Here is a 56785-nt window from a genome sequence, read left to right on the forward strand (position 1 = left end):
GGGTCGCGATGCACCTTGGCCACTCGCTGGATTTCCTTCACGCGACCGGTGCAATGCTTATGGCAGATGTCGCAGGCCTCGTTCCAGTTCGCACGGGCCGCGACGATCTGGTCCTCGGAGACAAGGCCGGGAATCGGATCAAGGTGTTCACTGAGGCGTGGGTGCTGCCTGAGCCAGCCTGTCTCAACGCGCGTCAAGGCCAAGGCGATACGCAGCATGTCAACTTCCCACGCAGTATAGAACCCGCGACGCCGCTCGCGCCATCGCAGGTACCAGTCCCACACCGACGGGAACACGAGCATGGCGAAGGTGAGTGACGCGCCTGGTATTCCCAGACCTCTAATCGCGCTCTTCGGTGGAGCTGCCAGTGCGCCGAATAGGAGGCCGAAGTGCTCGACTTTCTGGGCGGCTGTCTCTTCTCCCCAGACCCCGACACGCTGGTATCCAAAGGCGGTCAGCGTCGCGGTCTTGAAGTCGAGAAGTTGGGCCATCTCCTTCCACAGCCGCTCCGGAGCATCGATGGCAGTGTTGGTTACGCCGATGAGGTCGTCTTCATCGACATCAACGGCTTCATGCGATCGGAACGCGGTTCCCTGGAAAATCGATCCGTCTAAGATTCCGGGGAAGCGAACGGCATATCGGTTTCGGAGCGCCAACGCCTGGAAGCGGCGATAGTCCGTTCCGCCGGATACGATGACACGCTGGACCCATTCCAGGATTTCCTCGCGTTCCTTGGGAGTGCGGCGGTCGAAATCGTCGGGCAGATGCCAGGCAAGGCGGCGGCGTTGCGAAGGCGTTATGTCAGTCGGCCGATGTCCGGTGACCGCGCGTGCCGGGTGAGCTAGCATTGCCTTGAAGTAGCCTTCCGGCAGACGATACCTTTTTTCTATTCGGCCAAGAATCTCGAAACTCGCGACAGAGCGCGGCGCCTTCGTGCCTTTGAGCCAGCTGACGAATGTCTTGTGGTCGAAGCTTTCGTCAGCCCTCACGATCGCCCGCCGAAGCTGCCAGCAGCTGTCGCCGTGACGTCCCATATGGAGCTTCAGCGCATCCGTGAAAGCTTCCGGTTCCTCCCAAATGGTCCAGAGCGGCTCTGGAAACTCGACGATCGGCTTCGGCTTCATGCCTCGTTTGCGACGCGGCGCAGCACTGGCAGGATCGACAGCAGAAACAGTTGGCTTGGACGCGTGCCTATGAACCCCAGATGCCGTCGACCGCTTGGATTTTCTTTTGCTGGAAACGAGACGATACCGTCGCGGATCCGGTTTCGCTTTCCGACTACGCTCGATACCGCGTTTCCGGCCTTGCTCACGCCTCGCCGCCTCGGGCCCAACGAAGCGGGCTATGGCATCGATACCAGGTCCAAGGACGCCGCTGACACGATCGAGCGCCTCGACGGCAATGCTGCACTTCTGCGCGATTTCTGTCCAATCCGGTCGACTGCCGCACCTCGGAGGCAGCAGGCGGCTGGCGATCAAAGAATGGAGATACGCGCGAAGTCGTTCGAGTTCTCGTGGAGGAAGTGCCTCAGCAACTCGCTGGCGGAGAAACTGATCGATCATGCGGGGAAACGATGCCCGCCCGGTATTTCTGGTCATTGTCGTCTCGTCTGAAAACAACGACCCTGTGCCGCTGCCGGCCAGCATCCCTAGCCGGCAATAGCCTCGGCGTCACCGGCCAACATAGCCCATTGGGGGAACCTGTGGAAAAGTTGCCTTGGCAAGCCACGTATGTCTCTAGCGCCAGGGACGCGCACATGCTCTCAAAGCCCGGCCTACGGCCGGGTCCGGGCGACCTGCATTAACCGTAGCAACTTCCTGACACGCGGCCTGCCACCACAGGCGCGTGCGGGGGCGGCTACGGCACTATTGAGGAGTGCGCCGCCCCCGCCCGCTTGCGCCGCCGCCCGGCCACGCAACACCCGCGAAATTGGACTCACATGCCGAGGGCGGCCTTGTAGAGGTCCAGGATGGACTCCTCCTCCTGGCGCTCGGCCTGGTCCTTCTTGCGCAGCCGGATGATCGCGCGCATCGCCTTGGTGTCGAAGCCGGTGCCCTTGGCCTCGGCGAACACTTCCTTGATGTCGTCGGAAATGGTCTTCTTCTCCTCCTCGAGCCGCTCGATACGCTCGATGAAGGCACGCAACTGGCCGGCGGCAACAGTCTGGCTGGTCTCTGTGATATCGTCGGCCATGTTTTTCTCCAAAAAATCGGTGCTTCGCCGCGACTCGGGGGAACCGTGCCGCCGCAAATTTCTGCGGTTCGATGCCCGACCAGGGACCGCGGGTCAAGCGGTTATCGAACAGGCCGTCAGGGCTGCCGACAGAAGCCGACAGTCTGTGCCTCTCTCTTGCGAGATCTCAATTGAAGGCGATCAGCAGGTCCTTGGCATCGATCTGGTCGCCGGCCTTGACCAGCACCTCGGCGACCGTGCCGTCACGCTCGGCATGCAGCGCCGTTTCCATCTTCATCGCTTCGATGGAGAGCAGCACGTCGCCGGCCTTGACGGCCTGGCCGGCGGCCACCGCGAGCGCCGAGACGACGCCCGGCATCGGCGCGCCGACATGCGCCTCGTTGCCGGGTTCGGCCTTGCGCCTTGCCTTGGCGGCGGACGCGCCATGTGCCCGGTCGGGCACCTTGACGCGGCGCGGCTGGCCGTTGAGTTCGAAGAACACGGTGACCATGCCCTTGTCGTCCACGTCGCCGATCGCCTGGCAGCGTACGACCAGCGTCTTGCCTTTCTCGATGTCGACGAACACCTCGTCTTCCGGCTTCATGCCGTAGAAATAGGTCGGCGTCGGCAGCACGCTGACGGGACCGTAGGTTTCCTGCGCGGCCGCGAAGTCCGAGAAGACCTTCGGATACATCAGCCAGGAAGCGAACTCGTATTCGCTGAGCTTGCGCTCGAGCTTCCGTTCGATCTCCTTGCGGCTGGCCTTGAGGTCTGCCGGCTTGAGCAGCGAGCCCGGCCGCGCCGTGATCGGCCTGTCGCCCTTCAGCACTTTCTTCTGCAGCGCCTGCGGCCAGCCGCCAGGCGACTGGCCGAGATCGCCGCGCAGCATTGAGACGACCGAGTCCGGGAAGGCGATGTCCCTCGCCGGGTTCTCGACGTCGGCGACGGTGAGATCCTGGCTGACCATCATCAGCGCCATGTCGCCGACCACCTTGGACGACGGGGTCACCTTGACGATGTCGCCGAACATCAGATTGACGTCGTGATAGGTCTGCGCCACCTCGTGCCAGCGCGTCTCCAGCCCAAGCGAACGCGCCTGTTCCTTGAGGTTCGTGAACTGTCCGCCCGGCATCTCGTGCAGGTAAACTTCGGACGCCGGCCCCTTGAGGTCGCTTTCGAAGGCGGCATACTGGTTGCGCACCGCTTCCCAATAGAAGGAGATCCTCCGGATCCATTGCGGGTCGAGCCCGGGATCGCGCTCGGTGCCCTTCAGCGCCTCGACGATAGAGCCGAGGCAGGGCTGCGAGGTGTTGCCGGAGAACGCATCCATCGCCGCGTCGATGGCGTCGACGCCGCTCTCTACCGCCGCCAGAACCGTTGCCGCTGAGAGCCCCGATGTATCGTGTGTGTGGAAATGGATGGGCAGGTCTGTCGCTTCGCGCAGCGCCTTGAACAGCACGCGCGCGGCGCTCGGCTTCAACAGCCCGGCCATGTCCTTGACCGCTATGATATGGGCGCCGGCCGCCTCGAGCTCTTTCGCCAGCCCGACATAATATTTCAGGTCGTACTTCGCCCGCGTGGGATCGAGAATATCGCCGGTGTAGCAGATCGCGGCCTCGATCAGCTTCCCCTCGGCGCCGACCGCGTCCATGGCGACGCGCATGTTCTCGACCCAGTTCAGGCAGTCGAACACCCGGAACAGGTCGATGCCGCCTGATGCCGCCTGTTTGACGAAATGCTGCACGACATTGTCGGGATAGTTGGTGTAGCCGACGCCGTTGGCGCCCCGCAGAAGCATCTGCAGCAGGAGGTTGGGCGCCGCCTCGCGTACCAGCGAGAGCCGCTCCCAGGGATCCTCGGTGAGAAAGCGCATGGCGACGTCGAAGGTGGCGCCGCCCCAGCATTCAAGCGAAAGCAACTGCGGCAGGGCACGCGCATAGGTGCCCGCTATGCCTGCGATGTCGTGCGTGCGCACACGCGTCGCCAGCAGGGATTGATGGCCGTCGCGCATCGTCGTGTCGGTGACCAGCACCTCTTTTTGCGTGCGCATCCAGGCGGCGAATTTTTCCGGACCGAGCACGTCAAGCTTCTGCTTGCTGCCGCCGGGCACATTGCCGTTGAGGTAGGGCACCACGGGTGCGGCGGCATCGGCTTTCGGCTGCGGCCGGCCGCGCGTCTCGGGATGGCCGTTGACGCTGACGTCGGCAAGATAGTTGAGCAGCTTCGTGGCGCGGTCCTGGCGCTTGACCTGCTCGAACAGCTCCGGCGTCGTGTCGATGAACTTGGTCGTGTAGGAATTGTCGGCGAAGTTCGGGTGATTGATGATCGCTTCGAGGAAAGTCAGGTTTGTGGCCACGCCGCGGATGCGGAATTCGCGCAGCGCCCGGTTCATGCGTGCGATGGTCTCGGCCGGCGTCGGCGCCCATGCGGTCACCTTTTCCAGCAACGGGTCATAGAAGCGGGTAATGACCGCGCCCGAATAGGCGGTGCCGCCATCGAGGCGGATGCCGAAGCCGGTGGCGCCACGATAGGCGGTGATGCGGCCATAGTCCGGGATGAAATTGTGCTCGGGATCCTCGGTGGTGATGCGGCACTGCAGCGCGTGGCCGTTCAGCCTGATGTCCTTTTGTGCTGGAACGCCCGATTCCGGCGTGCCGATGGCGAAGCCGTCGAGAATGTGGATCTGCGCCTTGACGATGTCGATGCCCGTCACCTGTTCGGTGACGGTGTGCTCGACCTGGATGCGCGGATTGACCTCGATGAAATAGAACTTGCCGGTGTCGGCGTCCTGCAGGAACTCGACCGTGCCGGCGCCGATATAGCTGGTTTCGCGCGCGATCTTCAGCGCATGGCCGCACAGCTCCTGGCGCAGCTCCTCGCTGAGATAGGGCGCGGGCGCCCGCTCGACGACCTTCTGGTTGCGGCGCTGGATCGAGCAGTCGCGCTCGAACAGATGCACCGCATTGCCACTGGTATCGCCCAGGATCTGCACTTCGACATGGCGGGCGCGCTCGATCAGCTTTTCGAGATAGACCTCGTCCTTGCCGAAGGCGGCTTTCGCCTCGCGCTTGCCCTCGGTGACCTCGCGGGCGAGATCGGCCTCGGCACGGATGGCGCGCATGCCGCGGCCGCCGCCGCCCCACGAAGCCTTCAGCATCAGGGGATAGCCGATCTCCGTGGCAAGTTTCTTGACCGCCTCCATGTCGTCCGGCAACGGATCGGTGGCAGGAATGACAGGCACGCCGACCTCGATGGCCAGATTGCGCGCCGCGACCTTGTTGCCAAGCCGGCGCATCGTCTCCGGCTTGGGCCCGATGAAGGTGATCCCGGCTTCGGCACAGGCCTCGGCGAATTCGGGGCTTTCCGAAAGCAGTCCATAGCCGGGGTGGATCGCATCGGCGCCCGACAGCCTGGCGACGCGGATCACCTCCTCGATCGAGAGATAGCTTTCGATCGGCCCCATATCCTTGTTGAGGTGCGGCCCGCGCCCGACCTGGTAACTCTCGTCGGCCTTGAAGCGATGCAGCGAATATTTGTCCTCCTCGGCCCAGATCGCCACCGTTTTGAGGCCGAGTTCATTGGCCGCGCGAAACACGCGGATGGCGATTTCGGACCGGTTGGCGACGAGGATCTTCGTGATGGCCAAGGACTGGGCTCCAGCAGCGGAAGGGAAGAGCAAGCGGCGCCATGATTAGCGTGAAAATGCTGCAGTGCAAACAAAATTTGACGCGCGTTTAAACCGATTTAAAATGGATTCTCCGCCTTGAGCGTGGCCCCAAACGGCTGAACATCAGCGGAAAGCCTCCGCTGACCTCAAAACGAGAATTCTCGCCCGCCAATAAACGCGCGATCGCTGCTTCCGTAAAGAAAATGCCCGGCGCGAGGCGCCGGGCATTCCGTGAAGTCAATGCGGACAGGCTTACATCTTCTGGACGTAGGTGTACTTGCCGTCGTCGCCCTTCTTCCACTCGTACATGACGTAGCCGGGCAGCGTCGGGTCACCCTTGGCGTCGTAGGAGAGGTCGCCGAGCACGGTCTTGAACGGACCCTTCTCATGCAGCGCCTTGGCAACTTCCTGCGGGTCGTTGGACTTGGCAGAGGTGGCTGCCTCGGCGATCGCCTGCATGGCTGCGTAGGCGTAGAGCGTATAGGCCTCCGGCTCGAAGCCCTGCGCGCGGAACTTCTCGACCAGTTCCTTGTTGGCCGGGATCAGGCGAGGGTCCGGGCCGAACGTGTTGAGTGTGCCCGCGACCGCGTCGCCAGCGATCGAAGCCAGTTCGTTCGACACGATGCCGTCGCCGGAAACCAGCGTCGCCTTGAGGCCCTGGTCGGCCGCCTGGCGGATGATCAGGCCGGCTTCAGTGTGCAGGCCGCCCCAGTAGATGATGGAGACGCCGGCTTCCTTCATCTTGGCGATCAGCGCCGAGAAGTCCTTGTCGCCGACATTGACGCCTTCATACATGACTTCCTTCACGCCCTTGGCGTTCATAGCCTTCTTGGTCTCGTCGGCAAGGCCCTGGCCGTAGGTGGTCTTGTCGTGCACGACGGCGATCTTGGCGTCCTTGAAATTAGCCGCCAGATAACCGCCGGCGATGCCGCCCTGCTGGTCATCGCGTCCGCAGGTGCGGAACACGTTCCACAGGCCGCGCTCGGTGAACTGGGGGTTGGTCGCGGCAGGCGTGATCTCGACGATGCCGTTTTCCGCGTAGACTTCCGACGCCGGAATGGAGACGCCCGAGTTGAAGTGGCCGACCACGAACTTGACGCCGTCGCCGACGAACTTGTTGGCGACCGAGATGCCTTGCTTCGGATCGGAGACGTCGTCGCCGACTTCGAGCTTGATCTGCTCGCCGTTGATGCCGCCCGCCGCATTGATGTCGGCGACCGCCTGCTCCGCGCCCTTCTGCAACTGTGCGCCGAAGGCGGCATTCGGACCCGTGATCGGGCCAGCAACGCCGACCATTAGATCAGCCCACGCATTGCCGCTGAACGCGATCAGCGCGGTCAGGGCGACGGCGGACAAAAGTGATTTTTTCATTTAAACGCTCCCATTAACGGAGTGGGCGTGGATGAAGCTTTCATGCGATGCCCACCCTTATCGCAGAAAGCATAGTTTGCCGATTTTCAGGCACTTGTCACGCCGATTCATCCCCGAAACGGCGTTAATGATGAACGTCAACCTTTCGGTTTCCAGCTCAAGATTGAAGCTCTTTCGTATAGCCAATTATACTGCGTCACCATCTGGTTGGTTCGTGTGTATTGATAGCCGACGAAGCCGAGGATCATCAGTACGATGGTGTCGACGACATAGTAATGCAGCGAGAACATCGTGCCGTTGAACAGCGCGTGATGGATGAAGCGGATGCCGATGCCGAGACCCAGCAGATAGGCGAACAGCTGGACGAAGCTGCGCCAGGTCTGGGCACTGGCCTTGCCGGTCATCCATGCCGCCCAGCCGCCGAGCAGGCAGGTGACGAAGAAGAACTGCCAGATGGACGGTTCCTCGTAGAGAATGCCTTGCATGGTAAGGACTCCTGAACTCAGTGATGGCCGCCTTCGAGATAGGCGGCGCGCACTTCCGGGTTGGCGAGCAGTTCCTTGCCGGTGCCGCTCATGGTCACATTGCCGTTGACCATGACATAGCCGCGCGTCGCCAGCTTCAGCGCGCCGAAGGCGTTCTGCTCGACCAAGAACACGGTCAGCCCCTGCGTGCGGTTCAGCTCGCGAATGGCATCGAAGATCTGTTTGACGATCAGCGGCGCAAGACCGAGCGACGGCTCGTCGAGCAGAAGCAGCTTCGGCCGCGCCATCAGCGCGCGCCCGATCGACAGCATCTGCTGCTCGCCGCCCGACAGCGTGCCGCCGCGCTGGGCGATGCGCTCCTTCAGGCGCGGGAACAGTGCGAACACCTTCTCGACGTCCTCGTCATAGTGCTTGAGGTTGTCGAGGCTGGCGCCCATCTGCAGATTTTCCATCACCGTCATGCGCGGGAAGATGCGCCGGCCTTCCGGCGACTGGGCAATGCGCAAGCGCGCAATCTCGTGCGTTGGCAATTGGGTGATGTCGGCGCCGGCGAAGGTGATGGTGCCCGCGCGGGCGCGCGGCGCTCCAAAAATGGTCATCATCAGCGTCGATTTGCCGGCGCCGTTGGCGCCGATCAGCGCCACGATCTCGCCCTCGTTGACGGTGACGTCGACGCCGTTCAGCGCACGGATGTTGCCGTAATAGGTCTGCACGCCCTTGATATCGAGCAGCGTCTTCCCGGCCATCACTTGCCCCCTCCGCGCTTGGCCCGAACGGGCTTGCCCGCTCCTGTCGCGGGCTTTGCTGCCTGCTTACCGGAAGCATGGCTCGTCGCCACCTTGCCGGCGTCGACGCGGCGCGAGAATTCCGTGTCCTTGCCCTGGCTAAGCAGCCTGGCCTGCTCGACCCATTCTTCGCGGGCGATGCGTCCGTCAAAGGCGAGATACGCTTCGACGGCCTCGACATCGGCCTTCTTCCAAGCGCCGATCTGGTCGAAGTGGAAGATGCCGTGTTCGTTGAGCTTCTTCTCGTTGACCGCGCCGATCCCCTTGATGCGGGTGAGATTGTCGGCTTTGCCGCCGCGGGGCGCCGTGAGGCGGTTCGAGATGCCCGCGGCCTTCGCGGCCGGCGTCTTGGCCCCTGTCTTGACACTCGCCTTGGTGGCCGGCTTCGCCACCGGCTTGGTCCGCGAAGCAGGTGCTGGCGCGACAGTCTTGCCCGCAGCGCTCGCCGCCCGCGCATCGACCTGCGCCGCCTTCGAGGCGCCCTTCGACACCGTGATGCGCTCGCCTTCGCTGTGGCCGACCGTGTCGCTCACCGGGCCGGCGAGATAGGACGACGATGTTCCCGGACCATGCGCGGCATCGGGACCGGTATCGAGTTGCTCGATGACGTCCTCGTCGCCGACTTCGGTCAGCACGGTCTCGACCTCCTCGTCGTCGACGCCGAGATAGGCGGCGATGACGCGCGGATCGGTGCGCACCGACTGCGGATTGCCGTCGGAGATCTTGCGGCCGTATTCCAGAACCACGACGTGATCGGAGATCTGCATGACCACCGACATGTCGTGCTCGATCAGCAGGATCGAGGTGCCGGTGTTGTTCTTGATGTCCATCAGCAGGTCGTTGAGCGCGGCCGATTCCTTTGGATTGAGACCGGCGGCGGGCTCGTCGAGGCACAGAAGCTCGGGGCCGGTGCACATGGCGCGCGCGATCTCGAGGCGCCGCTGCGCGCCATAGGGCAGGTCGCCGGCCGGATCGTCGGCGCGGTCGACCAGATCGGCTTTCTCAAGCCAGTGCTTGGCAAGTTCGACGGATTCGGCCGAGGCCTTGCGGTAACCGCTGAAGCCGAACAGGCCGAGCACCGTATAGCCCGAAGCCTTCATCAGCTTGTTGTGCTGGGCAACGAGCAGGTTCTCGAGCACCGTCATGCCCGAGAACAGGCGGATGTTCTGGAAGGTGCGCGCCACCTTGGCGCGCGCCGGGATCTCATGGTTGGGCAGCCGTTCGAGCAGGTAGATCGAGCCGTCCTGCCGGGTGAGAGTGATCATGCCTTCCGACGGCTTGTAGAAGCCGGTGATGCAGTTGAACACGGTGGTCTTGCCGGCGCCGTTGGGCCCGATCAGCGCGGTGATCTCGCCGCGCCTGGCGGTGAAGGACAGGTCGCCGATCGCGACCAGGCCGCCGAACTTCATCGACAGGTGTTCGACGTTCAGGATGGCGTCGTTCATGGAGGGGTTCGCGTTCATCAGCCGTGACCCTCCTTGGTGAAGGAACTTGAGACAGCCCTTCGCACCTTGAGGAAGGCGGTCGGCTCACGGCTGCCGACAAAGCCGCGCGGCTTCCACAGCATGACGATCACCATGGCCATGCCGAACAGCAGCATACGGTAGAGTTCCGGCGTGAAGTCGGGTCCGAAGACCTGCTTGAGGAAGTCGAGTTCGCGCAGCACCTCGGTGCCGCCGATCATGACCAGAGCCGCGACGGCAATGCCGACCAGTGATCCCATACCGCCAAGCACGACGATGGCCAGGATGATGGCCGATTCCAGGAAGACGAAGGATTCGGGGCTGACGAAGCCTTGCCGGGCGGCGAAGAACGAGCCGGCAAAACCGCCGAACATGGCACCGGTGGCAAAGGCGGTCAGCTTGGTGGTCGTGGTGTTGATGCCGAGCGAGCGGCAGGCGATCTCGTCCTCGCGTAAGGCTTCCCAGGCGCGGCCAACCGGCATGCGCCTCAGCCTGACCGTGACGAAGGCGGTGAGCAGCGCCAGCCCCAGGATGAGGTAATAGAGGAAGATCTTGTAATAGGCGCTTGATGTGGCGATGTTCAGCACCTTGCCGATATAGTTCGGATCCGAGACGTTGAAGCTCATCAGGCCGAAGAAGGTGACCTTCGGGATGCCGGAAATGCCGGCCGAGCCATTGGTCACCTCGCGCCAGTTGATGATCACCAGCCGGATGATCTCGCCGAAGGCAAGCGTCACGATGGCCAGGTAGTCGCCGCGCAGGCGCAGCACCGGAAAGCCGAGCAGCACGCCCCAGAAGGCGGCCATGGCGCCTGCGGCCGGCAGGAGGATCCAGAAGGAGAGGCCGTAATGCGTGCCGAGCAGCGCATAGGCATAGGCGCCGACGGCATAGAAGGCGACATAGCCGAGGTCGAGCAGGCCGGCCAGACCGACGACGATGTTCAGCCCCCAGGCCAGCATGACATAGATCAGGATCTGGATGCCGAAATTATCGACCCATTTCAGCGATCCTTGCAGCCCGCCGACGAGCGACCACGACATCAGCGACAGCATGCCCACGACAATGATCGGATAGAGCACCAGTGCGGCGATGCCGAGTTTTGTGAAGTTGGCATGGATGAAGCCGCGGAAATAGTAGATCACGCAGGCCAGCGCGTAGATGACCGCAAGGGCGCGCAGGAATTGCAGATAGCCGGCCGGCTCCGCCCCTACCCAGCCGGCGAGAGACCTGCTGAAGACGAACAGCAGCGCCGCGACGATGACGGCCACGATGAAGGCTGGAAAGAGGAAGAAGCGCGACGCCACGCTGGCCGGCAGCAAGCCGGTGGCGACGTCGGCGATCTTCTGGTTGGCCAAAAAGGGCTGGCCGTAGGCGACATAGAGGAAGCGGCCGACGGCCGTGGCGATGACCACTGCGGCGAGCAGGCCCCAGCGCTGCACCAGGATCAGCTCGTTTGAGATGTTCTGGTCGGTCTTGAGCCCGATAAACAGCACGAACAGGCCGAGCGCGATGGCACCGGCATAGAAGGCCTCGCGCAAGGCGCGCTGCATGGGCGTGGCTGCGACGGTGTCGCGCTCGGGAGATACGGTGACGGCCATGATCTCAGACCTTTTCGACTTCTGGCCGGCCGAGAATGCCGGAAGGCAGGAAGATCAGCACGATAGCCAGGATCGAGAAGGCGGCGACATCCTTGTAGTCGATCGAGAAATAGGCCGACCACATGCTCTCGATGAAGCCGATCAAAAGGCCGCCCAGCACCGCGCCCGGCAACGAACCGATGCCGCCCAGCACCGCTGCGGTGAATGCCTTCACGCCGGGCACGAAACCGTCCGAGAAGGCGATGACGCCGTAATACATCAGGAACAGCGTGCCGGCGACGGCGGCAAGTGCCGCGCCCATGATGAAGGTGATCGAGATGGTGCGGTCGACATCGATGCCGAGCAGCGCCGCCATCTTGCGGTCCTGCTCGCAGGCGCGCTGCGCCCGGCCAAGCGAGGTCTTGTTGACCAGGTACCAGAACAACACCAAGAGCAACGCGGTGACGACGACGATGATGATCTGCTTCAGCGACACGCTGATGCCTTCGATGTTGTAGACCTTCGACACCATCGGCGGGATCGGCTTGTTGCGCGGGCCTTGCGTCACCTGCACGAAATTCGACAGCGCGATCGACATGCCGATGGCGGTGATCAGCGGCGCCAGCCGGAACGAGCCGCGCAGCGGCCGGTAGGCCACCTTCTCGATCGTCCAGTTGTAGAGGCTGGTCAGCAGCATCGCCACGATCATCATCACCAACAGCGCGATGACCACGGGAACCGAATAGAACAGGGCGCCCAGGATGAGGAAAACGATCAGCGCCGTGAAAGCGCCCACCATGAAGATATCGCCATGAGCAAAGTTGATCATGCCGATGATGCCGTAGACCATCGTGTAGCCGATCGCGATCAGCCCATAGATCGATCCCAGCGTCAGCCCATTGATAAGCTGCTGGACAAAATACTGCATGTGTACATGGCTCCCCTGGAATGTCGCCCATGCAGACGCATTCCTTTTCGTATTTCCCCTAGTCGTAAGGTTTCGAGACGGGATTGCAACGTCATTTTTTGATCGTCATGCGTGTTTCCGACTGCACGCCGTTCGATTGCCCGTTTTTTCGCACCCGCCCCCTGGACTATCGCGGACCCTATCATTGGCATAACGCAATGTCTTTGACGATTAAGCGTCATCATGCGCTCCATTTCGAAGAAATCGCCGTCAAAATAAGTTGATGAGACGATTCGTTGCGCTCGTGACAGCAATCCTTTTTGTCCTTCCCGACCTTCCGCAGCGTGATGAATCGCCTATTTGACGACGAAGCCGTGCGCGAACGGATCGCGGTCATCGATGAAGATCGTGTTGAGCCCGGTCATGCGCGCCCAGCCGCCGATCGAGGGAATGATCGCCGGCTTGCCTGCGACCGTGACGTCTTTTTCAACCTTGCCCTTGAACAGCGAGCCGATGATCGATTCATGGACGAACGCATCGCCGGCCTTGAGCTTGCCCTTGGCATGGAGCTGCGCCATGCGTGCCGAGGTGCCCGTGCCGCACGGTGAGCGGTCGATCGCCTTGTCGCCGTAGAAGACCGCGTTGCGCGCGTCCGCACCCGACACCGTCGGCTCGCCGGTCCACAGCATGTGCGACAGCCGGTTGATGCCCGGATTCTCCGGATGCACGAAAGAGTATTTCTCGTTGAGCCGCTGCCGCACCACCGGGCTCCAGGCGATGAGGTCGCCCGCCGAATGGTCTGCCATGTCGCGATAGTTTTTCTGCGGCTCGACGATGGCGTAGAAATTGCCGCCATAGGCGACGTCGACGACGATCTCGCCGAGCCCGGGGCATTCGACCGTCAGGCCCTCGGCATGGAGGAAGGAGGGCACGTTGGTGATGCGCACCTCTTCGACATATTCGCCGACCTGTTTGTATTCGGCGATGACCAGGCCGGCCGGTGTGTCGAGCCTGAGCACGCCGGGCGTCGTCGGCTTGATCAGCCCGTGCTCGATGGCCATCGTCACCGTGCCGATGGTGCCGTGGCCGCACATTGGCAGGCAGCCCGAGGTCTCGATGAACAGGATGGCGATGTCGCAATCCTCACGCGTCGGCGGGTAGAGGATCGAGCCGGACATGACATCGTGGCCGCGCGGCTCGAACATCAGGCCGGTGCGGATCCAGTCATATTCGGCCAGGAAATGTGCGCGCCGCTCCATCATCGTCGAACCCTGGAGCAGCGGGCCGCCGCCGGCGACCAGCCGCACCGGGTTGCCGCAGGTGTGGCCGTCGATGCAGAAGAAGGATTTCCTGGCCATGACGCTCCTCGAAAAATCAAAACCGTTGTGGACTGAAGGGGGCCACGTCGATCGGCGGAGTCTGCCCCAGGACAAGCTCGCGGATCAACCGTCCCGTCGCAGCAGCCTGGGTCAGGCCAAGATGGCCGTGGCCGAAAGCGTAGACCACCGGCCGGCTTCCCGATGCGCGGCCGACGACAGGCAATGAATCCGGCAGCGAGGGACGAAACCCCATCCATTCGCGTCCGCCCGAAGGATCGAGGCCCGGCAGGAAGTCTTGCGCCTTGCGCAGCAGCGCCTTCGAGCGCGCGTAGTTGGGCGGCCGCTCGATGCCGCCGAGCTCAACCGCGCCGCCGATGCGCAGGCCCGTGTCGAGCGGCGTGATCACGAAGCCTTGGCCGGAGAAGATCAGCATCCGCTTCACGTCGAAGGCGGCCTTTGGCAACGTCGTGTTGTAGCCGCGCTCGGTTTCGAGCGGAATGCGGTCGCCGAGCTGCCGCGCCAGCAGATGCGACCAAGCGCCGGCGGTGACGACCAGGTGCCGGGCTTGCCGCGTCGTGCCGTCGGCCAGGGTCAACGTCGCGCCGTTCCCGTCCGCGGCGACGCCGGCGATGCGGGCCTTCTCGAACCGCGCGCCCTTGGATTGCGCATAGTCCCAGATCGCCTTGCCGAGCAGTTTTGGATCGGCGATTGTCTTCCAGCCCGGCACGAACGTGCCTTTGCCGAAGCGCGGCGACAGGCCGGGCTGCAGCTCCGCCAGCTCCTCGCCGCCGACATGGCGGAAGCCGATGCCGAAGCGCTGGCGCGCCGCCCAGCCGGACAGCGAGGCCTGGAATTCGGCCTCGCTTTCGTAGAGTTCGAGCGAGCCATCCTCGCGCAGCATCCGCCTCGTGCCGGAGCGGTCGAGCAGGCCCATCCATTCGGCCTCGGCGAGCGCCATCATTGCGGCCTGCGCCGCCAGGCCAGCCTCGTAGTGCTTCGCCGAGCCGGCACGCCAGAAGCGGATCAGCCAGGGCAGCAGCTTCGGCAGGTAGGCGGGCGGGATGGCGAGTGGGCCGAGCGGATCGGCCAGCCATTTCGGCAATTGCCGGAGCATGCCCTTGTGCGCCAGTGGCAGCACGTCGGAAAAGGCGAAGGCGGCGGCATTGCCGGAGCTCGTCTCCTCGCAGATGCCGGTGCGGTCGTAGACCGTGACGTTTCGCCCCGCCTCGGCAAGAAACGCCGCCGCGCAGATGCCGATGATGCCGCCGCCGACGATGGCGATATCCATTGCTTCCCCCTGTTCACGGGGGGAAGGCGCCCGCAGGGCGGGGCGCCGCCGCGCTTCCATCGATTTGGAACTTCCTGTCACCTGGGCGCCGCCTCTCGGAAGAAAGCCTCAGAACGCCGGTAGTGTCGGCCGCACCGCCAGTGCGTCCTTGACGATCTTCTCGACCGCCTTGCGGCGCTCGCCCGACAGCGGCTGGCGCGGCATGCGGACGCGGTCGTTGGTTTGAATGGCGAACACCTCGGCAAGCTTGATGTTCTGCACCAGATAGGTCGAGACGTCGAGATCAAGCAGCGGCCGGAACCAGCGATAGATGGCGAGCGCCTCTTCGCGGCGGCCCCGCTGCATCAGCTGGTAGATCGCCACCGTCTCGCGCGGGAAGGCGGTGACGAGACCGGCCACCCAGCCGATGGCGCCCACCGACAGCGCCTCGAAAGCGAGATTGTCGACGCCGGTAAACAGGTCGTAGCGGCTGCCCAGGCGATTGATGATCTCGGTCGAGCGCCTGATGTCGTCGGAGGATTCCTTGATGGCGACGAAGCGCTCGTCCGACGCCAGCTCCTCCATCTGGTCGACGGTGACATCGACGCGGTAGGCGAGCCGGTTGGAATAGATCATGACCGGCAAGTCGCCGGCCTCCGCGACGGCGCGCAGCGCCGCCACCGTCTCTTCCGCATTGGTATGGTAGATCGGGCTGGGCACCACCATCAGGCCGTTGGCGCCTTCCTTGGCGGCGCGGCGGGCGATGCTGGCGGCCTCGCGTGTCCCGGCCTCGTTCACCGTCAGCAGCACCGGTTTCTTGCCAGCCACCTTCTGCGCGGTTTTCAGCACTTCAATCTTTTCGTCATGGGACAGCATCGGCCCTTCGCCGAGCGATCCGCAGACGATGATGCCGTCGCAGCCGGCCTCCATCTGCAAGCCGAAGCAGCGCTCCATCTCGGCATGGTCGAGGCGGTCGTCCGTGGTGAATTTAGTCGTGACGGCTGGGAAAACTCCGGTCCACATGGTCATCGCTCCTCTGATATATCAGCCGTATATCTATTAAGAAAGCCGCTGTCAACACGGATTCTCCTATGATATATGCAAAATATATCAGGAGACCGCCTTTGATATCCATGCAAATGAGCGCTGCGTTCGAGCCGGCTGCGACCAAGGCCTACCGTATGCTCGAGCATATGATTGTCACGCTCGAACTGGCGCCGGCGAGTTTCGTCACTGAAGGCGGCCTGATCGAGAAGCTGGCGCTCGGCCGTACGCCGGTGCGCGAGGCGATCCAGAGGCTGGCTTGGGAAGGACTGCTCGACGTGCGGCCGCGCGCAGGCATCGCCATCGCGCCGCTGCACCCCGGCGACTGGCTGCGCGTCCTCGACGCGCGCCGCGGCGTCGAGGTGGTGCTGGCCCGCTCCGCGGCGCGCTTCGTCACCCGCGACGCAGCCGACCTCTTCCACGATGCCGCGCTTGCCATGCAGAAGGCTGTCATCTCCGGCAACGTGCTTGCCTTCATCCAGGCCGACAAGACGCTGGACGAGGCGCTGGCGCGGGCTGCCGACAACCCGTTCGCGGCCAGGCTGGCTGCCCCGCTGCAGACCCACAGCCGCCGCTTCTGGTTCCGCTACAAGGCCGATACCGGCCTGGCGGAATCGGCCGAGCATCACGTCGCGCTGATCCGCTCGATTGTCGACGGTGACGAGGAAGCCGCCGCGAAGGATGCCAAGCGGCTGATGGCATTGCTGCGCGCCCATGCCGAGGCGGCCGCCACACGTTGAAGCATACCGCCCGACACCGACCTCGGTTCAGGACAGTGCATGCCCAAGACTACGCGTCGCCTGAACCGCTTCGACGCGATGAGGCTCAGGCTCCTGGCAAGGCCGCCTTGATCGTCGGGCTGTCCCAGCCCTCGCCGACGGACAGGATGCAACTCTGGCCCTTGGTGTCGGAGGCGAGGACGGTCCAACTGCCCTGTTCGGAAACGAACACCTCAAGCACCACGTTGGGATTGATCAGGCCACGCCCGGCCTCGCTTTCGTGGAAATTCTCGCCGAGCGCCTTGACGATGTCGGCGCGTGCCGCACATTGGCCGGCTGCATTCGCCGGCCCTATCGATAGCGCCGCCGCGGCGCATAGCAGCATGGACATAAGACGTTGTGCCATCGGACACCTCCTTGCGCCCGACGATGCGATGCTAACGGTCAGCCGTCGGCGCTCTGGTTGCCTGCCATGCCTCCTCCAGGGCAGGATCGTAGCTCTAAGTCCTGGCGCCCTCGCCGGTTCCATCACATTAGCGTTTGCAAAATAAACGGCCCGAGCCAGGGGACTCGGGCCGTAGATTTTTGGGTGGTCCTGCCGGCCCGCGCGGCCGCAGCCGAAGGCGAGGACGCGCAAGCGGACAAGCGTCCGGCTAGTTCATCGTCGGGATGACGAAATCGGCCCCGTCCTTGATGCCGGCCCGCGCGCCCCGCAGCCGAAGGCGAGGACGCGCAAGCAGACAAGCGTCCGGCTAGTTCATCGTCGGGATGACGAACTCGGCCCCGTCCTTGATGCCGGACGGCCAGCGCGAGGTGACCGTCTTGGTCTTGGTGTAGAAGCGGAACGCGTCCGGACCGTGCTGGTTGAGATCGCCGAAGGACGACGCCTTCCAGCCACCGAACGTGTAGTAGGCGATCGGCACCGGGATCGGCACGTTGACGCCGACCATGCCGACCTGCACCCTGGAAGCAAAGTCGCGCGCGGCGTCGCCGTCGCGCGTGTAGATGGCGACGCCATTGCCCATCTCGTGGTCGTTGGCGAGCTTGATGGCGTTCTCGTAAGTCGGCGCGCGCACCACCGACAGCACCGGTCCGAAGATCTCTTCCTTGTAGATGCGCATGTCCGATGTGACGTTGTCGAACAGGCAGCCGCCCATATAGTAGCCGTTCTCGTAGCCCTGCATCTTGAAGCCGCGGCCGTCGACGACCAGCTTGGCGCCTTCCTTGACGCCGATATCGACATAGCCCTTGACCCGCTCCAGCGCCTGAGCGGTGACCAGCGGACCGAAATCGGCGGCGGAATCCGTCGAGGGGCCGACCTTCAGGCTTTCGACGCGCGGCACCAGTTTTTCCATCAGCCGGTTGGCGGTGTCGTGGCCGACCGGGACCGCCACCGAGATCGCCATGCAGCGCTCGCCGGCCGAGCCGTAGCCAGCGCCGATCAGTGCATCGACGGTCTGGTCCATGTCGGCGTCGGGCATGATGATCATGTGGTTCTTGGCGCCGCCGAAGCACTGCACGCGCTTGCCTGACGCAGTGCCGCGCGAATAGATGTAATGAGCGATCGGCGTCGAGCCGACGAAGCCGATAGCCTTGATATCGGGGTCGTCAAGGATGGCGTCGACGACTTCCTTGTCGCCGTTGACGACATTGAGGATACCGGCAGGCAGGCCCGCCTCGATGAACAGTTCGGCGATGCGGATCGGCACGCCCGGGTCGCGTTCGGAGGGCTTCAGGATGAAGGCGTTGCCGCAGGCGATCGCCGGCGCGATCTTCCACAGCGGGATCATCGCCGGAAAGTTGAACGGCGTGATGCCGGCGACGACGCCGAGCGGCTGGCGCATCGAATAGACGTCGATGCCGGGGCCGGCACCGTCGGTGAATTCGCCCTTCATCATGTGCGGCGCGCCGATGCAGACCTCGACCACTTCGAGGCCGCGCTGGATGTCGCCCCTGGCATCGGCGATGGTCTTGCCGTGCTCGCGCGCCAGGATGTCGGCCAGTTCGTCATAGTCGCGGGCGACCAGTTCAAGGAACTTCATAAGGACGCGCACGCGGCGCTGCGGGTTGGTCGCGGCCCATTTCGGCTGCGCCGCCTTGGCGTTCTCGACCGCCGCGCGCAGTTCCGCCTGCGAGGCCAGCGCCACCGTGCCGCGCACGGAGCCGTCCATCGGCTGCATCACGTCCTGCTTGCGGCCGCTGGTGCCGGCGACACGCTTGCCGCCGATGAAATGACCGTATTCGATCATGATGTCTCTCCCTGTGTTTATGATGGTGCATTGTCCGCCTTTGGCACGCCGATGGCAACGCGAGGGAGAACGCAACCGTTGTGCAGAAAATAGACAGCGGTTGACGGGAGAGCATCAATTCTCGCAAATGAGAAGGGTCACAAAGATGACGTTCACGGATTGATAGATTGAGTTCCTTCACGCCCCTCTGTCCTGCCGGACATCTCCCCTGCCTTCACCCTCCCCCTTGTGGGGAGGTCGGCGAGCGGTCGGAGCGGAGCGGAGATCGTTCGACGGGGTGGGGATCAAGCGCCGGCGTCGCCCCTACCCCGCTCCGCTACGCGGATCGACCTCCCACAAAGGGAGGGTAAAATGAACTGGGATGACGTCCGCATCTTTCTCGCCGTGGCGCGCGCCGGGCAAATCCTTGGCGCCGCCAGGCGGCTGGAACTCAACCACGCCACCGTCTCGCGCCGCATCGCCGCACTTGAAGACGCGCTGCGCACGAAACTCTTTCGCCGGCTGACCACCGGCAGCGAGCTGACGCCCGCCGGCGAGCGTTTCCTCGATATTGCCGAGCGCATGGAGGGCGACATGATCGCCGCCCGCTCGACAATATCGGGCGAAGGCGACGACGTTTCGGGCACGGTGCGGATCGGTGCGCCGGACGGGTTTGGCGTCGCATTCCTCGCCCGGCGCCTCGGCGCACTGACCGCGCTGCACCGTGAATTGACGATTCAGCTCGTACCGGTGCCGCGCTCCTTCTCCCTGTCTCGCCGCGAGGCCGACATTGCCATCACCGTCGAGCGCCCGACCGAGGGCCGGCTGGTAGCGGGCAAGCTGGTCGACTACTCGCTCGGCCTGTTTGCCTCGCGTGCCTATGCTGAAGCCCACGGCCTGCCCCAGACCGCTGCCGAGCTGGGACGGCATAAATTGATCGGCTATGTGCCAGACCTCATCGTCAGCCCGTCGCTCGACTACGCCGCCGAATTCAGCGCTGACTGGCGCACCAGCTTCGCCATTTCCTCCGCGCTCGGGCAGGCCGAAGCGGTGCGGTCGGGCGCCGGCATCGGCATCCTGCACACTTTCGTCGCCCGCTCGATGCCGGAATTGGTGGCCGTCGACGTGGTGGCGCCCATCCGCCGGGCCTACTGGCTGGTCTATCACGAATCGGTCAGGCCGCTGCGCCGCGTCCAGATCGTCGCCTCCTTCATTACAAAGGCGGTGGAGCGGGAGAGAAATCTTTTCGTCTGACGCATGTCGGCCATCGCAGCTTCTTCCACGACACGGAGAACGGCATGATGGTGCTCGACCCCGCCTTCTTCGCCAGATGACGAGTATCTCGCCCATTCCAATCGGTCGCCACCGAAGTGACCATCCCGTGGGCTTACCGGCTGCTGTTCGACGAGGGCTGGGTGAAACAGGCGTTCTGACGCGATATCCCCCGGCCGCGCCCGCCGATGGCGAGCGGGCGGCGTCTATTTCAGATAGCGCTCCTGCGCCAGCGCGCGGGCGTCGATATCGGGCACTTTGTTCGAGATGATGTCGGCCAGCACCTTGGCCGAGCCGCAGGCCATGGTCCAGCCGAGCGTTCCATGGCCGGTGTTGAGGTAGAGATTGGAAAGCTCCGTGCGCCCGATCAGCGGCGGCCCGTCCGGCGTCATCGGCCGCAGGCCGCACCAGAACGTCGCCTCCCGCATGGCGCCGGCTCCCGGGAACAGGTCGCCGGCCGAGTGTTCGAGCGTGCGCCGTCGCGATTCGTGCAGCCGGAGGTCGAACCCGGAAATCTCGGCCGTGCCGCCGACGCGGATGCGGTCGCCGAGCCTCGTGATCGCGACCTTGTAGGTTTCGTCCATCACCGTCGACACCGGTGCGGCGGCGGCATCCTTGATCGGCACCGTGATCGAATAGCCCTTGACCGGATAGACCGGGATCGGCCGCTTCATCCGGCGCATGAAGTCCGCCGAATAGCTGCCCAGCGCCATCACATAGGCATCGGCGGACAGCCAGCCCTTGCTGGTGCTCATATTGTTGACGCGGTTGCGGCTGCGGATGACGCGCCATATCGTCGTGTCGTATTCGAACTTGACCCCGCGTGCCACGCAAAGCTCGGCCAGCCTGTCGGTGAACATCTTGCAGTCACCGGTCTCGTCGCCCGGCAGCCTCAGGCCGCCGACGAATTTTTCGCGCACCGCGGCCAGAGCCGGTTCCGCCGCGATGCAGCCGTCTTGGTCGAGGATTTCGTAGGGCACGCCATATCTCTTCAGCACCTCGACATCGCCTGATGTGCCGTCGAGCTGCTTTTGCGTGCGAAACAGCTGCAGCGTGCCCTGCGTCCGCTCGTCATAGGCTATGCCGGTCGCCTCGCGCAGCGCCTTCAGCGTGTCGCGGCTGTATTCGGCCAGCGGCACCATGCGCGACTTGTTGACCGCGTAGCGTTCGGCGGTGCAGTTGCGCAGCATCTTGACCAGCCACGTCCACATATGCGGATCGAAGGCCGGCCGCACCACCAGCGGACCATGCTTCATCAGCAGCCATTTGATTGCCTTGAGGGGGATACCGGGCCCGGCCCAAGGCGAGGCATAGCCGGGCGAAATCTCGCCGGCATTGGCGAAGCTGGTTTCCAGTCCCGGCCCTTTCTGGCGGTCGATCACGGTCACCTCGTGGCCAGCCTCGGCGAGATAATAGGCCGTGGTCACCCCGATCACGCCACTGCCCAGCACCATGATTTTCATTCATTCACTCCTTGCCGCGCCGAGCGTCCTCAGGACGCCCGTGGACGCGGCCGTATTTTCGATTTGCGCATGATCCCGAGCGAAAATCGATGTCGATCTTCGAGACCACGCGCCGTTGCCCATTCACGCCGCCGAGGGACCGGGGTCGTCTTCTTCTGTCTGCCGCATTCCGGCCGTCTCGCCAAGAGGCCGCCAATCGGCTGCGGCACTGTAGACGAGCCTGAGCCCGTGCGGTCGGCGCGCGTCAGCCTGGTCTTTCTGCCTGATCGTGCGCCGGGCAGCTTCCGGCTGGTAAAGCACGGCCTTGATCAGGATCGACTCCCGCCTGCCGTCGACGTGTTCGACCGTTGCCGTCTGGCCTTGCGCCATGCCAAGCATGCAGAGCCCGCGCCTCGTTGCGACCGAAAGGCTGGAGCCGACCGGCCCGCGCACCTCGTGTTGCACCAGGGTTCGCGTTTCGGCGGGACCGGCATCGACGCCGAACACCACCCTGCTGTTCAGCGTAACGATGTCGGGGCCGACCGAATCGATCGGCACGACATCGGCGCGTGAAAGCTTGTGTTCGAGCATGCGCACGATCGGATCCGCGAACGCCCGCCGGCGCTCCAGCATGACTTCGAGAACGGCGAAGTCCTTCGTCGTCAGGCAACAATTCGTGCTCGTCATCACCGCCTCGCCATCAAGCTCGTTGCGGGCCGGAAGCCGGCGCATCGACGGCCTCGACGGTCACTGACAGTTCCCGGCCGCCACGACCGTTCCAGCAAACCGCCTGCCCAACACTCGCGCCAATGAGCGCGGTTCCCATCGGCGTCAGCACCGAGATGCGGTTCTCGGCTATGTCGGCCTCACCCGGGTAGACCAGCATGATGCGCTGGGCGTCGCCGCTTTCGCCGCGCACGATCACCGTCGAACCCATTCGCACCACACCGGCCGGCATCGCCGCCGCGTTCGTGACGACGGCCCTGTCCATTTCCGAAAGCAGCTCCTCGGCCGTCTCGGGCGCGCGATCGAGCAAAGCCCTGGCCAGGCCCGTCAGCCTGTCATGGTCGGCGTCGCTGATCAGAAGATGGCTGTTTGGACGCAGTTCTTTCGCGTGTTGCATGGCAAACCTCATGGACCGGCGCATCGAGCGGATGCGCGCCTGCCGGCGCGCTGGCGACGGCGTGATGAAAGGCCGGCAGCCGCGAAGGGCTGTTCGGCTTGATGGCGATTGTGGATGTATGGATGCCCCGGTACGGACGGACGCCGGAAGGCGGCCGCGCCGGGGCTACGATCCCGCGATCGGGCAGACCCTGAAGAAGGTTTTGATATAAGCGAGCTTGCTCATGTGCCAAAGCTTGCCGAATGGCGCCCGCTTGTCAAGCGCGGCCAAACCGCTCAACCGCCCAGATAGCGCCGGTGAAAACGCGTTCCGAGGCTGGCCAGGATTTCATACCCGATGGTGCCGGCATGGTCGGCAGCATCGTCGACGCTCTGTGAGGGCCCTAGCAACTCCACCAGGTCGCCCTCTCCGAGCCGGCCGGGCGGCAAGGCGGAAATGTCGAGAATGATCGAGTCCATCGACACGCGCCCGAGGAAAGGCAGGCGCACCGCCTCGAACCATGCGGCCGAAGCGGAGCGGCGCAGCCAGCCGTCCGCATAGCCGAATGAAATCGTCGCCAGGCTGAGCGGGCCCTGCGCATGGTAGCTGTGGCCATAGCCGACGCCAGTGCCCTTTTGGACACTGCGCGTCTGCGCCACCTTGGCCTGCAGCCCGACCACGGGCAGCATCGGGTTGGCTTGGCCAGGCGTCGGGTTGATGCCGTAGAGGGCGGCACCGGGCCGGGCGAGATCGCAATGATAAAGCGGGCCTAGAAAGATGCCGGAGGAGTTGGCGAGCGAGGCCGGCGCCACGGGTAGCATGGCACGCAACCGCGCGAATGCCAGCCTCTGCTGTTCATTGGCCGGGTGGCGCGGTTCATCGGCGCAGGCCAGGTGGCTCATCACATATCTGACGTCGATGCCATCGAAAGCGCCGACATCCCCGGCCACCGCCTCGACCTCGGCTGGCGCCATTCCAAGCCGCGACATGCCGCTGTCGACCTGGACGGCAGCCGGGAGCCGACGCCCGGCGCGGTGTGTCGCTGCGCGCCAGGCTTGCAACTGTGCGCCACTGTTGATGACAGCGCACAAGCCAGCCGCCACCGCTTCCGGCTCGGAACCCGGCGGCAGCCCGTTCAGCACGTAGATGTCCGGTCCGGCCCCCACCGCCTTGCGCAGCGCGATGCCTTCGGACAGCAGCGCGACGAAGAAGATGTCGCAGCCTTCCTTCATCAGCGCCGATGCCACTTGCGCGGCGCCGAGACCGTAGCCGTCGGCCTTGACCACGCCCGCGCAGCGCACGCCGCCCAGCCGCGCCTTCAGCCGCCGGTAATTTTCGCGGATCGCGCCAAGGTCGATGGTGAGGATGGCCCCGGCAGCAGCCTCGCTTGTGGCGTCGGCTTCCTCGGGCAGCGATCTTTTGGGGGCGTCGTGCATGGCGGCCCTTCTTGTGGCGGATGGACATCAATAAGACGGTCGAACCGGCGCGGCAACCGCTGGCGTTTGAACCGCGGCCGCGGCCCGTCCGGCTATGGCACAAGGTGACGGAACGCCGTCACCACGTCTTCATAGACCTTGCGCTTGAACGGCACGATCAGGTCGGGCAGCTCCTGCATCGGCCGCCACGACCATTTGTCGAATTCGGCGGTGTGGCCGCCGGGCGGCGGATTGATCTGGATCTCGCTGGTATCGCCATGGAAGCGGAAGGCGAACCATCGCTGCGTCTGACCCCGATAGCGCCCCTTGAAGGCGACGCCGACGAGGTGGTCCGGCAGATCATAGTTGATCCAGTCCGGCGCCTCGGCGAGCAGCGAGACGCTGCGCATGCCGGTCTCCTCATAGAGCTCCCGCTCCGCCGCCTGCAGCGGCTCCTCGCCCTTGTCGATGCCGCCTTGCGGCATCTGCCAGAGCTGCGTGGTGCCGGCGAATTCGCTGTCCGGCTCGGCGATACGATGGCCGACCCAGACCAGGCCCTCGGCGTTGAGGATCATCAGCCCGACACAGGGACGGTAGGGCAGCGTCTCGCGGTCGACCTTCTTCGTCTTCGGCATCATTCAGTCTTTCAAGCTGTTTCCCGGTGGCTAGCCCTTTTGCGGATCGATCGCCACCGCTGAAATCGGCACGATCTCGATGCCGCGTTTCTTGGCCTCGGCCGCCCATGACGACACCGTGTCGACCGTCAGGTCGAAAGCGGAGCCGATGCCAACCGCGGTTCCCTTGGCACGGGCGGTCGCCTCCAGGCTGTCTAGTTTCTTCAGGATGGCGCCGCGATCCTGCACGGCGTCGATCGCCGTGTCGCCGGAGACGAAGGGCACGCCGTCCTTCAGCGCCAGATCCGGCGCCAGGCTACGCGCCGACGAGCCGTCGTCGATATAGGCGAGCCCGCGTTTGCCGAGCTCGGCCATGAAGGGTTCCATTGCCGCCGGGTCGGCGGAAAACCGCGCGCCCATATAGTTCATGACACCGGTATAGTTCGTCGTCCGCGACAGTGCCCAGCGCAGGTTCTTCAGGTTCTCTTCCGCGCTCGCCGCCACCGTCAGCGTGTTGCGCCCGGGGTTGACATTGGGATAGTCGAACGGTTCGAGCGGCACCTGCATGACGATCTCGTGGCCGCTCTGCCGGGCGGCCTGCATCCAGCGGCCGATGCTGTTGCCTTGCGGCGCGAACGCCAGCGTCACTTCCGCCGGCAGCTTGGCGATGGCCGCCTGGGTGCCGGTCTGTGAAACCGCGAGCCCGCCGATGACGATCGCCACGCGGGCGCCGCGCGCGCCTGACCACGGCCGCGCGTAGACATCGAAGGGCCGCCGGCCGTCTGCGGCGCGCACCGGCAAGGGGCCGGCATCGCCGGCCTCGATCAGCGCCCTGTCGGGAATATGCGCGATCTTCAGGTTTTGGCCGATGGTCGACGGATCGCGGATGACGATTGCCGCCTTGGGCGGACCATCGCCTTCCTCTGTCTGCACATGGATGATCTGCGGGCCCCCAGCCTTGGCCGGCATTTCCGCCTTTGGCGTCGTGACCGGCGCCAAAGCGGACGGCGCAGCGGTCGGCTCCGGCACCACTTTCGGCGTCGAAACCGCGACTTCCTGCGGCTTGCGAAACGGCTTGTCCCTGAGCGCGATCGCGCCGGAGACGCCGACAACGGCCAGCACGACGAACGCAGCCACGAGCGCACCCACGCTGACCTTGCCGGCGGCGCGCGGCGGACGGACAGTCAGTCCGAGCGGTCGTTCGATGTCCTTGCCGATATCAGCCAAGCCCTGTCCCCGTCCGCATGGCTTCGAACATGGAACCTTTCGAAGAGACATGCGCGAATTCTTCAACCCCGGCGCACCCCTGGCGCCCTGTATCGAGGGATTCGCGTTACCCCCGAATCAAACTGCCGGAACCTTTCGGTCCCGGCAGCATCGCATTGCTTCCATCGGGCGGCCAGACCCGTTGTTGGCCGCCACCTGTTACTGGTTGAGGACAGCCTTCTGCGGATTGGGCGGGAAGGACGGATCGGTCTTCTGGCCGCGCAGAAGCTGCTCGGCATAGATGAGCTGGAGGTCGTTCTTCGGATCCGGCGGCACATAGGCTGCCGAGCCCGAACCGGTCGAGCTCTCGTCGGCACCCTTGATGTGGCCCTTGAGGTCGGATTCGCCGCGCGTCAGGTCCCTGCCCTGCAGTTCCGGCGGCAGCGGCTGGTCGACCTTGATGTCGGGCGTGATGCCCTTGCCCTGGATCGACTTGCCGGACGGCGTGTAATAGAGCGCCGTCGTCAGCCTGAGCGCGCCGTTCTCGCCAAGCGGGATGATGGTCTGCACCGAACCCTTGCCGAAGGACTGCGTTCCGACCACCGTGGCGCGGCGCAGGTCCTGCAGCGCGCCAGCGACGATTTCGGACGCACTGGCCGATCCGCCATTGACCAGCACGATCAGCGGCTTGCCGCCGATATCGTCGACCTGCTTGGACTTGGCGTCGAAGCGGGTAACGTCCTTGGGATCGCGGCCGCGCGTCGAAACGATCTCGCCACGGTTGAGGAAGGCGTCCGATACGCTTACCGCCTGATCGAGCAGACCGCCGGGATTGAGGCGCAGATCGAGCACATAGCCCTTGAGCTTGTCGTTCGGCACCTGCTTCTTGATGGTGTCGATGGCATTCTCGAGGTCGTCATAGGTCTTTTCGGTGAAGGAGGTGATCTTCATGTAGCCGATGTCGTTCTCGACCCGGAACTTGACCGCCTTGACCTTGATGATGTCGCGCACCACCGTCAGCTCGATCGGCTTGTCGGCGCCCTGGCGCAGGATGGTGAGCTTGATCGGCGTGTTGACCAGGCCGCGCATCTTGTCGACCGCGTCGTTCAGCGTCAGGCCACGAACCTCCTCACCGTCGATCTTGGCGATGTAATCGCCGGCCAGCACGCCCGCCTTGGCGGCCGGCGTATCGTCGATCGGCGTGATCACCTTGACCAGATCGTTCTCCATGGTGACCTCGATGCCGAGGCCGCCGAACTCACCCTTGGTCTGTACGCGCATGTCCTGCGCCTGCTCGGCGTTCATGTAGGAGGAGTGGGGGTCGAGCGAGGCAAGCATGCCGTTGATGGCGTTCTCGACCAGCGACTTGTCGTCGGGCGGCGTCACATACTGCGCCCGCACCCGCTCGAAGATATCGCCGAAGATCGCCAGTTGCTTGTAGGTCTCCGACCCCGCAGCGTTCGCTGCCGAGCCGGGCGCGCCATAGACCAGGCTCATGGCGGACGCGCCCATCAGCGCACCGGCAAACAGAAGCGACAGTTTCCGCATCATTTCACGTCCTTCCAGAAAAACGGTCCGCCCACCATGGGGCCGGATCGACGGGTTTTCCATCCTTGCGGAACTCGACATAGAGCTCCGGCGTGGCATTTCCATTCTTCGAAGCCGAGGTGCTTGCCACCCGGGCCTCTCCCATCGCACCGACCGGCTCTCCTGCGAGCACTGATTGGCCGGTTGCGACGCTGATTCTGCTCATCCCCGCCAAGACGACATGATAACCGTCGCCGGCATTCAGGATCAAGAGTTGACCGTAGGAGCGAAACGGCCCCGCATAAAGCACATTCCCATCCGCCGGTGCGGTGACGATGGCGCCCGATTGTGTCGCAACCATGTCCCCAAGCATCACCGCGCCGTTACCGTCTTCGGCGCCGAACCGGCGTTTGATGCGGCCGATGACCGGCAGCGCGATCTGTCCTTGCAGCGCCGAGAAGGGTGCCGCAGCGGCAAGCCGGTTGGCCTCGGGAACCGGCAGCGACGCCGTCATATCGCCGCCCGCCTTATCCCTGCCCGCCTTATCCCTGCCCGCCTTGTCGCCGCCCGCCTTGTCGCCACCGGCTTGGCCGGCCTCCGCGGCCTTTGCGGCATCCGCGGCCTTGCGGTTGCGTTCGGCCTGGGCTTCGAGCGAGGCGATCAATTCCTTCAGGCTGCTGGCCTTGGCCGCGAGCGCCTCGGAATGCTGTCGCTCGGCCGACAACTGCGCCTGCGTGTCGGCTTCGAGCTTCTGCTTGGCTTCCAGCAGCATGCCGAGCCGCTTCTTTTCCGCAGTCTGCTCGCCGACTGCCGCCGTCAGCCGTGCCCGCTCGGCCTCGATCGAGGCCGTCACTCGTGTCTGCTCCTTGAGGTCGGCCAGGAGCCTGTCGGTCTGCTGGCGCAATTCAGGCACCACGGCGCCAAGCAAGATGGCGCTGCGCACCGACGACAGCGCGTCCTCCGGCTTGACCAGGATCGCCGGCGGCGGGTTCAGCCCCATGCGCTGCAATGCGCCCAGCACCTCCGCCAGCACGTCGCGCCGCGCCATCAGCGAGGCGCGGATCTTCTGCTGCTGGGTCTTCAGTCCCTCCAGCTTGGCGCCGATGTCCTCGATGTCCTGCCCAAGCTTTTGCTCGGTCATTGCCGACTGGATCAGCGCGGCGGTGATCGAGGCGTGGTCCTTCTTGACTGCGGCGATGTCGGCGGCCAGCTTGGCCAGCCGCTCGGACGACAGGCTTATCTCCTTGGAGATCTGTTCGTATTCGGCGCGGCTCTGGTCCGGATCGGGGGCCGTGTCGAGCGTGTTCTCGGCCCACGCGGCATTGAGCGACAGGATGACCACCGCCGCCGCGATGCCGCAGCGCGTGCGCCAGGAGCCCGCTGTCGATGAGCCCGTCGTCGATTTCCAGCCTTCAGCCATGCGGGACGGACTCTATCTGCGGCTTCGTTAACGAACCATCAACCATATTAATGCGCATCGCCCAAACTATGCAGCGGTTTCGCACACCGGTGAGCAAAATAGGGAAAGCCGGGCCGAAGCCGTGATCTTGCGCGGCATTGGGGCGGAATTCGGTGCGATGCGACCTTCAGGCTCTGTGATAGGGGTGGCCGGACAGGATCGTCGAGACCCTGTAGAGCTGCTCTGCCAGCATCACCCGCACCAATTGGTGCGGCCATGTCAGCGCACCGAAAGACATCACCAGCTCAGCCTGGGCGCGCAACGACGGATCATGGCCGTCGGCGCCGCCTATGGCCAGCGCCAGCGCCTTGCGGCCGGCGTCGCGCAACTGGCCGATGCGGCCGGCGAAATCTTCCGAGGACAGGTTCTTGCCGCGCTCGTCGAGCAGGATCAGCGCCGAGCCGGGCTGCAACTGCGCCTGCAGCCTCGCGCCTTCATCGCGCCGGCGTTCATCGGCGTTCTGGGCGCGGCCTTCGGCGATCTCGGCGATGCCGGAGAATTCGAGGCCGACAGCCGGGCCGCTCTTGGAGAAACGCTCGAAATAGCGGTCGGCGAGTTCTCTCTCGGGGCCGCTTTTCATCCGGCCCACGGCATGAACGGTAATCTTCATCCTCGCCTCAGAGGGCCGCCGATGCGTGTCGCCCGAAAATCGTCAATGGGCCAGGAACCACGGCACGCATCCAAACCAACCGGCTCAGTGCAAGGTCTCTTCCTCGAGGTCCGGCGCCTGCCACATCTTTTCGAGATTGTAGAATTCGCGGACTTCGGGGCGGAAGACATGGACGATGATGTCGCCTGAATCGATCAGGACCCAGTCGGCGCCGGACAGCCCCTCGACGCGCGCCGTGCCGAGGCCGGCATCCTTCAACGCCTTGAGGAGATGATCGGCAACAGCCGAGACATGACGGTGCGATCGGCCCGACGCGACGACCATGTAGTCGCCGAGGCTCGATTTTCCCTGAATGTCGATTGAGACGATGTTTTCGGCCTTGGAGTCTTCCAGACTGGCAAGGACTGTCTTGATGGCGCGGGACACGGCGTCGTTTACGCTGATCCCGGCCGGCGAAGGCACGATGTCGGCCTTCTTCCGCAGTGCTGTTCTCAGTGTATTTCCTTTCGCAGCAAGAACAACCAAATCACCCTGAAAGCAGGTGACACCGCTTAGATAGGCAGAGTTCCGTTGCAGTTTCAAGACGGAGCCCTACTTCCATGCGAACTCATTGAGCACCCGCTTGTTCCGCGCGACGCGCAAAAGATCGGAACCCAGGCGTTCCGCAGGGGTTATCGGCTGATTGATCAACCGGAATCCCACTATGCCGATCGACCCGCAAAATGCCCTCCTGACCGTCCAGGCGGGGCTCTCTCAGCTCAGCGCGCTCATTGTCTCCTATTCGCTTTCGGCGGTCGGCGCCGTCATCCTTCTGGTTGTCGGCTACATCGTCGCCGGCTTTGCCGAGCGCTCGATCTTTGCCGGCCTGGGCCACATCCACGGCTTTGACCAGACGCTGCGGCACTTCTTTTCCAAGATCGTCCGCTACGCCATTCTCGTTCTCGTCGTCATCATGGTGCTCGGCCAGTTCGGTGTGCAGACGGCCTCGATCATCGCCGCGATCGGCGCCATCGGCCTGGCCATCGGCCTGGCGCTGCAAGGCACGCTGCAGAACATTGCCGCCGGGATCATGCTTTTGGCATTGCGGCCGTTCCGCATCGGCGAATCCGTCGAAGTCGGGTCCATTGCCGGCTCGATCGAGGAAATCGGCCTTTTCGCCACCAAGCTCCGGAGCGCCGAAGGCGTCTACATCCTGGCGCCCAACTCGACGCTGTGGAACCAGCCGGTGCGCAATTTTTCGCGCAACGGCGTGCGGCGTGGCGACATCACCCTCTCGATCGGCTCCTGGAACGACATCGACCGCGCCCAGAAGACGCTGCTTGCGATCGCCGCCGCCGAGCGCCGCATCAGGCGTGAGCCGGCGCCGACCGCCTTTGTCGCGGCATTGGGCGAAAGCACCGTCTCGATCACCTTGCGTTACTGGACATCATCGGCGGATTTCTTCGCCACCCAGGCCGATCTCACCAAGCGGGCCAAGCAGGAATTCGACCGCGAACGCATATCGATCCCGCTGCCGCCACCGCAGGCTCCGGCCCCGGAAACCCGCCGGCAATAGTCAATCGCTCCTGTGCCGGTGCTGTTCGTCCGGCGCGAAGGCCAGTTCCACCGGCAGTGGCGCTTGCGCCGTCATCGGCGCGAAGCTGCCGGTTTCGGTTGCCGGCACCGGCCGCGTGGTGAACACGCGCAAAAGCACGAACAGGCAGAAGACGCAGGCGATGACCACAGTCACATAGATGAAGGCCTGCGTGCCGAAGACGGCCGACAACGCGGTCACGATGCCCGGCACGATGAAGCCGGACAGCGACCAGGCAAATAACAGCGAACTCGACAGCGCCACCATGTCGTCCTTGCCGGCGCGGTCGGCGGCGTGGGCACTGGCCAACGAGTAGATCGATTCCGAGGCGCCGTCCCACATCACATAAATCACCAGCAGCACCGCCAGCGTACCGCCGTCGAAGCCGAGCGCAAACATCCCTGCCGCCGCGGCGATCGCGGATGCCGCGACCAGCACATAGCGGCGATCGGTGCGGTCGGAAATCCAGCCGAGCGGAACCTGCAGGATCAGCGTGCCGAGCGGCATCACCGAAAGCAGCAGCGCCACGTCGGCCTGGCTGTACCCCTTCGCGGTGGCGTGGATCGGCGCGAAGCCGGAAATCGACATCGACAGGCCACCGACCGCCAGCATGCCGGCGACGCCGACCGGCGAAATCCGCCAGGCCCGGCGCAGCGCCACCGACGCCGCCTGCGGCGCCGGCGGCTGGGCCAGCCGGGTCATCCCGACGGGCAGGATGGATAGCGCGGTGAAGGCTATGCCGATCAGCGATGCATCCGCCGTCCTGATGTCGACCAGCGCCAGCGTCGCATAGCCGATGCCGAGCCCGCCGACATAGGCGACGTAGAAGACGGCCATTACCCTGCCGCGTATGGCGTTGGCCACGGCATCGTTGAGCCAGCTCTGCGCGACGATGAAAAGCCCGCATATGGCAAAGCCGTAGAGAGCGCGCGCCGCGATCCACAACAGGGGGTGCGGCCCGGCGCCGATTGCGGCATTCGACAGCGCGATCAGCGCCGACAGCACCATGAAGGCACGGGCATGGCCAACCCTGCGCACCAGCGGTCCGGTCAGGATGCAGCCGGCGAGACCACCCGCCGACAGACCGGTGACGATCAGACCGGCCCAGGTCGGATCGAAGCCTTCCACGCCGAGCCGGACGGGGATGTAGGCGAACATCAGCCCGTTGCCGATGGCGATCAGCGCCATCGACACCACGACGCTGGCAATCGCGATCAGCAGCGTGGGCGTGTCGCCGTGCCTCGGTTCCGTTTCGGTTTGGCTTTTCACGAGAGTGGTCATATCAGCGCAAGATCATCCATTCGATGACGAAAGGCCGCCGCAAAAGCGACATTGCCGGACTTGCCTTCCTCCTTGCGAAGAAAGGGCGCTGTGCGTACCGATCAGCCCTTCGCCTGCTCGCGGATAGCCGTCGACGACAGCGACGAGCGCGGGCCGTGGATGAAGGTCCACGCGGGCGCCTTCATGCGGGCGAGCCTTGGCGCATCGCCTTCGTCGATGCGGGCATAGTCGAAGGTCTTGGCCACGACCGACGACAGGAACGACAGCGTCGCGCCCGGACGATCGATGACCGCGATCGGGAAGGTCATGACGATTTCGCGCCAGCGCTGCCAGCGGTGGAAATCGCGCAAGCTGTCGGCGCCCATGATCCAGACGAAGTCGACGCCGGGATTGCGCGCCTTGACCAGCGCCAGCGCGTCGGCGGTGTAGCGCACATGATGCGCCGCTTCGAAGGCGGTGACCTTGATCTTCGGGTTCTTGGCGATCTTCTCGGACAGGCGCAGCCGTTCGGCCAGCGGCGCCAACTCGTGCGTGTTCTTCAGCGGATTGCCCGGGGTGACCATCCACCACAACTGATCGAGCGCCAGCCGCCTGAGCGCGATCTCGGCGACCAGCGCGTGGCCGGCATGCGGCGGATTGAACGAGCCGCCGAACAGGCCGACGGCAAGGCCTTTGCCGGCATGCGGCATTTTGAGGTAGCTGGACGGGATAGGTTGCTCAAGCAGGGAAAGCATTCGCTAGGCACCCCCCTCTGTCCTGCCGGACATCTCCCCCGCAAGGGGGGAGATTAGCAGCTTCGGTGAAGGCACAAATCTTGCAGCATTGAAGATCGGCGAAACCAAAAATGTCAGCCAATCTCCCCCCTTGCGGGGGAGATGTCCGGCAGGACAGAGGGGGGTGGCTGGGCGCAAGCTTCAGGCCCTTTGGACGAAAAGCGTCAAGGCCTCACCTGTCCCGAGCCGCGCACGCGGTATTTGAACGAGGTCAGTTGCTCGACGCCAACGGGCCCGCGCGCGTGCATCTTGCCGGTGGCGATGCCGATCTCGGCGCCCATGCCGAACTCGCCGCCATCGGCGAACTGCGTTGAGGCGTTGTGCAGCAAGATCGCCGAGTCGATCTCGTTGAAGAACCGTTCCACCGCCTGCGCGTCCTCGGCGACGATCGCCTCGGTGTGATGGGAGGAGAAAGTCTCGATATGCTCGATTGCGCCAGCGACACCGTCGACCAGCTTCACCGCGATGACGGCGTCGAGATATTCGGTGACCCAGTCGGCATCGGTCGCCGGCTTGGCGTCGAAGAACAGCTTCAGCACCTCGGCATCGGCATGGATCTCGCAGCCGGCGGCGCGCAAGGCGTCGAGGATCGGCACCAGGTGGGTGGAGGCAACCGCACGGTCGACCAGCAGCGTTTCGGCCGCGCCGCAGACACCGGTGCGCCGCATCTTGGCGTTGACGGCGATGCCGACTGCCATGTCGAGCTTGGCCGAGCGGTCGACATAGAGATGGCAGATGCCTTCGAGATGCGCGAAGACCGGCACCCGGGCCTCGGTCTGCACCCGCTCGACCAGGCTCTTGCCGCCGCGCGGGATGATGACGTCGAGATTGCCGCCGAGGCCTTTCAGCATTTCGCCGACGGCGGCGCGGTCGGTGGTCGGCACAAGCTGGATGGCGTCCTGAGGCAGGCCGGCTGCCTTCAAGCCGTCGACCAGGCAGGCGTGGATCACCGACGACGAGTTCAGCGAATCCGAGCCGCCGCGCAGGATCACCGGGTTGCCGGCCTTGAGGCAGAGCGCGCCGGCATCCGCCGTGACGTTCGGCCGGCTCTCATAGATGACGCCGATGACGCCGAGCGGTGTGCGCACGCGTTCGATCCTGAGGCCGTTCGGCCGCTCCCAACTGGCGATCACGTCGCCGACGGGATCGCCGAGTTCGGCAATCTCGCGAATGCCTTCGGCCATGGCGCGGATGCGGGCGGGATTGAGCTTCAGCCGGTCCATGGAGGACGCCGACAGACCGGCTTCATGCCCGTTCGCGATGTCGATGGCATTGGCGTCGAGTATGGCTCGCTCGCGGGCGATGATCGCCTGCGCCATGGCGGCAAGTGCCGCGTTCTTGGCGGCTGTCGTGGCGATGGCCAGCGGTCGTGCGGCGGCGCGGGCACGGCGGCCGAGGTCGGCCATGGTCGCCACTGTATCGTTCCGGGATTTTTCATGCAGCTTCAGCATGGCTCATCCTCCGCTCGTTACTTGGTCGCCCGCGAGGCTGACCACAAGGTCGTCGCGGTGGATCATCGCCGAACGCGCCTCGTAGCCGAGCACGGTTTCGATTTCGGTTGTCTTCAGGCCTGCGATTCTTACGGCATCCGCGGCATCATAGGCAACCAGCCCGCGGGCGATCTCGCGGCCCTCGGGCGACAGGATCGCCACCGTATCGCCGCGCGAGAAATTGCCGCTGACCAGCTTCACACCGGCCGGCAGCAGCGACTTGCCCGACGTCAGGGCCCCGACGGCGCCGGCATCGACGGTCAGCCTTCCCGCCGGTTCGAGCTGGCCGGCGATCCAGCTCTTGTAGCCTTTCACCGGATTGGCGCTCGGGCGGAAGAAGGTGGCGCGCTCGCCGCGCTCGATCGCCATCAGCGGCGAAAGCCGCGTGCCAGAGGTAATGATCATGGCGGTGCCGGCCGCGGTGGCGATCTTGCCGGCGTCGAGCTTCGTGCGCATGCCGCCGCGCGACAGTTCGGAAGCCGCGGCGCCCGCCATCGCTTCGATCTCAGGCGTGATGCGATCGACCACCGCGACGAATTTGGCCTCCGGGTCACGCGCCGGCGGCGCGGTGTAGAGACCGTCTATATCCGAGAGCAGCACCAAAAGGTCGGCGCCCATCATCGTCGCCACCCGCGCGGCCAGCCGGTCATTGTCGCCATAGCGGATCTCGGAGGTCGCCACGGTGTCGTTCTCGTTGATGACCGGCACCGCCTTCATCTTCAAGAGCGTCGAGATCGTCGCCCGGGCGTTGAGGTAGCGGCGGCGCTCCTCGGTGTCGCCAAGCGTGAGCAGGATCTGGCCCGATTTCAACCCGCCCTTGCCAAGCGCATCCGACCAGGCGCCGGCCAGCGCGATCTGGCCGACGGCTGCGGCCGCCTGGCTCTCCTCGAGCTTCAGCGCCCTTTTTCCAAGATCCAGAATGGTACGGCCCAGCGCGATGGCGCCCGACGACACGACCAGGATTTCCGCGCCGCCTTGAGCCAGCACGGCGATATCGTCGGCCAGCGAGGCCAGCCAGTCGCGCTTCAGCCCGGCGGTGCGGTCGACCAGAAGCGCCGAGCCGATCTTGACGGTGATGCGCCGGTATTTCTTCAGCGACTGCACGGTCATGCTATTTTTCCCAGCGCGTGTCGACCGGCGCCGCGATCGCGTCGCGCGCTTCGGCTACCACCGCCATCAGCGCGCGCAGCACCGCTTCGACCCCTTCGCCGGTGACCGCCGACAGAAGCATCGGCGCACGGCCGGCGGCGCGCTTCAGCGACGCGACCTTCTTCTTGCGCTCATCCGCATCAAGCGTGTCGACCTGCGAAAGGGCCAGTATCTCGGCCTTGTCGGTCAAGCCATGGCCATAGGCTTCGAGTTCGGCGCGCACGGTCTTGTAGGCCTTGCCGGGGTTCTCCTCCTGCGCCGACACCAGGTGCAGCAGCACACGCGTGCGCTCGACATGGCCAAGGAAGCGATCGCCGATGCCGACGCCCTCATGCGCGCCTTCGATGAGGCCGGGAATGTCGGCGATGACGAATTCGCGCGCATCGATGCGTGCCACCCCCAGGCCGGGATGGAGCGTGGTGAAGGGATAGTCGGCGATCTTCGGCTTGGCGGCGGTGACGGCGGCGAGAAAGGTCGATTTGCCGGCGTTGGGCAGCCCGACCAGCCCGGCATCGGCGATCAGCTTCAGCCTGAGCCAGATGTTGAGCTCCTCGCCGGGCTGACCCGGATTGGCGCGGCGCGGCGCCTGGTTGGTCGAGGTCTTGAAATGCTGGTTGCCGAAACCGCCATTGCCGCCCTTGGCCAACAGGAAGCGCTGGCCGACCACGGTGAGGTCGCAGATCAGCGTCTCGTTGTCCTCTTCGAACACCTGCGTTCCAGCCGGCACTTTCAGCGTGACGTCGGCGCCCTTGGCGCCGGTCATGTTGCGGCCCATGCCATGAGTGCCGGTCTTGGCCTTGAAATGCTGCTGGTAGCGGTAGTCGATCAGCGTGTTCAGCCCGTCGACCGCTTCCAGCCAGACGTCGCCGCCGCGGCCGCCATCGCCGCCGTCCGGTCCGCCGAACTCGATGAATTTCTCGCGCCGGAACGACACCGAACCGGCGCCCCCGTCGCCGGAGCGGACATAGACCTTGGCTTGATCGAGAAATTTCATCGGACAGCAGTTTCTTTATTGGCCTTGCGGCATTGCTCTAAACCTTGCGCCTTGCTCTAAACCAAGGCGCGGCGAAGGGCGAGGCCGTTTTGTGACAGTGGCCGCGTGGGGTTGGCCGGAGATGTCGGCATGAAGCTTGTAACCTACAACATCCAGTACGGCATCGGCCTCGATGGGCAGTACGATGTCGGGCGTATCGCCGACGCCGTGCGCGGCGCCGATGTCATCGCGCTGCAGGAGGTCACCCGCAACAATCCCAGGAACGGCGGACGCGACATGGTCGCCGAGATCGGCGAAGCGCTGCCCGACTATTTCGCCGTCTATGGCAGCAATTTCGAGGCCAATATCGGCTCGCGCATCGAAAACGGCCGCGCCATCACCACCACCTTCCAGCTCGGCAACATGGTGTTGTCGAAGACGCCCATTCATCTGTCGCGCAACCTGCTCCTGCCGCGCAGCCGCAGCTTCGAGATGATGAACTTCCAGCGCGGCGCGCTGGAGGCGCTGATCGAGACGCCGCTTGGTTTCATCCGCTTCTATTCCATCCATCTCGATCACCGCAGCCCGGTCGAGCGCGCCAGCCAGATCCAGTTCCTGCGCCGGCGCCTGTTGAACTATGCGCTTGAAGGCGGCGCGCTGTCCGGCGTCGCCGAGATCGGCCTGCCGGAACTGCCGCACCCCGAGGCCTTCGTCGGCATGGGCGACTTCAACATGCTGGCCGGATCGCCCGAATATGTCGAACTCGCCGGCCGGCCGGACCACGAATTCGGCATGCCGCTGACCGCTGATTTCGCCGTCGACGCCGCCGTGCGCCTCAATGTCGCCGGCGACGATCTCGTCAGCTGGGTCGACCCCAAGGACCCCGGCAATACCGACCGCCACAAGCGCATCGACTATATCTTCACCAGCGCCTCGCTTGCCCGGTCGCTGAAGCGCCTGTGGGTCGACCGAAAGGCTGTTGGCTCGGACCATCTGCCGGTATGGGCTGAACTGGGCTGAGCCCAAATCGATGCACGATTCTTTCCGAACCTTTGACCAGAGGCCCAGCGCCGATGTGTGCTGAGATTCAGGTCAGGCCGAGCCGAAAACGTTGGTTTTCGAGAACCGGAGCGGAGCGTACTTAAAGTACGCGAGCACCGGAAGCGCAGAAAATCAGCGTTTGCAGGCCGGCCTCACCTGAATATCGGCACACATCAAAAATGCACCCAGTTGCGCAGGCTGGTCCATGTCTTCCGGTCGAGGCGGTAACGTTCGACCGGCACCTGGCCGGCGACGATCGAGTTCAGCATGCCCTGGCCGGCGTACTGGAACCCGCATTTGTGGATCACCCGGCGCGAGGCCGGATTGATGACCCGCGTCGAGGCATGCAGCACCTGGATGTTTGTGCGCTGGAACGCGAGATCGACCAGGGCGTGCGACGCCTCGGTGGCGAAGCCGCGCTTCCAGTAGGGTTCTCCGATCCAGTAGCCGAGCTCCAGTCCGCGGTCGGTGGTGTTCAATCCGGCGCAGCCGACGAAGGTTTCAGTGCCTGCCAGCGTCAGCGCATAGGCGATGCCGGCGCGGCGCGACTTGGTCATGGCCAGGAAAGCGCGTGCCTCGGCCTCGCCATAGGGATGCGGCATGCGCGCCAGCATCTCGGCGACATGACGGTTGTCGGCGAGCTCGACCAATTGCGCGATGTCGCTTTCGCGCGGAGCCCGCATCACCAGCCGCTCGGTCACCAGCACCGGGCAATCGATCGCATAACTTTCGTCTTCTGAGTCTTCCGCTTCGGCAACCATGTCAAAGTCCTCCAGGCACAAGAAAAAAGGGAGATGGAAACCCATCTCCCCTGATCCTTTTCCTGGCTTTGCCAAACCTTCTGGCTTCCAGACACCGGTTCCCGAGATGGGCTGCCGGTGTTGTGGTGCGGAACCGGCTACTCCGCTGCTTTGGTAATCGGGTTGACCGATACGTAGGTTCGGCCGTTGGCTTTTTTGTTGAACGTCACGGCGCCGGCTTCGAGCGCGAAAAGGGTGTGATCCGTGCCCATGCCGACATTGACGCCGGGATGCCAGGTGGTGCCGCGTTGACGAATGATGATGTTGCCCGGGATGACGGCTTCGCCGCCGAACTTCTTCACGCCCAGACGCTTGGAATGCGAGTCGCGACCGTTGCGCGACGAGCCGCCAGCTTTCTTGTGTGCCATCTAACTAACTCCGATGCGCCCAAGGGCGCTTGAATGGTCTTATGAACGCGTTCGCGTTCCGTTTCAAGTCCGATCCGGCGACGTTTCGCGCCGGTTCGCCTTACTTCTTTGCCAGTTCCTTGGCCTGCTCGCGCCAGTCCTTGATCTGCTCGGCGCTGAACGGCATGTTCTCGTCAATCTTGGCCACATCCTTCTCGGTCAGCTTGGCGAGCTGGGCGAAGGTGATGATGCCCTGTTCGTTGAGATCCTTGGCGGCGACCGGGCCGATGCCCTTGATCACGGTCAGATCGTCCGGCTCGCCCTTCGGCGCCTTGAACAGCGGCGCTGCCGCGGTCTCGGCCTTTGCCTCTTCCTTCGGGGCGTCCTTCTTGGCCTTGGCTTCCTTCGGCGCCGCGTCGGCGGCTACCTCGGCCTTGGCTTCCGCCTTGGCAGCGGTCTTCTTGGCCGGCTTGGCGCCGCCCAGCAGGATCTCGGAGATCCTGACCGTGGTCAGCAACTGGCGATGGCCGATCTTGCGGCGCGAATTCTGGCGGCGGCGCTTCTTGAAGGCGATGACCGTGCGGTTCTTGCCCTGCTCGACGACCTCGGCGGTGACAACCGCGCCGTCGACGAACGGTGCGCCGAACGTGACATTCTCGCCCTCGCCATGCGCGAGCACGTGGCCGATCTCGACGATATCGCCGACATTGGCTTCGACTTTTTCGATCTTCAGGAGATCGTTGGCGGCGACGCGATACTGCTTGCCGCCCGTTTTGATGACTGCGAACATTTTTTGCCTTTCGCTGTTCGGTCGGCCTCGATGAACCGCCTGTGGCGGTTCGGCCGTCTTTTTGTCAGTCTGCGGGTTCAAAAAACAAGCGGCGCGGAAGAACCCTCCACGCCGATTGCGCGCTGTCCCTAACCGAAGGTTTGTTGCGAGTCAAGGCAAACGGCCAGATTCTCAGGGCAACGAATCCGGGCTAACGGGTTCCTTCGGAGCTTTCGTCGGCGCGCTGTTGATGGAGCCTTGAACGGAAAAACCCGCTTGTGCGGCGGGTCCCTGGCGCAACTCAGCACCATAACCAGATCTCTACCATAGTTGCCTTCACCCCGTCAAGAAAAAATTCCTATCAGGAGGTCGCCGGCACCGCCGGACTGGCGTCCCTATGCCTCGTTAATCGGAGTTCGAAATCTTGGCCGGTTTCCTGGCCGGCGCAGTGTCCGGCATCGTCTACCGCGGTCGGGACGGCGTCGCTCCGGGCCAGCCTCTGACGCAAGCTGAGTTTCCGGCCGATTTGGCCTTGTAACCTGCCCGTTCAGCCGTTATCTAGTGCGCCGCGCCGGCAACGGCTGACCATGACCGCGGAGAGGTGGCAGAGTGGTCGAATGCACCGCACTCGAAATGCGGCATGGGTGCAAGCCCATCGGGGGTTCGAATCCCTCCCTCTCCGCCATCCTGCTTCGCTCTTCGAGCTTCGCAGGATCGGTTCAGTCAGCGGGCGGGTTCGAATTTTCTCTCGTTGTCTCCGCCATTTCTGCTTCCTGTACAGCCCGGAGACATGGGTGACAGTTTGCCCGCTGTAGCCTGTGCGTGACGCGTCGACCGGTTCAGCTCAATTCGGATGATGCCCGGCAATCGCGGCGAGAAAAATTTCCCCGAATTCCCTAAGCTTTGCCGCTCCCACGCCATTCACCTCGGCGAACGCGTCGAGGTCGCGCGGGCGGCGTTCGGCCATGTCGATCAGCGTGCGGTCGGAGAACACGACATAGGCCGGCACCTGCCGCTCCTTGGCCAGCCGCAGCCGCAGCGCCTTGAGCGCGCCCAGCAGCGATGCATCCACACCCTCGGCGCCGGCGGCGGAGCCTTCCCCGGATCGCTTCCTGCCGCGCGCGAGAGGGTCCCGCATCTCGACGCGATAATGGAACGCAACCTCGCCGCGCCCGAGGGCGCGGCCGCTTTCGGAAATGGCGAGGCCGCCATGGCCGTCCGGATCCGGCACAAGGAATCCGCCGGCGACCAGTTGCCGGATAAGCGACAGCCAGACCGTTTTCCTATGCGCCGCGCCGGCCCGGAAACTGGTCAGCGTTTGATGGCCTCTCGCCAGTACTTTCTCCGTCTCGTGGCCGAGCAGTATGTCGATGATATGGGCGGCGCCGAAGCGCTCGCCGGTCTGCGCGACGGCCGTCAGGATGATCCGCGCTTCCGCTCCGCCATCGGCGCGCGGCGCCTGGTCGAGGCAGTTGTCGCAATTGCCGCAGGGCGCTGCCTGTTCGCCGAAATAGCCGAGCAGGATCTGCCGGCGGCACTGTACCGCCTCGCAATAGCCGATCAACGTATCGAGCCGGCGATGCCCGCGCCTCTTGTGCTCAGGTGATGATTCTTCGTCGTCGATGAACAGGCGCCGCATGCGGATATCGCCGAGCCCGTAGAGCATATGCGCCTCGGCTGCCCGCCCGTCGCGGCCGGCGCGGCCGATCTCCTGATAGTAGGCTTCGAGGCTGCCCGGCAGGTCGGTGTGGAAGACATAGGCGACGTCGGGCTTGTCGATGCCCATGCCGAAGGCGATGGTCGCCACCATGACGACGCCGGAGAGCGTCATGAAGGCGTTTTGATTCGCCTCGCGCGCTTCCTTGCTCATCCCGGCGTGATAAGCGAGCGCGGTGACGCCGTTCTTCTCGAGGAAGGCCGCCATCTCCTCGGTCTTCTTGCGCGACAGGCAGTAGACGATGCCGCTTTTGCCCGCGTGACGCTCGACGAAGCGCAGCAACTGGCGCTTGCTGTCCTGCTTGGCCTCGAGGGCAAGCTTGATGTTCGGCCGGTCGAAACCCAGCACCACGGTTTCGGCGCGCCCGGCAAACAGACGCGCTTCGATATCGGTGCGGGTAGCCTCGTCCGCCGTCGCCGTCAGGGCGATGATCGGCACTTGCGGGAAAATGGAGCGCAGCCGCGACAGATCCTCATATTCGCGCCGGAACGCCGGGCCCCATTGCGAGATGCAATGCGCTTCGTCGACGGCGATCAGGCTGACGTCGAGCTTGGCCAGCGCCTCGAGCATCCGCTCGGTCATCAGCCGCTCCGGCGCGAGGTAGAGCAGGCGCGTCTGGCCGGAGGCGACACGGCGCCATGCCGCCACATTGGCCTCGCGCTCAATCGAGGAGTTGATCGTATCGGCTGACACGCCGGCAAGGCGCAACGCCGCGACCTGATCCTGCATCAGCGCCACCAGCGGCGAGACGACGATGGCAAGGCCGCCCAGGACCAGCGCCGGAACCTGGTAGCAGAGCGATTTCCCCGCACCCGTCGGCATGACGGCCAGCACATGGCGTCCGCCCAGCAGCGCCTCGATGACGTCGGCCTGGCCGGGACGAAAATCGTCGAAGCCGAACACGTCCTTCAACACGCGTTGCTTGGGGTCTGGTGCATCCGGCGGAACGCTCGCCGTCGATATTGGCATCTCGCAATGGTCCCCGTTTGGCTGAGGCAACGTTCTTAAAGCGAAGATCGCCGGAACGCTATCCGCGGATGCGCGGGGTGGCATGTCCACCGGCCCCAATTCGTGCCTCCCTTCCGACATCAGCACCCCTGCTGGATTCTCTCACGTGCTGCGATGTAAGCTTGCCCGGGACGACCAGGGAGAGAGCGATGCTGCAGACCAGACAGGATGCTCTCGGCGAACGCTTCAAGCAGCAGCGCGCCGCCTTCGAGGCGCAGCCCTTTCCGGGCCTCGATGTCCGCAAGGATCGCCTCGCCCGGCTGCTGGCGCTCACGGAGAGGCATGAGGCCGACATCTGCGCGGCAATCGACACCGACTTCGGCGGCCGCTCGGCGCATGAGACCCGCCTTGCCGAACTGTTCGTGGTGCGGGCCGGCATCCGCCACGCACTGTCCCACCTGAAAGGCTGGATGCGGGAACGCCGCGTCGCCACCACCTTGCCGTTCCTACCGGGCAGGAACCGCCTCGTCCCGCAGCCGCTCGGTGTCGTCGGCATCGTATCGCCCTGGAATTATCCTTTCCAGCTCGCCGTCGCGCCGGTCACCGCGGCGCTCGCCGCCGGCAATCGCGTGCTGATCAAACCATCCGAATTGACGCCCGCATTTTCAGCGCTGCTGGCGCGCCTGGCCGCCGAGCATTTCGCACCGGACGAACTCGGCGTCATCACCGGCGACGCGGAGGTCGGCAAGGCTTTCGTGTCGATGCCTTTCGATCACCTGCTGTTCACCGGTTCGACGGCCGTCGGCCGCGAGGTCGCATTGGCCGCCGCGGCCAACCTCACTCCAGTCACGTTGGAACTCGGCGGCAAGTCGCCGGCAATCTTCGACCCCTCATGCGACCTCGATGCGGCGGCGGCCAGCGTCGCCTATGGCAAGCTCCTCAATGCCGGGCAGACCTGCATCGCGCCGGACTACCTGCTGGTGCCCAAGGGACAGTCAGGCATCGTGGCAGAGAAACTCGCGGCGGCTATGGCGAAGCTCTACCCCAGCCTGCGCGACAATCCGGACTATACCGCCATCGTCAGCGACCGGCATTATCAGCGCCTGCGGGCCATGATCGCGGAGGCCCGAGACGCCGGCGCCGATGTCATCGAAATCAACCCGGCCGGCGAGGCGTTCGGCGCCGCAGGCCGCAAATTGCCGCCGACCCTGGTCAGGAACGCCGATCCCGACCTGCGGCTGATGCGCGAAGAGATTTTCGGGCCGGTGCTGCCGATCCTCGAATATGCCGGGATCGACGACGCCATCGCCCATGTCAACCGGGCCGACCGGCCGCTGGCGCTCTACTGGTTCGGGCGAGACGGCGGCAACCAGCAACGCATCCTGCACGAGACCATCGCCGGCGGCGTCACCATCAACGATTGCATGCTGCATCTGGTGCAGGAGAACCAACCCTTCGGCGGCGTCGGCGCCAGCGGCATGGGCGCCTATCACGGGGAATGGGGCTTTCGCACCTTCAGCAAGGTGAAGCCGGTTTTCCTGCAGTCGCGCTTGAGCGCGGGGAGCCTTCTGCGTCCGCCCTATGGCAGGACCTTCGAACGGCTTTTCGGCCTGCTCAGGCACATCACTTGAACGCCGTGCGGCGCCCGCCGCCGGCGACGCGATCACATGGCGGCGCTATCACATGGCGTCCGCGCGTTAAGCCTATCTTCACCATGATTCGGCAGGCTCCATTTCCTGCGGCCACGTTTCGAGTACCGCGGCGCGCAAGCGCCCAGGCAACAGACCCGCGCCTCTCCGGAGGCGCGGGTTTTTCATTTGGAAACAGCGCGCCGAAACGAGCGTCCATCGCTCATCGCATGGCCGGCCCTCAGGCGAGGAAATCGGCGCGGTGCGGCGTAAAGCTGTCGACCAGCCGGCCGGCTTCGAGCGCCTTGACGCCATGCACCAGGCCTGACGGCACGATGAAGCTGCCGCCTGTCTCGATGATTTCGGTCCGGCCGTCGATGGTCACCTCGAAGCGGCCCTCGGCGACGTAGCTTGCCTGTACATGCGGATGCGAATGCAGGGCGCCGACGCCGCCCTTGTCGAAGGCGAACTCGACCATCATCAGTTCATCCGTGTGCAGGAGAACGCGCCGCCTGTTGCCATCCGGCGTCGCCGTCCAGGCGCCCGCGCCGGCCTGGGAGAAGATTTTCGTTTCGCTCATCGCAATATCCTCATCGCGCCAGCCAGCCGCCGTCCACTGGCACCACCGCGCCATGCATATAGTCCGACGCCGACGCCAGCAGGAAGGCCGCCGCATCGCCAACATCTTCCGGCCGGCCCCAGCGGCCGGCCGGGATGCGCGCCAGGATCGAGGCGCTACGGTCGGGATCGGCGCGCAGCGCCTGCGTATTGTTGGTTTCGATATAGCCCGGCGCGATGCCGTTGACGTTGATGCCTTTCGCTGCCCATTCGCAGGCGAGCAGCCGGGTGATGCCGAGCACGCCGTGCTTCGAGGCGGTGTAGGACGCGACGCGAATGCCGCCCTGGAAACTCAGCACCGAGGCGATGTTGACGATCTTGCCTTTGCGTCCGCCGGCAAGGACGCGCCTGGCAAAGCCTTGGCAGAGCAGAAAAGCCGTCTTCAGGTTGAGGTCGAGCACCTCGTCCCAATCGGCCTCAGAAAGGTCGATTGCATCGGCGCGCCGGATGATGCCGGCATTGTTGACCAGCCCGTCGAGCGGCCCGCTTTCGTCCCACACGCGCTCCAGCATCGGACCTACGGCAGATGTGTCGGCAAGGTCGGCCGCGACCGCCTCGAACCGCCCGCCCGCCGCGGCGATCCTTGCGGCCGTCTCATCCATCGAGGAACGGCCGACGCCGACGACCGTGCCGCCGGCGCGCGCGATCGAGACGGCAATGCCCTGGCCGATGCCGGTGTTGGCGCCGGTGACGAGGATACGCCGACCGGTCAGGCTGAAGGCGGAGAAATCGCTCACCGCAGGTCTTCCATCGCCACCGGATCGACATCGGTGTAGTCGACGTTGTCGCCAGCCATCGCCCAGACAAAGGCGTAGTTGGAGGTGCCGGCGCCTGAATGGATCGACCAGCCGGGCGACAGCACGGCCTCCTCGTTGCGCATGACGATGTGTCGGGTCTCGTCCGGCTCGCCCATGAAATGGAAGACGCGCGCCGCCTCCGGCAGGTCGAAATAGAGATAGGCCTCCATGCGCCGGTCGTGCACATGGCACGGCATGGTGTTCCAGATGGAGCCCGGCGCGAGTTGCGTCATCCCGACGACGAGCTGGCAGGTCCTGGCCCCGTCGGCATGGATGAACTGGAAGATCGAGCGTTCATTGCAGGCCTCCTTGCTGCCGAGATCGAGACGCCTGGCGTCACCGATGCGGATCAGCCGGTTGGGAAAGGTTTGATGCGCCGGCGCGCTGAGCAGATAGAACTTTGCCGGCGCCGCCTTGTCGACTGAGGCGAATGACACATCCTGCGTGCCCATGCCGAGATAGAGCATGTCTCGCGCCTGCAGCTCATGGAACTGGCCGCCGGCTTCGATCGTGCCGGCGCCGCCGATATTGACGGCGATCAACTCGCGGCGCTCGAGAAAGCCTTTCGTTCCGGTCGGCTTGATTGCCTCCAGCCGAAGCGGCGCGCCGGCCGGCATCGCGCCGCCGACGATCATGCGGTCGTAATGTGTGTAGGTCAGGCCGACGCGGCCGGGCTGGAACAGGTCTTCGATGTGGAAATTGTGGCGCAACTCGTCGGTCCCCATGGCCGCGGCGGCGGCAGGGTCGATGGCGAAGCGCGATGTGTATTCGGTATGGTTCTGGCTCATTGCTGTCCTGACTTGAGATGGATCATTCGCCGCCGGCCGCCTTGACCGAGTCGGAATAATAGACCTGCCGCGCGTGCAGGCGCTCGCGATAGCGCTGCTGGCTGGCCGAGAGATGCGTGCGCATCGCCTCGCGCGCGGCTTCGGCATCGCCGGATGTGATCGCGTTCAGGATCACCAGATGCTCGCGCTGCAGCCCGCGCTGATAGCTGTCGGACTGCACAAGCTCGGTCGACCAGGGCGAGGTCACATCGCACGGAATGGCGCGCCGGCCGAGCACGTCGAGCATCTCGACATAGAACGGGTTGTTGGTGGCGCTGGCGATGGCGCGATGGAAGGCGAGATCGGCCGGACCGGTCGGCTCGCTGGCGAGCAACAGCCGCTCGAACTCGAAGAAGGCTTCCTGGATCGCCGCCTCCTGGGCCGCGTTGCGGCGGATAGCGGCAAGCCCGGCCGATTCGATCTCGATGGCGAGCCGCACTTCGAGCACGTTGAGTGCGATCGAATCCTTGCTGCCCATATCGGCCGCGAGCGCCCCGAACATCGTCGAGATGTGCTCTGTGACGAAGACGCCGGCGCCCTGCCGCGGCTCGACCAGGCCATCGGCGGCGAGCTTGGCCAGGGCTTCGCGGATGACGGTGCGGCTGACGCCGAAGGTTTCGGTCAACTGGCCCTCGGTCGGCAGTTTGTGGCCGGGCAGGATCTCGCCTGCCTGAAGCTGCCTGCGAATTGCCGCGACGACGGTCTCCGACAGTTTGGGTTTTCTCTCGACCCTGAGGTCGGTTGCGCTATCCAATGCCATGTCGTCCTCTATTTGAACACGCTCGGCAACCAGAGCGAGATGGCCGGAATATACGTCACCAGCCCGAGAACCACGATACCGGCGCCATAGAACGGCCAGATCGAGCGCATCGCTTCCCAGACCGTGATCTTGCCGACGGCGCAGGCGACGAACTGCACCGTGCCGACCGGCGGCGTGTTCAGCCCGATGCCGAGATTGAGAATGGTGATGACGCCGAAATGCACAGGATCCACGCCATAATGCGTGACAAGCGGCAGGAAGATCGGCGTGCAGATGATGATCATCGGCCCCATGTCCATGAAGGTGCCGAGCACCAGCATCAGGACATTGAGCAGCAGCAGCACGACCAGCGGGTCGGTGGAGATCGCATTCATGCCGGCGATCAGCAGCACCGGTACTTTGAGATAGGCCATCAGCCAGCTGAAAGAAGCCGCCGTACCGATGATCAACAGCACCATGGAAGTGGTGCGCACGGCGCCCTTGGTGGCGTGGACGAAATCGCTCCAGCCCATCGAACGATAAACGAGGACGGTAACAAGCAAGGCGTAGAGAATGGCGATGCACGAACTCTCCGTCGCTGTGAAGATTCCGGAGCGGACGCCGCCGAAGATGATGCCGATCAGGAGCAGTCCGGGAATAGCGATGAGCGCCAGCTGCCCGACGCGCGAAAAACCGGGGAAGGCCTCGACCGGATAGCCGCGGCTGCGGGCGACGAAATAGGCGGTGACCATCAGCGAGGCGGCGAACAAAAGGCCCGGTAGTATGCCGGCGGTGAACAGGTCGGCGATCGAAATCTTGCCGCCCCCGGCGATCGAATAGATGATCATGTTCTGCGATGGCGGCAAAAGCAGCGCGATCAGCGCCGCCATCGAGGTGACGTTGACGGCATAGTCGGCGCCATAGCCGCGTGCCTTCATCTGCGGGATCATCAGCCCGCCGACGGCCGCGGCCTCGGCCACGGCCGAGCCGGAAATGCCGCCGAACAGCGTGCCGGCGATGATGTTGACCTGGCCGAGACCGCCTCGGACATGGCCGACCAGGGAGCCGGCAAAGGAAACGATGCGCTGCGCGATGCCGCCGCGCACCATCAGATCGCCGGCATAGATGAAGAACGGGATCGCCATCAGGGAGAACGCGCTCATGCCCGACTTCATTTGCTGGAACACGACCAGGGGCGGCAGGCCGAGATAGAGCACGGTGGCGAAGGAGGCCGCACCGAGGCAGAACGCGATCGGCGTGCCGCCGAACATCAGCAGCGTGAAGACGCCGAACAGGATCCAGAGCTCCATCTAGGCCTCCTGCACCGCCGGCATCTCCGGCACGTCCTCGAGATTGATGTCCTTGTCGATATCGACGCCCGACCAGCGCAGCGCGATGCGCTCGGCCGAGAACAGGCAGATCAGCACGCCGCCGGCGACCAGCGGCAGATAGTCGAAGCCGCCCGGCAGCTCGAGCGCCGGGATGATGGTGTGCCAGGTCAGGCCGACAAGCTTGCAGCCGTACCAGACCATGCCGAATCCGAAGCCGAGCACGATCAGGTCGGACAGCGTGCGCAACGCTCCCTTGCTGCCTTTCGGCAGGACATAAAGCAGCACGTCGAACCCCATATGGTAGTTCTCCCGCACGCCGACGGCGGCGCCGAGGAAGATGAACCAGTTCATCAGCATGATGGCGCTGGTTTCGGTCCAGCTCGGCGACGAATTGAGCACGAAGCGGAAGAAGACCTGATAGGCGACGAGCGCGGTCATGGCGACCAAGCCGATGCCGGCCAGGTAGAGTGCCCCGTCGCAGATCCTCGAAAGCACGACGCTGAACCGTGGCGGCGCCGCGCTGCTTGTCATTGTCGCCATCTGATCCTCCCGATCGCCGGCCGGTCACGAAGGCGCGGGACGGCGTGCATTGCCCGCCCCGCGGCCGACTTCACTTGGTTGCCTGGACGCGGGCGGCGAGGTCCTTCAGCGCCGGCGTCGACAGGTATTTGTCGTAGACCGGCTTCATCGCGTCGATCAGCGGCTGCTTGTCGATCTCGCTGACCTTGACGCCTGCCTTTTCGACGATGTCGCGGGATTTCTTCTCCTGCGCGTCCCACAGTTCGCGCATCTTGACGACGCTGTCCTTGGCCGCCTGGCGCACGATCGTCTGGTCTTCCGGCGAGAGCTTGTCCCAGCTCGCCTTCGCCATCACCAGCACTTCCGGAACGATCTGGTGCTGGTCGAGCGTGTAGTGCTTGGCGACCTCATAGTGCTTGGCGGATTCGAAGCTCGGCCAGTTGTTTTCCGCGCCGTCGATGACGCCGGTCTCAAGTGCCGAATAGACTTCGCCATAAGCCATTGGCGTGGCGTTGGCGCCCAGTGCGTTGACCATGTCGACGAACACGTCCGACTGGATGACGCGGAATTTCATGCCCTTCAGGTCGGCGATCGAGGCGATGTCCTTCTTGGTGTTGTAGAAGGAGCGCGCGCCGGAATCGTAGAATGCCAGACCGACCAGGTCATGTGCCTCGAAGGCTTTCAGTATGTCGTCGCCGATCGGCCCGTCCATGACATGACGCATATGTTCGACCGAGCGGAATATGTAGGGCAGCGACGGCACCGCGGTTTCCGGCACGATGCCGTTGAACGGCCCCATCGAGACACGGTTGAGGTCGATGACGCCGGTCTGGGTCTGCTCGATCGTGTCCTTCTCCTCGCCGAGCTGCGCCGAATGATAGACCTCGACCGAATAGCGGCCATCGGCGCGCTGCTTGATCAGCTCGCCCATGTATTTTACCGCCTCGACCGTCGGATAGCCGTCGGGGTGCGTGTCGGCCGACCGCAGCACGGTTTGCGCGTTGGCGATGCCGATCAGCAGCGAGCCGAACGCGAATGTAGCCGCCGTCAATTTCGAAAAATGCAACATGACTTCCTCCCTTTTCAAAAATCAAGGCGCCGACTCAGAGCCGGTGCGGGCGAGCGAGCGTGGACGCACGTCGGCGCGAAACAGCAAATCCGCATCGGTCAGTGCCACGGTGATCCTCCCAAGAGGCGCTATCGGTAGGGTCGCAAGGAAATAATGTCAACATACAAAAAATGGATTGTTGTATGATGACTTTGGATCGGCAACCGGCCATTGTGTGGGACGGCAGTGGATGTTACGCCGCTGCCGTTTCTCCTTCGCCGACCTTACGGGGCGGCTCCCAAAGGCCAATCGGGGACTTCGCACAGCAATGAACAGGCGTCTTTCGAAGGATACGATCACGACGTTGCCGGCGAGGATCGCCGTGCCGCGTTTTGATCGCGCATCGGTCACGCAAGGCATCGTGCATCTGGGGGTCGGCGCCTTTCATCGCGCCCACCAGGCAGCCTATGTCGACGATTGCCTGGCTGCCGGAGAAACGGATTGGGGCATCGTCGGCGTGTCGCTGCGCAGTGCCGAGACGCGCGATGCGCTGGCGCCGCAGGACGGGCTCTACACGCTGGCGATCCGCAGCGGGGGCGAGGAAAGTCTTCATGTCATCGGCTCCATCGGCGCGATGCTGGTGGCGCCGGAAGATCCCGCCGCCGTGCTGGCCGCGCTGACCGATCCGCGCACCCGCATCGTGACGCTGACCATCACCGAGAAAGCCTATCTGCGGGCCGCCGGCGGCGGGCTCGACGCAGCCCACCCTGATATCGCCCACGATCTGGCGAACCCGCATCTGCCGAAGACCGCGCACGGTTTTCTGGCCGAGGCGCTTGCACGCCGGCGCGCGACCGGCTTTCAGCCCTTCACCGTGCTCTGCTGCGACAACCTGCCTGCCAACGGGGCGACCTTGCACAGGCTGCTGGTGGAATTCGCCACGCTGCGCGATGCCAGCCTCGGTGAGAAGGGCGCTACCAGGCTTGCCGGCCATATCGCCGACGAGGTCGCGTTTCCCTCGAGCATGGTCGATCGCATCGTGCCGGCCACGACCGATGCCGACCGGGCGCGGATCGCTCTCGAGCTCGGCGTCGACGACGCCTGGCCGGTCATGACCGAGCCGTTCCGCCAGTGGGTGGTCGAGGACAATTTTCCGGCAGGCCGCCCGGCCTGGGAAAAGTTCGGCGTCACCATGGTCGGGGATGTCAGGCCCTTCGAGGACATGAAGCTGAGACTGCTCAATGGAGCGCATTCGGCCATTGCCTATCTCGGCCTGCTCAGCGGACACGCCACCGTCGACCGCGCCTTCGCCGATCCGGCGATCAGGCGCTTTGTCGATGCGCTGTGGGCCGAGGCAATCCCGACGCTGCCCACCGATGCCGGGCTGGATACCGCGAGCTATACGGCAGAGCTTGCCCAGCGTTTCTCCAACACAGCACTTGCCCACCGCACCGCGCAGATCGCCAATGACGGCAGCCAGAAACTGCCGCAGCGCATCATGGCCTCCGCGATCGAGCGCCTCCATTCAGGCGCCGCGCCCGGACATCTCATGCTGGCGGTTGCCGCCTGGATCGCCGCCTGCGAAGCGCGCGGCAAATCCTTGCCCGACGGCCATTTTACCGATCCGCTTGACATGCCGATGACGGCGATCATTGACCGGAATCTGCCCGCTGCCGAAACCGTCGCGGCAGTGTTCGATCTCGCCGGCTTCGCGACCGGGGCGCCTGAGCGGCCAGGATTGATGGACCTTGCGGCCGTCCATCTCGAGCAGTTGCGCTGTGGCGGACCGGCTCAGGCCTTCGCGGCATTGGGCATTTAAAAACAAAAAAGCGAGGCAAGGCCCCGCTTTTCAGTCGACTACTGGTGCCAGCCTCAAGCCGGCAGGATGGCGCCTTCCAGCGTGGTGAGCTGGCTGAGGAATTGTTCGGCCTTCGTGCGCGACCGGTCGTCCTTGGCGTCGGCGGCGTCTTCCCTGGCTTCCTGGATGCGGCGCGCGAGATCGGCGCGGTCGACATCCTTCACCGCGACAGCCGATTCCGCCAGCAGCGTGCAGCCGGCCGGAACGATGTCGGCGAAACCGCCGAAGACGACGTAACGCTCTTCACCGCCCGATGCAGCCTTCACCGTGACGACGCCCGGCTTGATGGTTGTCATGACCGGTGCGTGATGCGCCATCACGGTCATCTCGCCTTCCGCACCCGGAATGACGACTGCCTCGACCTCTGCGGAAACCAGCAGGCGCTCCGGCGAGACCAGTTCGAACTTGATAGCTTCTGCCATGTCGATTTAGCGAGTAGGGAATAGTGAGTAGGGAAGTAGGGAGAAAGGGCAATTGCCCCCGGTCACCTGCCTGCCATTCACTACTGACTACTGACTACTCCCTATTTCCCTTGATTAAGCCGCTTCAGCCGCGAGGCGCTGTGCCTTCTCGACCGCTTCCTCGATGCCGCCGACCATGTAGAAGGCGGCTTCCGGCAGGTGGTCGTAGTCACCGTTGCAGAGGCCCTTGAAGCCCTTGATGGTGTCGGCGAGGTCGACCAGCTTGCCCGGCGCGCCGGTGAACACTTCGGCGACGAAGAAGGGTTGCGACAGGAAGCGCTCGATCTTGCGGGCGCGAGCCACCGTCTGCTTGTCCTCTTCCGACAACTCGTCCATGCCCAGGATGGCGATGATGTCCTGCAGCGACTTGTAGCGCTGGAGGATCGACTGCACCTGGCGCGCGACCCCATAATGCTCTTCACCGACCACCAGCGGGTCGAGCATGCGCGAGGTCGAGTCCAGCGGATCGACGGCCGGATAGATGCCCTTTTCGGCGATCGAGCGGTTGAGCGTCGTCGTCGCGTCGAGGTGGGCGAACGAGGTCGCCGGCGCCGGGTCGGTCAAGTCGTCGGCCGGCACGTAGATAGCCTGCACCGAGGTGATCGAGCCCTTGGTGGTGGTGGTGATGCGTTCCTGCAGGGCACCCATGTCCGTGGCGAGCGTGGGCTGGTAGCCCACGGCCGACGGGATACGGCCGAGCAGCGCCGACACTTCCGAACCAGCCTGCGTGAAGCGGAAGATGTTGTCGACGAAGAACAGCACGTCCTGGCCCTGGTCGCGGAAATATTCGGCGACCGTCAGGCCGGTCAGGCCGACGCGGGCACGCGCGCCCGGCGGCTCGTTCATCTGGCCATAGACCAACGCCGCCTTGGAGCCTTCGCCGCCGCCCTTCTTGTTGACGCCGGATTCGATGAACTCGTGATAGAGGTCATTGCCCTCGCGGGTGCGCTCGCCGACGCCGGCGAACACCGAATAGCCGCCATGCGCCTTGGCGATGTTGTTGATCAGTTCCTGGATCAGCACCGTCTTGCCGACGCCGGCGCCGCCGAACAGGCCGATCTTGCCGCCCTTGGCGTAGGGCGCGAGCAGGTCGAGCACCTTGATGCCGGTGATCAGGATCTGTGCTTCCGTCGACTGTTCGATATAGGCCGGGGCCGGCTGGTGGATCGAGCGCAACTCGACCGCGTCGACCGGGCCTGCTTCGTCGACCGGCTCGCCGATGACGTTGATGATGCGGCCGAGCATGCCCGGACCGACCGGCACGGCGATCGGGCCGCCGGTGTCGCGCACTTCCTGGCCGCGCACCAGGCCTTCGGTGGAATCCATGGCGATGCAGCGCACGGTGTTTTCACCCAGATGCTGGGCAACTTCGAGAACCAGGCGGTTGCCGACATTGGTGGTCTCGAGCGCATTCAGGATCGGCGGCAGGTGATCGCCGAACTGCACGTCGACCACGGCGCCGATGACCTGCCGGACCTTGCCGACGATGCCGGTGGCTTTGCTGGCCACGGCCGGGGTTTTTACCGCGGCGGCCCTGGTCGGCGCTGCCGCTTTCTTGGCCGGAGCCGCCTTAGCTGCTGCGGCCGGAGCCTTTGCCGGTGCCGCCTTGGCCGGGGCTGCTGCCTTGGGAGCCGCCGTCTTGGGGGTCGCTGCTTTCGCCATCGTCTTTACCCTTTTCGTCCTTTGTTTCTCGCGCGGTCGGATCGAGGTCGTTGACCCCGGGAAACCGTGCCTAGAGCGCCTCGGCGCCCGAAATGATTTCGATCAGTTCCTTGGTGATCTGCGCCTGGCGCTGGCGGTTGTAGGTGATCGACAGCTTGTTGATCATCTCGCCGGCGTTGCGCGTGGCGTTGTCCATCGCACTCATCTTGGCGCCCATTTCGCCAGCCGCGTTTTCGAGCAGCGCGCGGAAAATCTGCACCGCGATGTTGCGCGGAATGAGCTCGGACAGGATTTCACCCGGCTCGGGTTCGTATTCGTAGACGGCGCTGGCGCCGTCAGCAGCCTCGGCCGGAGCGGACGAAGCAGCGGCCGGAATGATCTGCTGCGCGGTCGGAACCTGGCTGATCACCGACTTGAACTGCGAATAGAACAGCGTGCAGATGTCGAAGCCGCCCTCATTGAACAGGTGGATGACCTTGCGGGCGATCGTGTCGGCATTGACGAAGCCGAGCGTCTTGACCTCGCGCAGGTCGATCCGGTCGAGGATCATCGACGCATAGTCGCGGCGCAGGATATCGAAACCCTTCTTGCCGACGCAGATGATCTTGACCTGCTTGCCGTCGGCCAGGAGCCTGCGGATGTGGTCGCGGGCAAGACGGGCGATCTGAGAATTGAAGCCGCCGCACAGGCCGCGCTCGGCCGTGCAGACAACGAGCAGGTGCACGTCGTCCTTTCCGGTGCCGGTCATCAGCGCCGGGGCATCGCCACCGCCGCCGATCGCCTGGGTGATGTTGGCCAGCACGGAACCCATGCGCTCCGAATAGGGGCGCGCCGCTTCCGCGGCCTCCTGTGCACGGCGCAGCTTCGCCGCGGCGACCATCTGCATCGCCTTGGTGATCTTCTGCGTCGCCTTGACCGAGGCGATACGGTTACGAAGGTCTTTTAATGAAGGCATGCTTCAAACCTGATCCCGTCTTGTCTCATCCGGACTGGCGCTTCGCTCAGGCGAAGGTCTTGGCGAAAGCGTCGATCTCGGCCTTCAGCTTGCCGCGCAGATCGTCCGACAGCGCCTTTTCCTTGCGGATGGCGTCGAGGACGTCCTTGCCGGCCGAACGCATGTGGCTGAGCAGACCATGCTCGAACTTGCCGACCTGGTTGACCGGCAGCTTGTCGAGATAGCCGTTGACGCCGGCGAAGATCACCGCGACCTGCTCTTCCGTCTTCAGCGGCGAGAACTGCGGCTGCTTCAGGAGCTCGGTCAGGCGCGAACCGCGGTTGAGCAGGCGCTGCGTGGCGGCATCGAGATCCGAGCCGAACTGCGCGAAGGCCGCCATTTCGCGGTACTGCGCGAGCTCGCCCTTGATCGAGCCGGCGACCTGCTTCATCGCCTTGATCTGCGCCGAGGAGCCGACGCGCGACACCGACAGGCCGACATTGACGGCTGGACGGATGCCCTGGAAGAACAGGTTGGTTTCGAGGAAGATCTGGCCGTCGGTGATCGAGATCACGTTGGTCGGGATATAGGCCGACACGTCGTTGGCCTGGGTTTCGATGACCGGCAGCGCCGTCAGCGAACCGTTGCCCATGTCGTCATTGAGCTTGGCGGCGCGCTCGAGCAGGCGCGAGTGCAGGTAGAAGACGTCGCCCGGATAGGCTTCGCGGCCCGGCGGGCGGCGCAAGAGCAGCGACATCTGGCGATAGGCGACGGCCTGCTTCGACAGATCGTCGTAGCTGATCAGCGCATGCATGCCGTTGTCGCGGAAATACTCGCCCATGGTGCAGCCGGCGAACGGCGCCAGGAACTGCATCGGCGCCGGATCGGAAGCGGTGGCGGCGACGATGATCGAATATTCGAGCGCGCCGCGCTCTTCCAGCACCTTGACGAACTGCGCCACGGTCGAGCGCTTCTGGCCGACGGCGACGTAGACGCAGTAGAGCTTTTCCTTCTCGGGGCCGTTGTCGTGCACCGACTTCTGGTTGAGCATCGTGTCGAGGATGATGGCGGTCTTGCCGGTCTGGCGATCGCCGATGACCAGCTCGCGCTGGCCGCGGCCGACCGGGATCAGCGCGTCGATGGCCTTGAGGCCCGTCGACATCGGCTCATGCACCGACTTGCGCGGAATGATGCCGGGCGCCTTGACGTCGACGCGCTTGCGTTCGGTCGCCTTGATCGGGCCCTTGCCGTCGATCGGGTTGCCGAGCGCGTCGACGACGCGGCCGAGCAGGCCGGGACCGACCGGAACGTCGACGATCGCGCCGGTGCGCTTGACGGTGTCGCCTTCCTTGATGTCGCGGTCGGCGCCGAAAATGACGACGCCGACATTGTCGGCTTCGAGATTGAGCGCCATGCCGCGGATGCCGCCGGGGAATTCGACCATCTCGCCGGCCTGGACATTGTCGAGGCCGTAGACGCGGGCGATACCGTCACCGACGGACAGCACCTGTCCAACTTCGGAGACCTCGGCCTCCTTGCCGAAATTCTTGATCTGGTCTTTCAGAATTGCGGAAATTTCCGCGGCGCGGATGTCCATCAGCCGACCTCTTTCAGTGCAAGCTTGAGCGAATTGAGTTTGGTTTTGAGCGACGTATCGATCTGGCGCGAGCCCATCCTGACCACCAGCCCGCCGAGCAGCGACGGATCGACGGTGACGGAGATGGAAACGTCCTTGCCGGCAACGCTCTTCAGCGCCGCCTTGAGTTCAGTCTGCTGGGCAGCGCTCAATTGGTGAGCCGACGTTACCTCGGCGGTCGTCTCGCCACGATGTTCGGCGGCGATCTGGCGGAA

51 protein-coding genes and 1 tRNA gene (2 of these 52 running past the window's edge) are annotated in these 56785 nt (G+C 64.5%); 7 read left to right on the plus strand and 45 right to left on the minus strand.

Annotated features, from left to right (window positions below):
• From LB545_RS01395 to LB545_RS01450, 12 genes are all read right to left on the minus strand, one after another.
• On the minus strand, window positions 1-1598 hold the 5' portion of the coding sequence (locus tag LB545_RS01395) for a hypothetical protein (RefSeq protein WP_411971060.1). Its footprint begins 790 nt before the window's first position; 1598 of the gene's 2388 nt are visible here — the first part of the coding sequence; the start codon lies at window positions 1596-1598; its stop codon lies beyond the left edge, outside the window.
• A gap of 337 nt (window positions 1599-1935) precedes the next feature.
• Window positions 1936-2193: a DUF2312 domain-containing protein gene (locus tag LB545_RS01400; RefSeq protein ID WP_224704294.1), complete on the minus strand. Its 258-nt coding sequence runs from the start codon at window positions 2191-2193 to the stop codon at window positions 1936-1938.
• Between the two features lie 166 nt (window positions 2194-2359).
• Window positions 2360-5818, minus strand: a complete 3459-nt coding sequence (gene pyc, locus LB545_RS01405) for a pyruvate carboxylase (protein ID WP_140566795.1) — start codon at window positions 5816-5818, stop codon at window positions 2360-2362.
• A gap of 273 nt (window positions 5819-6091) precedes the next feature.
• A complete protein-coding gene (locus LB545_RS01410) occupies window positions 6092-7210 on the minus strand; it encodes a branched-chain amino acid ABC transporter substrate-binding protein (RefSeq protein ID WP_140493083.1) in 1119 nt (372 codons plus the stop codon).
• A gap of 137 nt (window positions 7211-7347) precedes the next feature.
• The gene (locus tag LB545_RS01415) at window positions 7348-7695 is read right to left on the minus strand and encodes a DUF6867 family protein (protein WP_140493080.1); all 348 of its coding nucleotides are present in this window, start codon (window positions 7693-7695) and stop codon (window positions 7348-7350) included.
• A 17-nt stretch (window positions 7696-7712) separates the two neighbouring features.
• Window positions 7713-8441, minus strand: a complete 729-nt coding sequence (locus LB545_RS01420) for an ABC transporter ATP-binding protein (protein ID WP_140493077.1) — start codon at window positions 8439-8441, stop codon at window positions 7713-7715.
• On the minus strand, window positions 8441-9943 hold the full coding sequence (locus LB545_RS01425) for an ATP-binding cassette domain-containing protein (protein ID WP_224704296.1): 1503 nt from the start codon (window positions 9941-9943) through the stop codon (window positions 8441-8443). Before LB545_RS01425 ends, LB545_RS01420 begins: the two co-directional genes overlap by 1 nt.
• Entirely contained in the window at window positions 9943-11493 is a 1551-nt protein-coding gene (gene livM, locus LB545_RS01430; protein ID WP_404928016.1) for a high-affinity branched-chain amino acid ABC transporter permease LivM, read from the minus strand. Before livM ends, LB545_RS01425 begins: the two co-directional genes overlap by 1 nt.
• A 52-nt stretch (window positions 11494-11545) precedes the next feature.
• The gene (locus LB545_RS01435; RefSeq protein ID WP_140493067.1) at window positions 11546-12448 is read right to left on the minus strand and encodes a branched-chain amino acid ABC transporter permease; all 903 of its coding nucleotides are present in this window, start codon (window positions 12446-12448) and stop codon (window positions 11546-11548) included.
• A gap of 335 nt (window positions 12449-12783) precedes the next feature.
• A complete protein-coding gene (locus tag LB545_RS01440; protein ID WP_140554899.1) occupies window positions 12784-13785 on the minus strand; it encodes a 4-hydroxyproline epimerase in 1002 nt (333 codons plus the stop codon).
• Window positions 13786-13801: 16 nt separating this feature from the next.
• Window positions 13802-15094, minus strand: a complete 1293-nt coding sequence (locus LB545_RS01445; RefSeq protein ID WP_224704571.1) for an NAD(P)/FAD-dependent oxidoreductase — start codon at window positions 15092-15094, stop codon at window positions 13802-13804.
• Between the two features lie 48 nt (window positions 15095-15142).
• On the minus strand, window positions 15143-16036 hold the full coding sequence (locus LB545_RS01450) for a dihydrodipicolinate synthase family protein (RefSeq protein WP_140517527.1): 894 nt from the start codon (window positions 16034-16036) through the stop codon (window positions 15143-15145).
• 116 nt (window positions 16037-16152) lie between these two features.
• On the opposite strand from LB545_RS01450, the gene LB545_RS01455 reads away from it, so the two are divergent.
• Complete coding sequence (locus LB545_RS01455) at window positions 16153-16797, plus strand: GntR family transcriptional regulator (protein ID WP_224518934.1); 645 nt, start codon at window positions 16153-16155, stop codon at window positions 16795-16797.
• Window positions 16798-16882: 85 nt separating this feature from the next.
• Here LB545_RS01455 and LB545_RS01460 read toward each other — a convergent pair whose 3' ends face one another.
• Window positions 16883-17182: a hypothetical protein gene (locus LB545_RS01460; protein ID WP_140517526.1), complete on the minus strand. Its 300-nt coding sequence runs from the start codon at window positions 17180-17182 to the stop codon at window positions 16883-16885.
• Window positions 17183-17528: 346 nt separating this feature from the next.
• Window positions 17529-19025, minus strand: a complete 1497-nt coding sequence (locus LB545_RS01465; RefSeq protein ID WP_140729409.1) for a CoA-acylating methylmalonate-semialdehyde dehydrogenase — start codon at window positions 19023-19025, stop codon at window positions 17529-17531.
• Window positions 19026-19376: 351 nt separating this feature from the next.
• On the opposite strand from LB545_RS01465, the gene LB545_RS01470 reads away from it, so the two are divergent.
• Window positions 19377-20258: a LysR family transcriptional regulator gene (locus tag LB545_RS01470; RefSeq protein ID WP_140525022.1), complete on the plus strand. Its 882-nt coding sequence runs from the start codon at window positions 19377-19379 to the stop codon at window positions 20256-20258.
• Window positions 20259-20482: 224 nt separating this feature from the next.
• Here LB545_RS01470 and LB545_RS01475 read toward each other — a convergent pair whose 3' ends face one another.
• The 10 genes from LB545_RS01475 to rsfS all read right to left on the minus strand — a co-directional run bounded on the left by LB545_RS01475 (window position 20483) and on the right by rsfS (window position 30113).
• Window positions 20483-21739 (minus strand): D-amino acid dehydrogenase, encoded by a 1257-nt coding sequence (locus LB545_RS01475; protein WP_224704298.1) that lies wholly within the window; start codon window positions 21737-21739, stop codon window positions 20483-20485.
• A gap of 123 nt (window positions 21740-21862) precedes the next feature.
• A complete protein-coding gene (locus LB545_RS01480; protein ID WP_224704299.1) occupies window positions 21863-22450 on the minus strand; it encodes a nucleoside-diphosphate kinase in 588 nt (195 codons plus the stop codon).
• Window positions 22419-22841, minus strand: coding sequence for a nucleoside diphosphate kinase regulator (gene rnk / locus LB545_RS01485; protein WP_140493045.1), 423 nt, complete (start codon window positions 22839-22841; stop codon window positions 22419-22421). Before rnk ends, LB545_RS01480 begins: the two co-directional genes overlap by 32 nt.
• Before the next feature lie 275 nt (window positions 22842-23116).
• Window positions 23117-24256, minus strand: coding sequence for an alanine racemase (gene alr, locus LB545_RS01490; protein WP_140628077.1), 1140 nt, complete (start codon window positions 24254-24256; stop codon window positions 23117-23119).
• A gap of 92 nt (window positions 24257-24348) precedes the next feature.
• Window positions 24349-24870: an RNA pyrophosphohydrolase gene (locus tag LB545_RS01495; RefSeq protein WP_140493512.1), complete on the minus strand. Its 522-nt coding sequence runs from the start codon at window positions 24868-24870 to the stop codon at window positions 24349-24351.
• A gap of 30 nt (window positions 24871-24900) precedes the next feature.
• Entirely contained in the window at window positions 24901-26076 is a 1176-nt protein-coding gene (locus tag LB545_RS01500; protein ID WP_140525019.1) for a divergent polysaccharide deacetylase family protein, read from the minus strand.
• 198 nt (window positions 26077-26274) lie between these two features.
• Window positions 26275-27606, minus strand: a complete 1332-nt coding sequence (locus LB545_RS01505; protein ID WP_181165202.1) for a S41 family peptidase — start codon at window positions 27604-27606, stop codon at window positions 26275-26277.
• A gap of 1 nt (window position 27607) precedes the next feature.
• Entirely contained in the window at window positions 27608-29002 is a 1395-nt protein-coding gene (locus LB545_RS01510; protein WP_224704301.1) for a murein hydrolase activator EnvC family protein, read from the minus strand.
• A gap of 166 nt (window positions 29003-29168) precedes the next feature.
• A complete protein-coding gene (rlmH, locus tag LB545_RS01515; protein ID WP_140525017.1) occupies window positions 29169-29651 on the minus strand; it encodes a 23S rRNA (pseudouridine(1915)-N(3))-methyltransferase RlmH in 483 nt (160 codons plus the stop codon).
• Window positions 29652-29735: 84 nt separating this feature from the next.
• A complete protein-coding gene (rsfS, locus tag LB545_RS01520; protein ID WP_135902362.1) occupies window positions 29736-30113 on the minus strand; it encodes a ribosome silencing factor in 378 nt (125 codons plus the stop codon).
• Between the two features lie 241 nt (window positions 30114-30354).
• Between rsfS and LB545_RS01525 the strand changes: the two genes are divergently transcribed.
• Window positions 30355-31206, plus strand: coding sequence for a mechanosensitive ion channel family protein (locus tag LB545_RS01525; RefSeq protein WP_140560770.1), 852 nt, complete (start codon window positions 30355-30357; stop codon window positions 31204-31206).
• Here LB545_RS01525 and LB545_RS01530 read toward each other — a convergent pair whose 3' ends face one another.
• The 5 genes from LB545_RS01530 to obgE all read right to left on the minus strand — a co-directional run bounded on the left by LB545_RS01530 (window position 31207) and on the right by obgE (window position 36911).
• Entirely contained in the window at window positions 31207-32505 is a 1299-nt protein-coding gene (locus LB545_RS01530; RefSeq protein WP_224704303.1) for an MFS transporter, read from the minus strand. It abuts the gene before it with no gap.
• A 101-nt stretch (window positions 32506-32606) separates the two neighbouring features.
• The gene (locus tag LB545_RS01535) at window positions 32607-33194 is read right to left on the minus strand and encodes a nicotinate-nucleotide adenylyltransferase (RefSeq protein ID WP_140493506.1); all 588 of its coding nucleotides are present in this window, start codon (window positions 33192-33194) and stop codon (window positions 32607-32609) included.
• Between the two features lie 248 nt (window positions 33195-33442).
• Window positions 33443-34729 carry a glutamate-5-semialdehyde dehydrogenase gene (locus LB545_RS01540; RefSeq protein WP_140676233.1) on the minus strand — a complete coding sequence of 429 codons (1287 nt, stop codon included), beginning with the start codon at window positions 34727-34729 and terminating at the stop codon, window positions 33443-33445.
• 3 nt (window positions 34730-34732) lie between these two features.
• Complete coding sequence (proB, locus tag LB545_RS01545; protein WP_140566918.1) at window positions 34733-35872, minus strand: glutamate 5-kinase; 1140 nt, start codon at window positions 35870-35872, stop codon at window positions 34733-34735.
• 7 nt (window positions 35873-35879) lie between these two features.
• Window positions 35880-36911 (minus strand): GTPase ObgE, encoded by a 1032-nt coding sequence (gene obgE, locus LB545_RS01550; protein ID WP_140580121.1) that lies wholly within the window; start codon window positions 36909-36911, stop codon window positions 35880-35882.
• Window positions 36912-37040: 129 nt separating this feature from the next.
• Here obgE and LB545_RS01555 point away from each other — a divergent pair, with 129 nt between their 5' ends.
• A complete protein-coding gene (locus LB545_RS01555) occupies window positions 37041-37910 on the plus strand; it encodes an endonuclease/exonuclease/phosphatase family protein (RefSeq protein WP_140493018.1) in 870 nt (289 codons plus the stop codon).
• 194 nt (window positions 37911-38104) lie between these two features.
• On the opposite strand, the gene LB545_RS01560 is transcribed toward LB545_RS01555, so the two are convergent.
• The 3 genes from LB545_RS01560 to LB545_RS01570 form a co-directional block, all read right to left on the minus strand.
• Window positions 38105-38692 (minus strand): GNAT family N-acetyltransferase, encoded by a 588-nt coding sequence (locus LB545_RS01560; protein WP_140729415.1) that lies wholly within the window; start codon window positions 38690-38692, stop codon window positions 38105-38107.
• A gap of 137 nt (window positions 38693-38829) precedes the next feature.
• Window positions 38830-39099, minus strand: coding sequence for a 50S ribosomal protein L27 (gene rpmA / locus LB545_RS01565; RefSeq protein WP_140493012.1), 270 nt, complete (start codon window positions 39097-39099; stop codon window positions 38830-38832).
• Between the two features lie 100 nt (window positions 39100-39199).
• Complete coding sequence (locus tag LB545_RS01570) at window positions 39200-39868, minus strand: 50S ribosomal protein L21 (RefSeq protein ID WP_140525010.1); 669 nt, start codon at window positions 39866-39868, stop codon at window positions 39200-39202.
• A gap of 574 nt (window positions 39869-40442) precedes the next feature.
• Here LB545_RS01570 and LB545_RS01575 point away from each other — a divergent pair.
• Window positions 40443-40532 (plus strand) — tRNA-Ser (locus LB545_RS01575).
• 159 nt (window positions 40533-40691) lie between these two features.
• Here the strand turns inward: LB545_RS01575 and recQ are convergent.
• Window positions 40692-42533, minus strand: coding sequence for a DNA helicase RecQ (gene recQ / locus LB545_RS01580; protein ID WP_224704305.1), 1842 nt, complete (start codon window positions 42531-42533; stop codon window positions 40692-40694).
• 188 nt (window positions 42534-42721) lie between these two features.
• Here recQ and LB545_RS01585 point away from each other — a divergent pair, with 188 nt between their 5' ends.
• The gene (locus LB545_RS01585; protein WP_224704306.1) at window positions 42722-44143 is read left to right on the plus strand and encodes a coniferyl aldehyde dehydrogenase; all 1422 of its coding nucleotides are present in this window, start codon (window positions 42722-42724) and stop codon (window positions 44141-44143) included.
• 238 nt (window positions 44144-44381) lie between these two features.
• Here the strand turns inward: LB545_RS01585 and LB545_RS01590 are convergent, their stop codons facing one another.
• The 7 genes from LB545_RS01590 to LB545_RS01620 all read right to left on the minus strand — a co-directional run bounded on the left by LB545_RS01590 (window position 44382) and on the right by LB545_RS01620 (window position 50040).
• Window positions 44382-44720 (minus strand): cupin domain-containing protein, encoded by a 339-nt coding sequence (locus tag LB545_RS01590; protein WP_140518251.1) that lies wholly within the window; start codon window positions 44718-44720, stop codon window positions 44382-44384.
• A gap of 10 nt (window positions 44721-44730) precedes the next feature.
• Window positions 44731-45495 (minus strand): 2-dehydro-3-deoxy-D-gluconate 5-dehydrogenase KduD, encoded by a 765-nt coding sequence (gene kduD / locus LB545_RS01595; RefSeq protein WP_224704307.1) that lies wholly within the window; start codon window positions 45493-45495, stop codon window positions 44731-44733.
• Window positions 45492-46343 carry a 5-dehydro-4-deoxy-D-glucuronate isomerase gene (gene kduI, locus LB545_RS01600; RefSeq protein WP_224704308.1) on the minus strand — a complete coding sequence of 284 codons (852 nt, stop codon included), beginning with the start codon at window positions 46341-46343 and terminating at the stop codon, window positions 45492-45494. Before kduI ends, kduD begins: the two co-directional genes overlap by 4 nt.
• 22 nt (window positions 46344-46365) lie before the next feature.
• Window positions 46366-47142: a FadR/GntR family transcriptional regulator gene (locus LB545_RS01605; protein WP_140518248.1), complete on the minus strand. Its 777-nt coding sequence runs from the start codon at window positions 47140-47142 to the stop codon at window positions 46366-46368.
• An 8-nt stretch (window positions 47143-47150) separates the two neighbouring features.
• Window positions 47151-48431, minus strand: a complete 1281-nt coding sequence (locus LB545_RS01610) for a TRAP transporter large permease (protein WP_140560745.1) — start codon at window positions 48429-48431, stop codon at window positions 47151-47153.
• Window positions 48432-48983 carry a TRAP transporter small permease gene (locus LB545_RS01615; protein ID WP_140493500.1) on the minus strand — a complete coding sequence of 184 codons (552 nt, stop codon included), beginning with the start codon at window positions 48981-48983 and terminating at the stop codon, window positions 48432-48434.
• Window positions 48984-49062: 79 nt separating this feature from the next.
• Window positions 49063-50040 carry a TRAP transporter substrate-binding protein gene (locus LB545_RS01620; protein WP_224704309.1) on the minus strand — a complete coding sequence of 326 codons (978 nt, stop codon included), beginning with the start codon at window positions 50038-50040 and terminating at the stop codon, window positions 49063-49065.
• A gap of 307 nt (window positions 50041-50347) precedes the next feature.
• On the opposite strand from LB545_RS01620, the gene LB545_RS01625 reads away from it, so the two are divergent.
• Window positions 50348-51838, plus strand: coding sequence for a mannitol dehydrogenase family protein (locus tag LB545_RS01625; protein WP_140566759.1), 1491 nt, complete (start codon window positions 50348-50350; stop codon window positions 51836-51838).
• A 53-nt stretch (window positions 51839-51891) separates the two neighbouring features.
• Here the strand turns inward: LB545_RS01625 and LB545_RS01630 are convergent, their stop codons facing one another.
• The 5 genes from LB545_RS01630 to LB545_RS01650 all read right to left on the minus strand — a co-directional run.
• Entirely contained in the window at window positions 51892-52299 is a 408-nt protein-coding gene (locus LB545_RS01630) for a F0F1 ATP synthase subunit epsilon (protein WP_224704310.1), read from the minus strand.
• Window positions 52300-52413: 114 nt separating this feature from the next.
• Window positions 52414-54000, minus strand: coding sequence for a F0F1 ATP synthase subunit beta (gene atpD, locus LB545_RS01635; RefSeq protein ID WP_181169578.1), 1587 nt, complete (start codon window positions 53998-54000; stop codon window positions 52414-52416).
• Between the two features lie 70 nt (window positions 54001-54070).
• Window positions 54071-54955 carry a F0F1 ATP synthase subunit gamma gene (locus tag LB545_RS01640; RefSeq protein WP_140492974.1) on the minus strand — a complete coding sequence of 295 codons (885 nt, stop codon included), beginning with the start codon at window positions 54953-54955 and terminating at the stop codon, window positions 54071-54073.
• Window positions 54956-55001: 46 nt separating this feature from the next.
• Window positions 55002-56531: a F0F1 ATP synthase subunit alpha gene (gene atpA, locus LB545_RS01645; protein WP_140492971.1), complete on the minus strand. Its 1530-nt coding sequence runs from the start codon at window positions 56529-56531 to the stop codon at window positions 55002-55004.
• Window positions 56531-56785: the final stretch of a F0F1 ATP synthase subunit delta gene (locus LB545_RS01650; protein ID WP_140492968.1), read on the minus strand. Its footprint extends 306 nt past the window's final position; the window shows 255 of its 561 coding nt (coding positions 307-561); the start codon falls outside the window, past its right edge — the gene reads right to left on this strand; its stop codon occupies window positions 56531-56533. Before LB545_RS01650 ends, atpA begins: the two co-directional genes overlap by 1 nt.

It is taken from the genome of Mesorhizobium sp. BR1-1-6 (assembly GCF_020165355.1).
Classification (GTDB): domain Bacteria; phylum Pseudomonadota; class Alphaproteobacteria; order Rhizobiales; family Rhizobiaceae; genus Mesorhizobium.

Coding starts and splice junctions, on each gene's coding strand:
- LB545_RS01400 (WP_224704294.1), bottom strand. CDS start 2,193: ATGGCCGACGATATCACAGAGACCAGCCAGACTGTTGCCGCCGGCCAG.
- LB545_RS01410 (WP_140493083.1), bottom strand. CDS start 7,210: ATGAAAAAATCACTTTTGTCCGCCGTCGCCCTGACCGCGCTGATCGCG.
- LB545_RS01415 (WP_140493080.1), bottom strand. CDS start 7,695: ATGCAAGGCATTCTCTACGAGGAACCGTCCATCTGGCAGTTCTTCTTC.
- LB545_RS01420 (WP_140493077.1), bottom strand. CDS start 8,441: ATGGCCGGGAAGACGCTGCTCGATATCAAGGGCGTGCAGACCTATTAC.
- LB545_RS01425 (WP_224704296.1), bottom strand. CDS start 9,943: ATGAACGCGAACCCCTCCATGAACGACGCCATCCTGAACGTCGAACAC.
- livM (WP_404928016.1), bottom strand. CDS start 11,493: ATGCAGCGCGCCTTGCGCGAGGCCTTCTATGCCGGTGCCATCGCGCTC.
- LB545_RS01435 (WP_140493067.1), bottom strand. CDS start 12,448: ATGCAGTATTTTGTCCAGCAGCTTATCAATGGGCTGACGCTGGGATCG.
- LB545_RS01440 (WP_140554899.1), bottom strand. CDS start 13,785: ATGGCCAGGAAATCCTTCTTCTGCATCGACGGCCACACCTGCGGCAAC.
- LB545_RS01445 (WP_224704571.1), bottom strand. CDS start 15,094: ATGGAAGCGCGGCGGCGCCCCGCCCTGCGGGCGCCTTCCCCCCGTGAA.
- LB545_RS01450 (WP_140517527.1), bottom strand. CDS start 16,036: ATGTGGACCGGAGTTTTCCCAGCCGTCACGACTAAATTCACCACGGAC.
- LB545_RS01455 (WP_224518934.1), top strand. CDS start 16,153: ATGAGCGCTGCGTTCGAGCCGGCTGCGACCAAGGCCTACCGTATGCTC.
- LB545_RS01460 (WP_140517526.1), bottom strand. CDS start 17,182: ATGGCACAACGTCTTATGTCCATGCTGCTATGCGCCGCGGCGGCGCTA.
- LB545_RS01465 (WP_140729409.1), bottom strand. CDS start 19,025: ATGATCGAATACGGTCATTTCATCGGCGGCAAGCGTGTCGCCGGCACC.
- LB545_RS01470 (WP_140525022.1), top strand. CDS start 19,377: ATGAACTGGGATGACGTCCGCATCTTTCTCGCCGTGGCGCGCGCCGGG.
- LB545_RS01475 (WP_224704298.1), bottom strand. CDS start 21,739: ATGAAAATCATGGTGCTGGGCAGTGGCGTGATCGGGGTGACCACGGCC.
- LB545_RS01480 (WP_224704299.1), bottom strand. CDS start 22,450: ATGCGCCGGCTTCCGGCCCGCAACGAGCTTGATGGCGAGGCGGTGATG.
- rnk (WP_140493045.1), bottom strand. CDS start 22,841: ATGCAACACGCGAAAGAACTGCGTCCAAACAGCCATCTTCTGATCAGC.
- alr (WP_140628077.1), bottom strand. CDS start 24,256: ATGCACGACGCCCCCAAAAGATCGCTGCCCGAGGAAGCCGACGCCACA.
- LB545_RS01495 (WP_140493512.1), bottom strand. CDS start 24,870: ATGCCGAAGACGAAGAAGGTCGACCGCGAGACGCTGCCCTACCGTCCC.
- LB545_RS01505 (WP_181165202.1), bottom strand. CDS start 27,606: ATGATGCGGAAACTGTCGCTTCTGTTTGCCGGTGCGCTGATGGGCGCG.
- LB545_RS01510 (WP_224704301.1), bottom strand. CDS start 29,002: ATGGCTGAAGGCTGGAAATCGACGACGGGCTCATCGACAGCGGGCTCC.
- rlmH (WP_140525017.1), bottom strand. CDS start 29,651: ATGAAGATTACCGTTCATGCCGTGGGCCGGATGAAAAGCGGCCCCGAG.
- LB545_RS01525 (WP_140560770.1), top strand. CDS start 30,355: ATGCCGATCGACCCGCAAAATGCCCTCCTGACCGTCCAGGCGGGGCTC.
- LB545_RS01530 (WP_224704303.1), bottom strand. CDS start 32,505: ATGACCACTCTCGTGAAAAGCCAAACCGAAACGGAACCGAGGCACGGC.
- LB545_RS01535 (WP_140493506.1), bottom strand. CDS start 33,194: ATGCCGCATGCCGGCAAAGGCCTTGCCGTCGGCCTGTTCGGCGGCTCG.
- LB545_RS01540 (WP_140676233.1), bottom strand. CDS start 34,729: ATGCTGAAGCTGCATGAAAAATCCCGGAACGATACAGTGGCGACCATG.
- obgE (WP_140580121.1), bottom strand. CDS start 36,911: ATGAAATTTCTCGATCAAGCCAAGGTCTATGTCCGCTCCGGCGACGGG.
- LB545_RS01555 (WP_140493018.1), top strand. CDS start 37,041: ATGAAGCTTGTAACCTACAACATCCAGTACGGCATCGGCCTCGATGGG.
- LB545_RS01560 (WP_140729415.1), bottom strand. CDS start 38,692: ATGGTTGCCGAAGCGGAAGACTCAGAAGACGAAAGTTATGCGATCGAT.
- rpmA (WP_140493012.1), bottom strand. CDS start 39,099: ATGGCACACAAGAAAGCTGGCGGCTCGTCGCGCAACGGTCGCGACTCG.
- LB545_RS01570 (WP_140525010.1), bottom strand. CDS start 39,868: ATGTTCGCAGTCATCAAAACGGGCGGCAAGCAGTATCGCGTCGCCGCC.
- recQ (WP_224704305.1), bottom strand. CDS start 42,533: ATGCCAATATCGACGGCGAGCGTTCCGCCGGATGCACCAGACCCCAAG.
- LB545_RS01585 (WP_224704306.1), top strand. CDS start 42,722: ATGCTGCAGACCAGACAGGATGCTCTCGGCGAACGCTTCAAGCAGCAG.
- LB545_RS01590 (WP_140518251.1), bottom strand. CDS start 44,720: ATGAGCGAAACGAAAATCTTCTCCCAGGCCGGCGCGGGCGCCTGGACG.
- kduI (WP_224704308.1), bottom strand. CDS start 46,343: ATGAGCCAGAACCATACCGAATACACATCGCGCTTCGCCATCGACCCT.
- LB545_RS01605 (WP_140518248.1), bottom strand. CDS start 47,142: ATGGCATTGGATAGCGCAACCGACCTCAGGGTCGAGAGAAAACCCAAA.
- LB545_RS01610 (WP_140560745.1), bottom strand. CDS start 48,431: ATGGAGCTCTGGATCCTGTTCGGCGTCTTCACGCTGCTGATGTTCGGC.
- LB545_RS01615 (WP_140493500.1), bottom strand. CDS start 48,983: ATGACAAGCAGCGCGGCGCCGCCACGGTTCAGCGTCGTGCTTTCGAGG.
- LB545_RS01620 (WP_224704309.1), bottom strand. CDS start 50,040: ATGTTGCATTTTTCGAAATTGACGGCGGCTACATTCGCGTTCGGCTCG.
- LB545_RS01625 (WP_140566759.1), top strand. CDS start 50,348: ATGAACAGGCGTCTTTCGAAGGATACGATCACGACGTTGCCGGCGAGG.
- LB545_RS01630 (WP_224704310.1), bottom strand. CDS start 52,299: ATGGCAGAAGCTATCAAGTTCGAACTGGTCTCGCCGGAGCGCCTGCTG.
- atpD (WP_181169578.1), bottom strand. CDS start 54,000: ATGGCGAAAGCAGCGACCCCCAAGACGGCGGCTCCCAAGGCAGCAGCC.
- LB545_RS01640 (WP_140492974.1), bottom strand. CDS start 54,955: ATGCCTTCATTAAAAGACCTTCGTAACCGTATCGCCTCGGTCAAGGCG.
- atpA (WP_140492971.1), bottom strand. CDS start 56,531: ATGGACATCCGCGCCGCGGAAATTTCCGCAATTCTGAAAGACCAGATC.